The organism is Blautia hominis (assembly GCA_002270465.1).
GTDB classification, from domain to species: domain Bacteria; phylum Bacillota; class Clostridia; order Lachnospirales; family Lachnospiraceae; genus Blautia; species Blautia hominis.
In genome coordinates this window covers 230686-288356 of sequence record NQOF01000005.1, presented here as the reverse complement: position 1 = coordinate 288356, position 57671 = coordinate 230686, and the positions used below count along the sequence as shown (strand labels likewise).

General features: G+C 47.3%; 51 protein-coding genes (2 of these 51 only partly in view). 45 read left to right on the top strand and 6 right to left on the bottom strand.

The window, feature by feature from the left end; genetic code table 11:
• From rpoC to CI595_RS17640, 22 genes are all read left to right on the top strand, one after another.
• Positions 1–3556 carry the 3' portion of a DNA-directed RNA polymerase subunit beta' gene (rpoC, locus tag CI595_RS17740; protein WP_095174965.1) on the top strand. 158 nt of this gene lie to the left of the window's left edge, so 3556 of the gene's 3714 nt are visible here — the last part of the coding sequence; its start codon lies off the left edge, out of view; the stop codon is at positions 3554–3556.
• 93 nt (positions 3557–3649) lie between these two features.
• The gene (locus tag CI595_RS17735; protein WP_095174964.1) at positions 3650–4981 is read left to right on the top strand and encodes a glycoside hydrolase family 3 N-terminal domain-containing protein; all 1332 of its coding nucleotides are present in this window, start codon (positions 3650–3652) and stop codon (positions 4979–4981) included.
• Between the two features lie 259 nt (positions 4982–5240).
• Complete coding sequence (rpsL, locus tag CI595_RS17730; RefSeq protein ID WP_065543568.1) at positions 5241–5654, top strand: 30S ribosomal protein S12; 414 nt, start codon at positions 5241–5243, stop codon at positions 5652–5654.
• 206 nt (positions 5655–5860) lie between these two features.
• Positions 5861–6331: a 30S ribosomal protein S7 gene (rpsG, locus tag CI595_RS17725; protein WP_207652261.1), complete on the top strand. Its 471-nt coding sequence runs from the start codon at positions 5861–5863 to the stop codon at positions 6329–6331.
• Between the two features lie 14 nt (positions 6332–6345).
• Positions 6346–8466 carry an elongation factor G gene (gene fusA / locus CI595_RS17720; RefSeq protein ID WP_095174963.1) on the top strand — a complete coding sequence of 707 codons (2121 nt, stop codon included), beginning with the start codon at positions 6346–6348 and terminating at the stop codon, positions 8464–8466.
• 150 nt (positions 8467–8616) lie between these two features.
• Positions 8617–9810, top strand: a complete 1194-nt coding sequence (tuf, locus tag CI595_RS17715; RefSeq protein WP_095174962.1) for an elongation factor Tu — start codon at positions 8617–8619, stop codon at positions 9808–9810.
• A gap of 224 nt (positions 9811–10034) precedes the next feature.
• Entirely contained in the window at positions 10035–10424 is a 390-nt protein-coding gene (locus CI595_RS17710) for a nucleotidyltransferase domain-containing protein (RefSeq protein ID WP_243135200.1), read from the top strand.
• Positions 10417–10551 carry a hypothetical protein gene (locus tag CI595_RS26685; RefSeq protein WP_278277968.1) on the top strand — a complete coding sequence of 45 codons (135 nt, stop codon included), beginning with the start codon at positions 10417–10419 and terminating at the stop codon, positions 10549–10551. The genes CI595_RS17710 and CI595_RS26685 overlap by 8 nt, the downstream gene beginning before the upstream one ends.
• Before the next feature lie 173 nt (positions 10552–10724).
• The gene (locus CI595_RS17705) at positions 10725–11294 is read left to right on the top strand and encodes an RNA polymerase sigma factor (RefSeq protein ID WP_095174961.1); all 570 of its coding nucleotides are present in this window, start codon (positions 10725–10727) and stop codon (positions 11292–11294) included.
• A 1-nt stretch (position 11295) separates the two neighbouring features.
• On the top strand, positions 11296–12483 hold the full coding sequence (locus CI595_RS17700) for a DUF4179 domain-containing protein (RefSeq protein WP_162291914.1): 1188 nt from the start codon (positions 11296–11298) through the stop codon (positions 12481–12483).
• A 153-nt stretch (positions 12484–12636) separates the two neighbouring features.
• Complete coding sequence (locus tag CI595_RS17695) at positions 12637–13896, top strand: MFS transporter (protein WP_162291913.1); 1260 nt, start codon at positions 12637–12639, stop codon at positions 13894–13896.
• The gene (locus CI595_RS17690; protein WP_095174958.1) at positions 13886–14431 is read left to right on the top strand and encodes an FmdE family protein; all 546 of its coding nucleotides are present in this window, start codon (positions 13886–13888) and stop codon (positions 14429–14431) included. Before CI595_RS17695 ends, CI595_RS17690 begins: the two co-directional genes overlap by 11 nt.
• A 365-nt stretch (positions 14432–14796) precedes the next feature.
• On the top strand, positions 14797–16716 hold the full coding sequence (locus CI595_RS17685) for an endonuclease MutS2 (RefSeq protein WP_095174957.1): 1920 nt from the start codon (positions 14797–14799) through the stop codon (positions 16714–16716).
• A 49-nt stretch (positions 16717–16765) separates the two neighbouring features.
• Complete coding sequence (locus tag CI595_RS17680; protein ID WP_095174956.1) at positions 16766–17452, top strand: response regulator transcription factor; 687 nt, start codon at positions 16766–16768, stop codon at positions 17450–17452.
• Positions 17453–17580: 128 nt separating this feature from the next.
• Positions 17581–18507: an ABC transporter ATP-binding protein gene (locus tag CI595_RS17675; RefSeq protein WP_095174955.1), complete on the top strand. Its 927-nt coding sequence runs from the start codon at positions 17581–17583 to the stop codon at positions 18505–18507.
• Positions 18500–19273 carry an ABC transporter permease gene (locus CI595_RS17670; protein ID WP_095174954.1) on the top strand — a complete coding sequence of 258 codons (774 nt, stop codon included), beginning with the start codon at positions 18500–18502 and terminating at the stop codon, positions 19271–19273. The genes CI595_RS17675 and CI595_RS17670 overlap by 8 nt, the downstream gene beginning before the upstream one ends.
• A 24-nt stretch (positions 19274–19297) precedes the next feature.
• Complete coding sequence (locus tag CI595_RS17665; RefSeq protein ID WP_095174953.1) at positions 19298–20263, top strand: sensor histidine kinase; 966 nt, start codon at positions 19298–19300, stop codon at positions 20261–20263.
• Between the two features lie 420 nt (positions 20264–20683).
• Positions 20684–21928, top strand: coding sequence for an IS110 family RNA-guided transposase (locus tag CI595_RS17660; RefSeq protein ID WP_095175070.1), 1245 nt, complete (start codon positions 20684–20686; stop codon positions 21926–21928).
• A gap of 585 nt (positions 21929–22513) precedes the next feature.
• Positions 22514–23194, top strand: coding sequence for a response regulator transcription factor (locus CI595_RS17655; RefSeq protein WP_095174952.1), 681 nt, complete (start codon positions 22514–22516; stop codon positions 23192–23194).
• A complete protein-coding gene (locus CI595_RS17650; RefSeq protein WP_243135199.1) occupies positions 23176–24105 on the top strand; it encodes a sensor histidine kinase in 930 nt (309 codons plus the stop codon). Before CI595_RS17655 ends, CI595_RS17650 begins: the two co-directional genes overlap by 19 nt.
• Before the next feature lie 232 nt (positions 24106–24337).
• Positions 24338–25123 (top strand): ABC transporter ATP-binding protein, encoded by a 786-nt coding sequence (locus CI595_RS17645; RefSeq protein ID WP_334293494.1) that lies wholly within the window; start codon positions 24338–24340, stop codon positions 25121–25123.
• Positions 25120–27642 (top strand): ABC transporter permease, encoded by a 2523-nt coding sequence (locus CI595_RS17640; RefSeq protein WP_095174950.1) that lies wholly within the window; start codon positions 25120–25122, stop codon positions 27640–27642. The genes CI595_RS17645 and CI595_RS17640 overlap by 4 nt, the downstream gene beginning before the upstream one ends.
• A gap of 94 nt (positions 27643–27736) precedes the next feature.
• Here the strand turns inward: CI595_RS17640 and CI595_RS17635 are convergent, their stop codons facing one another.
• Both CI595_RS17635 and CI595_RS17630 read right to left on the bottom strand, forming a co-directional pair.
• Positions 27737–29029: an ATP-binding protein gene (locus tag CI595_RS17635; RefSeq protein WP_095174949.1), complete on the bottom strand. Its 1293-nt coding sequence runs from the start codon at positions 29027–29029 to the stop codon at positions 27737–27739.
• A gap of 158 nt (positions 29030–29187) precedes the next feature.
• Positions 29188–29892 (bottom strand): LytR/AlgR family response regulator transcription factor, encoded by a 705-nt coding sequence (locus tag CI595_RS17630; protein ID WP_095174948.1) that lies wholly within the window; start codon positions 29890–29892, stop codon positions 29188–29190.
• A 251-nt stretch (positions 29893–30143) separates the two neighbouring features.
• Between CI595_RS17630 and CI595_RS17625 the strand changes: the two genes are divergently transcribed.
• The 9 genes from CI595_RS17625 to CI595_RS17585 all read left to right on the top strand — a co-directional run bounded on the left by CI595_RS17625 (position 30144) and on the right by CI595_RS17585 (position 40684).
• Positions 30144–30899 (top strand): ABC transporter ATP-binding protein, encoded by a 756-nt coding sequence (locus CI595_RS17625; protein ID WP_095174947.1) that lies wholly within the window; start codon positions 30144–30146, stop codon positions 30897–30899.
• Positions 30886–32958: an FtsX-like permease family protein gene (locus tag CI595_RS17620; RefSeq protein WP_095174946.1), complete on the top strand. Its 2073-nt coding sequence runs from the start codon at positions 30886–30888 to the stop codon at positions 32956–32958. Before CI595_RS17625 ends, CI595_RS17620 begins: the two co-directional genes overlap by 14 nt.
• A gap of 163 nt (positions 32959–33121) precedes the next feature.
• Positions 33122–33850, top strand: coding sequence for a CPBP family intramembrane glutamic endopeptidase (locus CI595_RS17615; RefSeq protein WP_095174945.1), 729 nt, complete (start codon positions 33122–33124; stop codon positions 33848–33850).
• A 22-nt stretch (positions 33851–33872) separates the two neighbouring features.
• A complete protein-coding gene (locus CI595_RS17610; protein ID WP_095174944.1) occupies positions 33873–34259 on the top strand; it encodes a hypothetical protein in 387 nt (128 codons plus the stop codon).
• Positions 34260–34438: 179 nt separating this feature from the next.
• The gene (locus CI595_RS17605) at positions 34439–34915 is read left to right on the top strand and encodes an RNA polymerase sigma factor (protein ID WP_095174943.1); all 477 of its coding nucleotides are present in this window, start codon (positions 34439–34441) and stop codon (positions 34913–34915) included.
• A gap of 4 nt (positions 34916–34919) precedes the next feature.
• Complete coding sequence (locus CI595_RS17600) at positions 34920–35879, top strand: zf-HC2 domain-containing protein (protein WP_095174942.1); 960 nt, start codon at positions 34920–34922, stop codon at positions 35877–35879.
• 220 nt (positions 35880–36099) lie between these two features.
• Positions 36100–36687: a DNA-3-methyladenine glycosylase I gene (locus tag CI595_RS17595; protein ID WP_095174941.1), complete on the top strand. Its 588-nt coding sequence runs from the start codon at positions 36100–36102 to the stop codon at positions 36685–36687.
• 173 nt (positions 36688–36860) lie between these two features.
• Positions 36861–38159 carry an ABC transporter substrate-binding protein gene (locus tag CI595_RS17590; protein WP_095174940.1) on the top strand — a complete coding sequence of 433 codons (1299 nt, stop codon included), beginning with the start codon at positions 36861–36863 and terminating at the stop codon, positions 38157–38159.
• A 17-nt stretch (positions 38160–38176) separates the two neighbouring features.
• Entirely contained in the window at positions 38177–40684 is a 2508-nt protein-coding gene (locus CI595_RS17585) for a hybrid sensor histidine kinase/response regulator (protein ID WP_162291912.1), read from the top strand.
• 56 nt (positions 40685–40740) lie between these two features.
• Here the strand turns inward: CI595_RS17585 and CI595_RS17580 are convergent, their stop codons facing one another.
• A complete protein-coding gene (locus CI595_RS17580) occupies positions 40741–42057 on the bottom strand; it encodes a sensor histidine kinase (protein WP_095174938.1) in 1317 nt (438 codons plus the stop codon).
• Positions 42051–42731, bottom strand: a complete 681-nt coding sequence (locus CI595_RS17575; RefSeq protein ID WP_095174937.1) for a response regulator transcription factor — start codon at positions 42729–42731, stop codon at positions 42051–42053. The genes CI595_RS17580 and CI595_RS17575 overlap by 7 nt, the downstream gene beginning before the upstream one ends.
• A 395-nt stretch (positions 42732–43126) precedes the next feature.
• Here CI595_RS17575 and CI595_RS17570 point away from each other — a divergent pair, with 395 nt between their 5' ends.
• Genes CI595_RS17570 through CI595_RS17550 form a run of 5 tightly spaced genes read left to right on the top strand, consistent with a single transcriptional unit; the run spans position 43127 to position 49597 of the window.
• Positions 43127–45382: an ABC transporter substrate-binding protein gene (locus CI595_RS17570; protein ID WP_095174936.1), complete on the top strand. Its 2256-nt coding sequence runs from the start codon at positions 43127–43129 to the stop codon at positions 45380–45382.
• Complete coding sequence (locus CI595_RS17565; RefSeq protein ID WP_243135198.1) at positions 45309–46214, top strand: carbohydrate ABC transporter permease; 906 nt, start codon at positions 45309–45311, stop codon at positions 46212–46214. The genes CI595_RS17570 and CI595_RS17565 overlap by 74 nt, the downstream gene beginning before the upstream one ends.
• A complete protein-coding gene (locus CI595_RS17560) occupies positions 46189–47052 on the top strand; it encodes a carbohydrate ABC transporter permease (protein ID WP_095174934.1) in 864 nt (287 codons plus the stop codon). Before CI595_RS17565 ends, CI595_RS17560 begins: the two co-directional genes overlap by 26 nt.
• 2 nt (positions 47053–47054) lie before the next feature.
• Entirely contained in the window at positions 47055–48557 is a 1503-nt protein-coding gene (locus tag CI595_RS17555; protein ID WP_095174933.1) for an HlyD family secretion protein, read from the top strand.
• The gene (locus CI595_RS17550) at positions 48554–49597 is read left to right on the top strand and encodes an ABC transporter permease (RefSeq protein WP_095174932.1); all 1044 of its coding nucleotides are present in this window, start codon (positions 48554–48556) and stop codon (positions 49595–49597) included. The genes CI595_RS17555 and CI595_RS17550 overlap by 4 nt, the downstream gene beginning before the upstream one ends.
• Here the strand turns inward: CI595_RS17550 and CI595_RS27195 are convergent.
• A complete protein-coding gene (locus CI595_RS27195; RefSeq protein ID WP_095174931.1) occupies positions 49533–50141 on the bottom strand; it encodes a maltose acetyltransferase domain-containing protein in 609 nt (202 codons plus the stop codon). The two genes, CI595_RS17550 and CI595_RS27195, sit on opposite strands and share 65 nt — an antisense overlap.
• Positions 50142–50299: 158 nt before the next feature.
• Entirely contained in the window at positions 50300–51640 is a 1341-nt protein-coding gene (locus tag CI595_RS17540; protein ID WP_162291911.1) for an MATE family efflux transporter, read from the bottom strand.
• Positions 51641–51755: 115 nt separating this feature from the next.
• Here CI595_RS17540 and CI595_RS17535 point away from each other — a divergent pair, with 115 nt between their 5' ends.
• From CI595_RS17535 to CI595_RS17490, 9 genes are all read left to right on the top strand, one after another.
• Complete coding sequence (locus tag CI595_RS17535) at positions 51756–52649, top strand: helix-turn-helix domain-containing protein (protein ID WP_095174929.1); 894 nt, start codon at positions 51756–51758, stop codon at positions 52647–52649.
• A 380-nt stretch (positions 52650–53029) separates the two neighbouring features.
• Positions 53030–53221, top strand: coding sequence for a hypothetical protein (locus tag CI595_RS17525; protein ID WP_147737740.1), 192 nt, complete (start codon positions 53030–53032; stop codon positions 53219–53221).
• Between the two features lie 103 nt (positions 53222–53324).
• On the top strand, positions 53325–53675 hold the full coding sequence (locus CI595_RS17520) for a PadR family transcriptional regulator (RefSeq protein ID WP_095174926.1): 351 nt from the start codon (positions 53325–53327) through the stop codon (positions 53673–53675).
• Entirely contained in the window at positions 53662–54891 is a 1230-nt protein-coding gene (locus CI595_RS17515; protein ID WP_095174925.1) for a permease prefix domain 1-containing protein, read from the top strand. The genes CI595_RS17520 and CI595_RS17515 overlap by 14 nt, the downstream gene beginning before the upstream one ends.
• A 349-nt stretch (positions 54892–55240) precedes the next feature.
• Positions 55241–55459, top strand: a complete 219-nt coding sequence (locus CI595_RS17510) for a protein pyrBI (RefSeq protein WP_095174924.1) — start codon at positions 55241–55243, stop codon at positions 55457–55459.
• Between the two features lie 116 nt (positions 55460–55575).
• Positions 55576–56526: a sigma-70 family RNA polymerase sigma factor gene (locus CI595_RS17505; RefSeq protein ID WP_095174923.1), complete on the top strand. Its 951-nt coding sequence runs from the start codon at positions 55576–55578 to the stop codon at positions 56524–56526.
• Between the two features lie 201 nt (positions 56527–56727).
• Entirely contained in the window at positions 56728–56946 is a 219-nt protein-coding gene (locus CI595_RS17500) for a hypothetical protein (RefSeq protein ID WP_147737739.1), read from the top strand.
• Positions 56947–57095: 149 nt separating this feature from the next.
• Positions 57096–57440 (top strand): PadR family transcriptional regulator, encoded by a 345-nt coding sequence (locus CI595_RS17495; protein ID WP_242987015.1) that lies wholly within the window; start codon positions 57096–57098, stop codon positions 57438–57440.
• On the top strand, positions 57437–57671 hold the 5' portion of the coding sequence (locus CI595_RS17490) for a hypothetical protein (RefSeq protein WP_095174920.1). It continues 467 nt past the right edge of the window; only the first 235 of its 702 coding nucleotides appear in the window; the start codon lies at positions 57437–57439; the stop codon falls past the right edge of the window. Before CI595_RS17495 ends, CI595_RS17490 begins: the two co-directional genes overlap by 4 nt.

The window sequence follows — 57671 nt, the reverse complement described above, 5'->3', positions numbered from 1 at the left end:
CCTGTTCTGCGAAAGGATTTTCGGACCGAGCAAGGACTGGGAATGTCACTGCGGCAAATACAAGAAGATCCGCTATAAAGGCGTTGTCTGCGACCGATGCGGCGTTGAAGTGACAAAAGCCAGTGTCCGCAGGGAGCGCATGGGCCATATTGAACTGGCAGCACCGGTCTCCCACATCTGGTACTTTAAGGGTATTCCTTCCAGAATGGGACTGATCCTGGATCTTTCCCCAAGGTCACTGGAGAAAGTCCTGTACTTTGCCAACTATATCGTTCTGGATGCAGGAACCACGGAACTGCAGTACAAACAAGTGCTGACAGAGAAAGAGTTCCAGGATGCCAGAGAAAAATACGGCGACAGCGCATTCCGGGTAGGAATGGGTGCAGAGTCCATTATGGAACTGCTGGAGGCCATTGACCTGGAACGAGAATCCAAAGAACTGAAAGCGGGTCTCAAGGATTCCACAGGCCAGAAGCGCGCCCGTATTGTAAAAAGACTTGAAGTTGTGGAAGCCTTCCGTGAATCCGGGAACCGTCCGGAGTGGATGATCATGACAGTGGTGCCTGTCATTCCACCGGACCTCCGTCCTATGGTTCAGCTGGACGGCGGACGTTTCGCCACATCTGACTTAAATGATCTATATAGAAGGATCATCAACAGAAATAACCGTCTGAAAAGACTGCTTGAGTTGGGCGCTCCTGACATCATTGTCCGCAATGAAAAGAGAATGCTCCAGGAGGCTGTAGATGCCCTGATCGACAATGGACGCCGTGGCCGTCCGGTCACAGGACCGGGTAACCGTGCACTGAAATCCCTTTCCGATATGCTGAAAGGTAAATCAGGACGTTTCCGTCAGAACCTTCTGGGCAAGCGAGTTGACTACTCAGGACGTTCCGTTATCGTGGTTGGACCTGAACTGAAGATCTTCCAGTGCGGTCTGCCGAAAGAGATGGCGATTGAGCTGTTCAAGCCGTTCGTTATGAAAGAGCTGGTAAGCAACGGCACTGCCCACAACATTAAGAATGCCAAGAAGATGGTGGAGAAGCTGGAACCTGAAGTATGGGATGTCCTGGAAGATGTTATCAAAGAACATCCGGTCATGTTAAACCGTGCGCCTACACTGCATCGTCTGGGTATCCAGGCATTTGAGCCGATTCTGGTTGAGGGTAAAGCGATCAAACTGCATCCCCTTGTTTGTACGGCGTTCAACGCTGACTTCGATGGTGACCAGATGGCTGTCCACCTTCCGCTGTCCGTTGAGGCCCAGGCAGAGTGCCGTTTCCTGCTTCTGTCTCCAAACAACCTGCTGAAACCGTCCGACGGTGGTCCGGTGGCTGTTCCTTCACAGGATATGGTCCTCGGTATCTACTATCTGACACAGGAGAGACCGGGAGTTAAGGGTGAAGGCAAATACTTTAAGAGTGTAAATGAAGCCATTTTGGCTTATGAAAACGGATATATCACACTGCAGACCAGGATCCATGTATTCTGCAGCAAGACCATGCCGGACGGCACGGTAATGCAGGACACTGTGGACTCCACACTGGGACGTTTCCTGTTCAATGAGATCATTCCTCAGGATCTGGGATTTGTTGACCGTTCTGTACCGGGCAATGAACTGAAACTGGAAGTTGATTTCCTGGTAGGCAAGAAACAGTTAAAACAGATCCTGGAAAAAGTGATCAACACCCATGGCGCTACCAGAACCGCAGAGGTGCTGGATAAGATCAAAGCCACAGGTTACAAATACTCAACCAGAGCTGCCATGACCGTATCCATCTCCGACATGACCGTGCCGCCTCAGAAACCGGAGATGATCCAAAAGGCACAGGATACGGTTGACCTTATCACCAAGAACTTCAAACGTGGTCTGATCACGGAGGAAGAGAGATATAAAGAAGTAGTTGAGACATGGAAGAAGACCGATGATGAGCTTACCAAGGCCCTGCTGACAGGACTTGATAAGTACAACAACATCTTCATGATGGCTGACTCCGGTGCCCGTGGTTCCGATAAGCAGATCAAACAGCTTGCCGGTATGCGTGGTCTGATGGCCGATACAACAGGTCACACCATCGAGCTGCCCATCAAGTCCAATTTCCGTGAGGGTCTGGACGTACTGGAATACTTCATGTCCGCCCATGGTGCCCGTAAAGGTCTGTCCGATACAGCCCTGCGTACCGCTGACTCCGGATACCTGACAAGACGTCTGGTTGACGTTTCCCAGGACCTGATCGTCCGCGAAGTGGACTGCTGTGAAGACAGAGGCGAGATTCCGGGTATGTGGGTAAAAGCCTTCATGGACGGAAAAGAAGAGATTGAAAGCCTTCAGGAGCGTATTACAGGACGCTTCTCCTGTGAGACCATCAAGAACGCCAAAGGCGAAGTGATCGTGAAGGCAAACCATATGATCACCCCGAAACGTGCTGCCCGCGTGGTAAACGAAGGTGTGAATGAAAAGGGCAAGGCCTATGATTCCGTTAAGATCCGTACGATCCTCACATGTAAATGCCACATCGGTGTCTGTGCCAAGTGTTATGGCGCCAACATGGCAACAGGTGAGCCGGTTCAGGTAGGTGAATCCGTAGGTATCATTGCAGCCCAGTCTATCGGTGAACCGGGTACACAGCTTACCATGCGTACCTTCCATACCGGTGGTGTGGCCGGCGGCGATATCACACAGGGTCTTCCCCGTGTGGAGGAGCTTTTTGAGGCAAGAAAGCCAAAAGGTCTTGCTATCATCACAGAGATCAAGGGTATTGCCACATTAAAGGATACAAAGAAAAAGCGTGAGATCATTGTCACAGACAATGAGGACGGCAATTCCAAGACTTACCTGATCCCTTACGGTTCCCGTATCAAGGTCCAGGACGGTCAGTATCTGGAGGCCGGTGATGAGCTGACAGAAGGTAGTGTGAATCCTCATGACATTCTGAAGATCAAGGGTGTCCGTGCTGTTCAGGATTATATGATCCAGGAAGTACAGCGTGTATACCGTCTGCAGGGTGTTGAGATCAATGATAAGCATATCGAGGTTATCGTTCGCCAGATGCTGAAGAAAATCCGCATCGAGGACAACGGAGATACAGAATTCCTGCCAGGCACCCTGGTTGACGTTCTGGACTACGAGGAAGAGAATGAGAAACTGATTGAAGAGGGCAAAGAGCCGGCAGATGGAAAACAGGTTATGCTTGGTATCACCAAGGCATCCCTGGCAACCAACTCCTTCCTGTCCGCGGCTTCCTTCCAGGAGACCACAAAGGTTCTGACAGAAGCTGCCATCAAGGGCAAGATTGACCCGCTGATCGGTCTGAAAGAGAATGTTATCATCGGTAAGCTGATTCCTGCAGGAACAGGTATGAAGTGCTACTCCAACATCAAACTTGATACAGATCTGATTGAGGATGAAGAGGAGTTTGACGATGACTTTGAACTTGCTGAGGCCCTGGAAGAACTTCCGGCGGAGGATGAAGAAGAAGTTGTCCAGCTGACAGATGAGGTTGATGAGGTGGAACTTTCCGAGGAGGAAGAGGAAGCTGAACTGACAGAAGAATAGAGCAAAAAATACAAAAGACCGCTTTTCCGGAAAAATGACCGGAGGAGCGGTTTTGTATATTCAGGTTATGCAGTCTTTTAAAGGAGGACAAGTATGAACAAAAAAAGAAAGTCACCTTTATGGATGCTGGTTCCCATGGGAGTCATCATTGTAGTTTTATCTATTGTCTTGATCGTCATTACCTTAAAGTCAGGAAACCAAAAATCAGAAGCTGTGTCCGCATCCCAGGTGCAGAACAAAGAATCCGAAAACCGGGGGAAAGAATCCGTGAAAGAAAGCAAGAGCGGTTCCAAGGATATCAAAGACGCTGCCGGGGCAGAGCCTGGGGAAACGGATACAGGACCGGCTGAGATCTATGTATCCTCTGACATTCCCCAGAAGGTTAAGGATAAAGTAAAGAGTATGAGCCTTGAGCAGAAGGCAGCGCAGCTATTCTTTGTCACCCCGGAGGACATCACTCAGGTTGATGCGGCAACCGTTGCCGGAGAGGATACTAAGAAAGCATATGAGCAGTACCCTGTTGGCGGGATCGTATATTTTTCCCGGAATATCCAGGGGCCGGAGCAGCTTAGCGGGATGCTGGCGAAAACCCAGGATTACGCGGAGGAGATCGCAGGTGTTCCGGTATTTTTAGGTGTGGATGAGGAGGGCGGAGAAGTATCCCGGGTAGCGGGAAACAAGAATTTCTCTGTCACAGAATATGAGAGTATGCGGGCCATTGGAGACAGTAAAGATACTTCACAGGCCTATGATGTGGGAAAAACCTTAGCATCCTATTTGAAAGAATTAGGATTTAATATAGATTTTGCTCCGAATGCGGATGTAATTACAAATTCTGGCAATACTGTTATAGGGGACCGCTCCTTTGGGGAGGACCCCCAGTTGGTCGCTGATATGGCGTCACAGGTGGTCAAGGGACTGCAGGACAACGGTGTCTCTGCCTGTCTGAAGCATTTTCCGGGTCACGGAGGCACGATAGAGGACAGTCATGAGGGACGTGCCTACACGGACAAGACTCTAGAGGAGATGGAGGAAAAAGAGCTGCTGCCTTTTAAGGAAGGGATCAAGGCAGACCCTGACTTTATTATGGCAGGTCATATCTCCATACCGAAATCCCTGGGGGATAATACGCCGGCATCTCTCTCGGAAAAAGTTCTGACAGGTCTTCTCCGGGACCGGTACGGATATGATGGCATCATTATCACGGATGCCCTGAATATGAAGGCGGTTTCCGGGGTATACAGTCCGGCCGAGGCTTCCGTGAAAGCGATCTTGGCAGGTGCGGACATGCTTCTGATGCCGGACGATTTCAGAGCCGCCTACAACGGCGTGCTGGAAGCCGTGGAGGAAGGCGATTTGAGTGAGGAGAGGATTGACGCCTCTGTGGAGCGCATTCTGCGTTTAAAAATGGAAAAATACCTGTAAAATTGTATTTTTTTGAAAAATTTCCTTGACAGCACGATTTTCCATGGATATAATGAGAGAGCGTGCATAAAGACGCAGTTTTTTTGCGCGTAAAATCATTTATTCATGACAATGAATAACTGGCAGCCACTCATTTCTTCTATAGGCATTGAACACTTAAGGAGCACATAGTGCGAGTTTAGTGAGAAAGCCGTTCTTTGAGCACAGCGAAAAGAACCTCATTATTATAGAAGGAAAATATTACAGGAGGTGAAATGGAATGCCAACATTCAATCAGTTAGTAAGAAAAGGACGTCAGACTTCTGTGAAGAAGTCCACAGCTCCGGCGCTTCAGAAGAGTTTTAACTCTTTACAGAAGAGGACAACAGATATGTCTTCTCCGCAGAAGAGGGGTGTGTGTACAGCGGTTAAGACTGCTACACCGAAAAAACCTAACTCTGCTCTCAGAAAGATCGCCAGAGTTCGTCTTTCCAACGGAATCGAGGTAACAAGCTACATTCCAGGTGAAGGACATAACCTTCAGGAACATAGTGTTGTTCTTATCCGTGGCGGTAGGGTAAAAGACTTACCAGGTACAAGATATCACATTATCCGTGGTACACTTGATACTGCAGGCGTTGCCAACAGACGTCAGGCCCGTTCTAAATACGGTGCTAAGAGACCGAAAAAATAATTAATTAGAATCATTTGAAGTCACAGATATAACTATTAAAACTGATTTTGTACCGGGATTCCATAGACCCAGGTTGTGGCTGCGGGTTTCTATATAGGATTTACCGAGTACGGACATACAAAATAGTTGTGTGAGTACCGATGATCTAATCGTTAGGGCAATGACCGTTGTCCGTAATTTTGATAATGATTAAGGAGGGAAGTAACGTGCCACGTAAAGGACATACTCAAAAAAGAGACGTTTTAGCAGATCCGTTATACGGAAACAAAGTGGTTACCAAACTTGTCAATAACATTATGTTAGATGGTAAGAAGGGTGTAGCTCAGAAGATCGTATACGGTGCGTTCGCTAAAATGGAGGAAAAGGCCGGTAAACCGGCAATCGAAGTTTTTGAAGAAGCAATGAACAACATTATGCCGGTTCTGGAAGTAAAAGCCAGACGTATCGGTGGTGCTACCTATCAGGTACCGATCGAGGTTAGACCGGAAAGACGTCAGGCATTAGCTCTTCGCTGGTTAACTCTGTACTCTCGTAAAAGAGGAGAGAAGACCATGGAAGACAGACTGGCTAATGAATTACTGGATGCTTCCAACAACACAGGCGCATCTGTTAAGAAGAAAGAAGACATGCATAAGATGGCTGAGGCAAATAAAGCATTTGCTCACTATCGATTCTAGAGGAGGAAAATCCATTGGCTGGAAGAGAATATCCGTTAGATAGAACCAGAAACATTGGTATTATGGCACATATTGATGCCGGTAAGACCACTCTTACAGAGCGTATCTTATACTATACCGGTGTTAACTATAAAATTGGTGATACTCACGAAGGAACTGCTACCATGGACTGGATGGAGCAGGAACAGGAGCGAGGTATCACGATTACTTCCGCCGCTACCACCTGTCACTGGACTTTACAGGAAAACTGTAAAAGCAAACCAGGTGCACTGGAACATCGTATTAATATCATTGATACCCCGGGTCACGTTGACTTTACCGTAGAGGTAGAGCGTTCCTTACGTGTACTTGACGGTGCTGTTGGTGTATTCTGTGCAAAAGGCGGCGTTGAGCCTCAGTCTGAAAATGTATGGCGTCAGGCAGATACCTACAATGTACCCCGTATGGCATTCATCAACAAGATGGATATCCTGGGTGCAGATTTCTATGGTGCCGTAGAACAGATTAAGACTCGTTTAGGTAAAAATGCAATTTGTCTTCAGCTGCCAATCGGTAAAGAGGATGAATTTAAAGGAATCATCGACCTGTTTGAAATGAAAGCCTACATCTACAATGATGAAAAAGGTGAAGACATTTCCATCACAGATATCCCTGAGGATATGGCTGATGACGCAGAACTGTATCACACAGAGTTGGTTGAGAAGATCTGCGAGTTAGATGATGACTTAATGATGGAGTATCTGGAAGGTGAAGAACCTACCGTTGAAGCTCTGAAAGCAGCCCTGAGAAAAGGAACCTGCGAATGTGCAGCCATTCCTGTCTGCTGTGGTACTGCATACAGAAATAAAGGTGTTCAGAAATTACTGGATGCTATTCTTGAATTTATGCCTGCTCCTACAGATATCGCGGCTATCAAAGGCCAGGATATGGACGGAAACGAAGTTGAGAAGCATTCTTCCGACGACGAACCGTTCGCGGCTCTTGCATTCAAGATCATGACTGACCCGTTCGTTGGTAAGCTGGCATTCTTCAGAGTTTACTCTGGTACCATGAACTCCGGTTCTTATGTACTGAATGCAACAAAAGGCAAAAAAGAACGTGTTGGACGTATCCTGCAGATGCATGCCAACAAGAGACAGGAGCTGGATAAAGTATATGCCGGTGACATCGCTGCAGCGATCGGATTTAAATTCACCACAACAGGTGATACGATTTGTGACGATCAGCATCCGGTGATCCTGGAATCCATGGAATTCCCGGAACCGGTTATCGAGCTGGCTATCGAGCCTAAAACAAAAGCCGGACAGGGCAAACTTGGTGAAGCTCTGGCAAAACTTGCCGAAGAAGATCCAACCTTCCGTGCGCATACAGATAAAGAAACAGGTCAGACCATCATCGCCGGTATGGGTGAGCTGCATCTGGAGATCATCGTAGACCGTCTGCTTCGTGAATTCAAAGTGGAGGCTAACGTTGGTGCACCTCAGGTTGCTTATAAAGAAACCTTTACCAAGAATGCTGATGTTGACAGTAAATACGCAAAACAGTCCGGTGGTCGTGGACAGTACGGTCACTGTAAAGTTAGATTCGAGCCTATGGACGCCAACGGCGAAGAACTGTTCAAGTTCGAGAGCACGGTTGTGGGCGGTGCTATTCCGAAGGAATACATCCAGCCTGTAGGACAGGGTATCGAGGAAGCTATGAGAGCTGGTATTCTGGGAGGATTCCCGGTTGTTGGTATTTACGCAAACGTATACGACGGTTCTTACCATGAGGTCGATTCCTCCGAGATGGCATTCCACATTGCAGGTTCTCTTGCATTCAAGGAAGCTATGGCGAAGGCAGCTCCGGTTCTCTTGGAGCCTATCATGAGGGTAGAGGTTACTACTCCGGAAGACTACATGGGTGATGTAATCGGTGATATCAACTCCCGTCGTGGACGTATCGAGGGTATGGATGATATCGGCGGAGGTAAGATGATCCGCGGATTCGTTCCTCTGGCTGAGATGTTCGGTTACGCAACAGACCTGCGTTCCAGAACACAGGGCCGTGGTAACTACTCCATGTTCTTCGAGAAATATGAGCCGGTTCCAAAATCTGTACAGGAAAAAGTGCTTTCAGTAAAAACAGGAAAATAATAATTAAAAACTTGCAAATATCCTTGATTTGCAATATAATCAAGGATAGCAGGTTGAATATATTGATATTCCAACCGCCTCGTTATGAGGCAACAAAAAAATAATCAAATTGCCCAGACGGGGCGCATGTGAATAAGGAGGAAATTCAAAATGGCAAAAGCTAAATTTGAAAGAAGCAAACCGCATTGTAACATTGGTACCATCGGACACGTTGACCATGGTAAAACAACTCTGACAGCTGCTATCACAAAAACTCTTTCTGAGAGAGTAGAAGGTAACGCAGCAGTAGATTTCGCTAACATTGATAAAGCTCCGGAGGAGAGAGAACGTGGTATCACAATCTCTACTGCTCACGTTGAATATGAAACAGAAAACAGACATTACGCACACGTTGACTGCCCAGGCCATGCTGACTATGTAAAGAACATGATCACTGGTGCTGCTCAGATGGACGGCGCTATCCTGGTTGTTGCTGCAACTGATGGTGTTATGGCTCAGACAAAAGAGCATATCCTGCTGTCTCGTCAGGTAGGCGTTCCTTACATCGTTGTATTCATGAACAAATGTGACATGGTAGACGATGAAGAACTGCTTGAGCTGGTTGACATGGAGATCCGTGAGCTGTTAAGCGAGTATGACTTCCCGGGCGATGACACACCGATCATCCAGGGTTCTGCTCTGAAAGCTCTGGAAGATCCTACCAGCGAGTGGGGAGACAAGATCATGGAACTGATGGCTGCAGTTGACAGCTGGATTCCGGATCCTCAGCGTGACACAGACAAACCGTTCATCATGCCTGTAGAGGACGTATTCTCTATCACAGGTCGTGGTACAGTTGCTACTGGTAGAGTAGAGGCTGGTGTTCTTCATGTATCTGAAGAAGTTGAGATCGTTGGTCTGAAAGAAGAGACACGTAAAGTTGTTGTTACAGGTATCGAGATGTTCCGTAAACTGTTAGACGAGGCTCAGGCTGGTGATAACATCGGTGCACTGCTTCGTGGTGTTCAGAGAACTGAGATCGAAAGAGGACAGGTTCTTGCTAAACCGGGAACAATCAAATGCCATACAAAATTCACAGCTCAGGTTTACGTTCTGACAAAAGACGAGGGTGGCCGTCATACACCGTTCTTCAACAACTATCGTCCGCAGTTCTACTTCAGAACAACTGACGTAACAGGTGTCTGCAACTTACCGGAAGGTGTAGAAATGTGCATGCCTGGTGATAACGTAGAGATGACAATCGAGCTGATCCACCCGATCGCTATGGACCAGGGTCTTACTTTCGCTATCCGTGAAGGTGGACGTACTGTTGGTTCGGGCCGTGTTGCTACAATCATCGAGTAATCAAATCTAAATATAGATTCGTACCGTATGGTACATTGTGTCCAAGCATAAGATGCCCGTAGAACTTAGGTTCTACGGGTTTTTCTGTTATATATAAGAAGTTATTTTGGCTCACGGTCATGCGGCATATTTAAATCATCAAGAGGTTGAACCGTTACACCCTAACAGCAGAAGACAGTGGCAGTTTTATGGGACGAGAGACGCTAACAAGGGAGGGGAGATTCTTGTATACAAACATAAATGAATGGGCTATAATAAAAATAAAAGGAGGAAATGTCATGCCAGATGATATACGGAATATAGTATATAAATTTTCCCTGCAGTTGAGAGATCTGCTGGGCAGCCGTTTATCAAAAGTAATACTTTATGGCTCCTATGCACGAGGGGATAATCATGATCATTCGGATGTGGATGTAATGATATTGGTAAAGATGACGGATGCGGAGATTAAACGGATTGAAAATGATGTATACGACATGGCTTTTGAGATAGAAATCGAAACAGGCATAGATATTTCTCCGATAATAAAGAACGAAGAACAATATGAATATTGGGTGGATACCTTGCCTTTCTACAGAAATGTAAGAGATGAAGGGGTAGTGATCAATGGATAATAAAGCAGAAGATTTATGCTTATATAGGTATCAGACAGCAGTGGAGACTTTAGAAACCGCAAAATTGTGCATGGAGAACCGGCACTATAAGGATGCCATTCTAAAAAGCTGCGATGGCATAGCATAATGCGTAAAAATGGCAAAAGTGGCGGTGAATAGCATAAGATGCCCGTAGAACTTAGGTTCTACGGGTTTTTCTGTTAATTAATTTGATACCTAGCCGGACAAAAAGTCGTTCTGACCCATCTAATAAGTGTACAAAGCAAACAGGAGATCCGGACTCCGCAAAGGGGGATGAGTATGAAGATATTATTGATAAAAAAGGCCAGGAAGCATGACAAAGCCGCATTTCAAAAACTGATGGAAGAACAGGGGCCTGCGTTATATAAGACAGCCAAGGCTATTTTGAAGAATGATGAAGATGTGGCTGATGCCATGCAGGAGACAGCCCTCACATGCTGGGAAAAAATCAATACGCTGAAAAAAGATGAGTATTTCAAAACCTGGCTGACACGTATTTTGATCAATCACTGCAATACTATTTACAGGCAGAGAAAAAGGCTGGTTTCAGAGGAATCTCTGCCGGAGGCATGGGCTCACGATGAAAGTTATGCAAATGTGGAGTGGGAAGAATTTCTGAATTGTCTTGACGAAAAATACAGGATAGTAGTCATCCTATACTATGTACAAGGGTTCAAGGCAAGGGAGATCGCGGAAATACTGGGGATCAATCAGAGCACAGTGAGAGGGAGGCTGTCTAAGGCCAGGGAGAAGCTGGGGCAGCAGTACAGCATGAGTGCAAAGCAGTCCCAAAACATGCCTGATGTTAACAAAAAAACAGTACACTGCGGATTGGAAAGGGGTATCTGATATGAAAGATTTTGATAATATGATTCAAGGACTCAGGAAAGAAACGAAAGTACCAGATGAAGTATGGACGAAGTATACGGAAACACTCTCAAACCTGCCGGATCAAACCGAAAACAGGAGATCAGATAAGAAACATTGGATGAAATATACCGCCGTAGCAGCAGCGGCAGCCATAACCGTGACAACAATCTGCTTTGCGGATCCGGCGTTTGCGGCAAAAATACCCATTCTTGGGAAGATTTTCAAACAGATCCAACAGCAGTCCACATTTTCCGGGGAATATAGTGACAAGGCTGAGATCCTGTCAAAGGAGGATGCTGACGGTACGGTGCCCGCCGATTCAAAGTACACGGTTCAGGATGCGGGCGTGACAATTACTGCATCTGAAATATACTGTGACGGACTTTCCGTATTTGTCACAGCGGAGATTGATGTAGAGCAGGGAGGGCTTGACAACATTCCGGGAAATATCATGTATCTTCAGGGCGGCTGGAAGCTCTCAGGCAGCGAAGAGGAAAATATGCTGATGAATAATAACCTGGAAGGGCATATTGTGGATGACCACACTTTTGTGGGAATGATGAAGCTGGATTTGGAGGAACAAAATTTGCAGGAAGGCGTACTTGAGCTTCAGTTTTCCATGGTGGGATATGATGACAAAAATGAAGCGGACGCAGAAGACATCTCCGCCTCCCATAAGATCCAGGGAGTCTGGAGCCTGGAACTGCCATTTACAGCGGATACTGAGGCAGTACAGGAAATACCTGTAAATAAAGAAGAAAATGGCTACCGGCTTGACAAAGTCTTTCTTTCACCTTATCAGGTCATTGCCTACACCGATGTGCCGTATACGGAAAATGAGGTCAGCCGGGAAGAGTACGAATCTGTTATGAGAGAGAAGACGGGAGGTTCGGATGATTTCGGCATTACATATGAGGAATATGTGGAACAGAACAGCAAGACATACAGCCAATGTAATACCATTATATTCAATCAGGATGGGGAGATGCTGACTCCTACAGAAGAAATATACGGAAGATCCGTGAATGCCGTACAGGGCATGGACATCACAAAACTGAAGATATACATGTTTGACGACCTTGAGTTATGGGCGCAGGTATATGAAGAAGGCGCAGAGAGCGAAGCAGTAGATCAGGCAGTTTTATCAGCGGAGATTGACCTCCCATAACGTATTTGTTGTAAAGCTTATCCCGGCATAACTTTGCTTCGGTAAACTACCAAAAATTCCTCCATTTCTTTAGTTCTTTTTTCTATTGACGATTGTCTGCATTTGGTATATAAAGGGTGAAAGATGCATGATATTCGGAAGGATAAGGATGAGATGAAACGGATAAAAAGTGTGCAGGTGCGTCATCAATATACACTGCTTCAGTGTTTTTACTGGGTTTCAAGCTGCGCGATCATGGGGTTTGCTACAGTGTTTCTCCAGTACAGGGGCCTGTCCAACACCCTTGTGGGAATGTCCATAGGCGGAGCGGCATTTATCAGCATATGGATGCAGCCATTTCTGGCCGGAGTGGTGGAAAAAGTCCGTGGGCTGAGTTTAAAGAAGATGATCCTTTTGATCATTCTGGCTGTGACAGCAGGGTACTTGTTTCTGGGTTTGGTGCCGCTTCCTAAGATGGCTATTGTGGGGGTGTATCTGGTACTGAATACCCTGTACAACTCCATAACCCCGCTGATCACAGCCATGGGCATGGAATATATGAACCAGGGCTATGAGGTGAACTTTTGCATTTCCAGGGGGCTTGGTTCTGTCAGTTATGCAGTCAGTGCCGTAGTCTTAGGGCAGCTTGTAGAACACTTTTTTCCGGGGATTCTCACCTTTGCCTTTGCAGGTATGGAAATACTCCTGTTTACAGTGGTTGTGTCTATGCAGGAGCCGGAGTCATCGGTGGTGAAGGAAGAGCAGGAGCCATCCAGCAGCGTTATCGAAATACTCAAAGGAAACAGACCGCTGCTTCTGTTTGTGGCGGGATTTGGGATCTGCTATATGACCAGTTCTATTCTGGGTACATATATGATCAACATTGTGCGGGAATTGGGCGGGACAGACGGAACCTTTGGGATAGCAGCATTTTTCTGCGCGGCAAGCGAGATGCCGGCCATGTTCCTGTGTAATTATCTGATCCGTAAGGTCTCCTGCAAGAAACTGCTGAAGCTGAGCAGTGTTTTCTTTGTGCTGCGGCCTCTGGTCATTTTTCTGGCACCTAATCTGGCGGTGGCGTTTCTTGGATTTGCACTCCAGTCCCTCTCTTTTGGAATCTTCACACCTGTATCGGTATTTTTTATCAACCAGGAACTGAAGGAGAAAGACAGAGTGGTGGGCCAGACCATATTCGGTATGGTGACCGTGGGTGTGGGAAGCTGTGTGGGTAATCTGGCAGGCGGTTTTCTCATGGATAGGATCGGATTAAAAACTACGCTGGGGCTCTGTGTGATATTTGCGGCGGTGGGATTTTTGATCACACAGAGGGTAAAGGTGGAGGACACCGGACCGAGACGCAGGATCCTCCAGATAGAAAACAGCAGGGTGGAAAAAAGGGAATACAACAGGGAAAGGGGCAGCAATGAAAGATAAAATTTGGGAAAAATGTGTGGAATTCCATGGACATGCGTGCGGTGGGCTGACCATTGGCTATAAGGCAGCACTTTATGCAGTTGAGCTTTTAGATTTAAAGACAGGAGACGAATGCTGTGTCTCAGAAGATGAACAGCTTGTATGCATTTCAGAAAATGATGCCTGCGGCGTGGACGCCATCCAGGTGATATTGGGCTGTAGCGTGGGAAAAGGAAATCTGCTCTTCCACATGTGTGGAAAACAGGCTTTTTCCTTCTACAACAGAAGCACAGGCAAATCCGTGCGGCTGGTGCTGAGGCCTCGCCCTGAGGGACTCAGCAAAGGGGAATCGTTCCGGTATTACCAGGCATGCAGTCCGAAGGAGATGTTCGATGTAAAGGAGACAAGGATTCCTTTGCCTGAGAAAGCCAGGATCTTCAAATCCATTTCCTGCTCCCGCTGCGGGGAGACTGCATCGGAAAATATGATGCACCTTGAGGGAGAAGAAATTCTCTGCAGGGATTGTTTTCAGGATTACAACAGATTTCAGGTTTGACAAAGTTGTAGCAAGCGGTTATAATGCAAGAAGAATAATAGTTAAGAAATGAGGTGTCTTTGTGCTGAGGGTTTCCGTAGTGGAGATTACAGAATAATCGAATAATCTGTAGGGATAGTATATCGTTTTTTCAGATACCCTATCCTTGTATCAGTGTACCCTGATGGCTGATACATTCGCTTACGAACCCTTATCATACACTTCAAATATATTGGAATGAATGGAAGAATACGGTCACTCCGCTGCTTTGGGCAGGGGGAGTGTTTCTGTACCTCCGTTTATTTTCTTCTCATGGAAGACCACAGAAGTCGTATACCCGTTCGGGGCGTATGTATCTGTGGTTATTTTTTTAGAGAGGAAAGATCATGAGTAATAAATCATTAGAAACAATCGGATATTATAATATATTAGAAAAATTGAGACAATGTACTTCCACAGAAAAGGCGGGAGAAAGAATTTTAGAAATGCAGCCTATCCTGTCAGAGACAGATCTGAGAAAGCAGCTTCGGGATACTACACAGGCCAGAGCCATGCTGGAACTGTCGGGGACTCCGCCTATCCCGGCTATGGAACATGTGGAGGAGTACCTGCAGAAGGCAGTTCAGGGTAATATGCTTATACCGGAGCAGCTTGAGGAGATGGGCATGTTCCTGATCGCTGTGCGGCGGCTGAAATCCTACCTGCAGAGAGGGGAGGAGGGGCGGATCAGTCTTGCTTTCTATAACCGGAATCTCATTTTTCCGGGGGAACTGCAGGAGGAAATAGAGCGCTGTATCAGAAACGGAAGAGTAGATGACTATGCATCAGCTTATTTAAAAGACATCAGGAAACAGATCCATTTTCTGGAGGAAAAAGTAAGCGAGAGGGCAGAGCGGGCCTTAAGGAGCAACAAACAGTATCTAAATGATTCATTCGTAGTCACCAGAAACGGAAGATTCTGCATCCCTGTGAAAAAAGAATGCAGGTCCATGGTTCCGGGCAGTGTGGTGGAGCAGTCTTCCACGGGTGCCACGCTGTTCATCGAGCCGGAGGCTGTGGCCAATCTCAGGGAAGATCTGGAAATATACAGGATTGAGGAGGACGCCGAGGAGCGTAAAATACTCTATACCCTCACCAATATGACTGCTGAGAGGGAGGCAGAGCTGCTGGAGGATATCCGGGTAATTGAAAAGCTGGATTTTATGTTTGCCAAAGGAAAGCTGAGTCTGGAAATGGAGGGGACGGAGCCGAAGATTAACTTGGAACATTATATGGAGCTGAAAGGCGCCAGACACCCTATGCTGGAAAAGGAGAGCTGTGTGCCTCTGGATTTCCAGATTGGCAGAGGGATCCGTGGTGTGATCATCACCGGTCCGAATACAGGCGGCAAGACCGTTGCCATCAAAACGGTGGCACTTATGAGCGCTATGGCGTGTTCGGGTCTGCATGTGCCCTGCCGTGAGGCAGATATTTGTATGCAGAACCAGATCCTATGTGATATCGGTGACGGGCAGGACATTTCAGATAATCTATCAACCTTCTCCGCTCACATTAAGAATGTACTGGACATTCTGAGACGGGTAAGACCGGACAGCCTGGTCATCATGGATGAGCTGGGTTCCGGTACGGACCCCCAGGAGGGAATGGGAATTGCCATCTCCATATTGGAAGAGCTGCGCAGAAGCGGTGCCCTATTCCTGGTCACTACCCACTATCCCGAAGTGAAAGAATATGCGGACAGGTATGAGGATGTAGAAAATGCCAGGATGGAATTTGACCGGGACAGCCTGAAGCCTCTGTACCGGCTGCGGGTTGGAGAGGCAGGGGAGAGCTGTGCCCTGTACATTGCCAAAAGACTGGGATTTCCTGATAAAATGCTGGTGTCGGCAGCCAGGGAAGCATATGGAGAAAAGAGTGAATCCCTGATTCGCACCATGAAACTGCAGGGCGGCAGCAGGAAGCTGGAGAGAATGCATGCCCCTCGTATTGAGAAGGCGGCTGTTATCAAGGATACCATGGATACAGTGCGGAAATTCACAAGAGGAGACAGCGTGACCATACTGCCGGATGAAAAGATTGGTATTGTGGTCAAACCTGCAGATAAGAATGGAAATGTTCTGGTACAGCTCAGAAATGAGAAGATCCTTCTCAGTCATAAAAGGCTGAAACTAAAGGTAGCCGCTGCAGAGCTTTACCCGGAAGATTATGATTTCTCCATTATCTTTGACACGGTTGAGGTAAGAAAGGCAAGGCACCGCATGGGTAAACACCACATGGAGGGCCTGGAGATAGAAGTGGAGGAATAAAGGGAAATCTGATATAATCCAAGTAAAGTAAAAGCACCGGGAGGTCCTTATGCAGAGGATATTAGTGATAGAGGATGATACAGATATAAACAGACTGCTGTGCAGGATCCTGACAAAGGCAGGATATGAGGCCATTGCCGCATATTCCGGAACAGAGGCGCAGCTGAGGCTTGAGAGGGAAACGCCGGATATGATCATGCTGGATCTGATGCTTCCGGGAATCAGGGGAGAGGAGATCATCAAAATAGTGCGGGAGGAGATGGGACTGCGTATTCCCATCCTTGTCCTGTCCGCCAAAACCGGCTTGGAGAACAAGGTGGAGACCATCACGTTAGGGGCGGATGACTATATTACAAAACCCTTTGAACCGGAAGAAGTGCTGGTGCGTATTATGGCTGCATTCCGTCGGTGCGGCAGTGCGGACGTGAAAAGGGAGGCCGAACCATATGGGTATAAAGACCTTATCCTGGATCAGGCATCCAGAACAGTGACAGTAAAACAGCGGGAGATTTCCCTGACAAGGCATGAGTATGATATCCTGTATATCCTGGTCCGGCAGCCCGGGAAAGTATTTTCCAGAGAAAACCTGTATGAACAGGTATGGAAAAACGGGTATTATGGGGAGGACAACACAGTCAATGTCCATGTGAGCAACATCAGAAAAAAGATAGCGGCCATTGACCCGGAGGAGGAATATATCCGCACCGTTTGGGGAATTGGATTTAAAATGGCTTAACTTTGTGTTTGCAGGTGACTGACAGTTTTCTTTATGATTTCTTTAAGGTTTCTTGAGGACTTATTAAAAAGCGGACAGTTATAATTTAGGCATATTAAGAGATAAGCTCAGGAAAGGATGTAAATGATATGACAGCATATGCAGCGGAAGCAAAAAGAGTCACGAAAAGGTACGGTAATTTTACCGCACTGGATAAGGTTGACATAACTGTAGCGAAGGGTGCGATTTATGGACTTATAGGTGATAACGGGGCGGGAAAGACTACATTTTTGAAGCTGTTGTCAGGCCATATTTATGTGGATGAAGGGGAACTGAAGTTATTTGGCTGCCACAGGCTGAAGGATATGGAGGAGCAGAGGAAGAGGACCGGAGTTGTCATTGAGGCACCGGGTTTTTATCCCCAGATCTCCGTGGAGAAAAATCTGGAGTATTACCGGATATTAAAAGGTGTTCCGGGCAAAAGAGCTGTGGATGAAGTTCTGGAACTGGTAGGACTTGCAGACAAAAGAAAGAAAAGGTGCAGAGATTTGTCCCTGGGTATGAAGCAGCGCCTGGGTCTTGCCATTGCTCTTATAGGCGAACCGGAGCTTCTGATCCTGGATGAGCCGATCAACGGCCTGGACCCCAGCGGAATCATCGAGATCAGGAATCTGATGCAGAAGCTCAACAGGGAGAAAAATATTACCATCATCCTCTCCAGCCATATACTCTCAGAGCTGGAACAGCTTGCCACAGTCTATGGATTCCTTACAGACGGAAAACTGGCGGAGCAGGTAACTGCGGAGGAGATCAAGGAAAAGTGTTCAGATTACATTGAGATCAGTGTGTCGGATCCGGAGCGCTATACGGCTGTTTTGGAGAAAAAGTTTCACACAGAGAGGTACAAAGTCCTTCCGGACAAAACCATTCATATTATGGATCCCATGATGGATATTGGCGCGTACAGCCGTCTTGCCGGGGAGTATCATATGGATATTTCCAAACTTGAGAGAAGACAGGTGACGCTGGAGGAGTATTATATGGATTTAAAGAACGGAGGACAGAGACATGCTTAATTATATAAAAAGTGAAGGATATCGTATTACACACAGCAAAGGGATGTATGCAGCAGCAGGGATCGCTTCGGGAGTGCTGGTGCTGATGAATCTGGTTTTGTATGTGAGCAATAAAAATCTGACGGACTTCCCATACGGGCTGATAAGCTTTTCAATGAATAACCTGATCGCCAACCTGCAGACATTGTTTCTCTCCGGATTTGTAGTGGCATCGCTTCTGTTTGCGGATGAGAGAAAGAACGGAACCCTGAAAAATGTGGTAGCCTACGGTATTCCGAGGGTACATATTTTCATAGGGAAATGTATTGTCAGTATAGTGACGGCTCTTTGCTGTATGGTAGTGATCCTGGTTTTTTATGTGGGGAGCGCGTGCCTTTTACTGGGCGGTCCGGCAGCGGAGTCTTTGGGAAAGATGGCAGGAGGCGTTGGTGCCGCGCTGCCAAGTGCTTTCGCGGCAGTCATATTGGGTGTGGCTCTGCTCACTCTTTTTGAAAAAGATATAGTGGCTATGATCGCCTGGTTTGCCGTCATGTATGTGATCCCCACAGTCTGTTATTATGCGGGGTTCCGGATTGATGCGTTAAGTAAGATCGCGGCGTGGATGCCGTGGAATATTTTCAGTCATGAGGTAACTGTCAATATGTCGGGGTATGTATGCCTGTGGGATACTCCGTTCGGGCTTGCGAAATGTATGATCGTGGGTATTGCAGGGATATTTATTTTTGGAGCAGCAGGTATTTTTGTGAGCAGGAAAAAGGAAATCTAATGCTGTGGTCCGGGATTCTTACGGATGCTGAAAAGCTTGGAGGCCGGATGCGGACGTCTTTTTCATGAGAGGAGTGTGGGGAAATTGATATATTTTGTGCTGGCTTTGCTGTGCCTGACTTCTCTGTATTTCTTTTGGCGCTGCAGAACAATGAGGGGGGCAGTCAGAAAGACCAATGAGGCTCTGCAGGAGATCAGCAGGGAGATGGAGGAGAACCGGGTGCTGAAGCTGTCTGTGCCTGACAGGGAGATCGAGGCACTTCTGGTCACCATCAATGACGCGCTCAGGAGGATACGGGAGCAGCATCTGGAGTATTCCAAAAGAGAGCAGGAGTTTCAGCGGCAGATTGAAAATATCAGCCATGACCTGCGCACCCCTCTTACCTCTATTATCGGTTATCTGGATATTATGGATAAATCCGTTCTCAGCGAGGAGGACCAGGATGCGCTGGCGGTTGTGAAACGGAAGGCGTATTTTCTCCAGCAGCTTGTGGGGCAGTTTTATGATCTGTCCAGATTTTCCGGGGAGGATTATATGCCTGCAGTGGAAAATGTGGATATTGCCCGGCTTTTGAGGGAGACGGTTGTGGATTATTATCCGGAATTGGCCGGCAGAGGGCTTATGGTTGACATAAATATAGTGGAAGGCCCCGTGAATGTCCGGGCGGACAAAGGAGCGTTGGAGCGTGTGCTGCAGAATTTGCTGCAGAATGTGTGCAGGTATGCGGGAAGAGAGTTGCTTGTACGGATGGAGACAGAGGGGGAAAAAGTGGTTGTTTCTTTGGTGAATGATGCGGAGGGGATGACCGGGGAAGAAGCGGGGAGGTTGTTTGAACGGTTTTATATGGGGGATGGTTCCAGGAATCAGGGGAGTTCGGGACTGGGGCTTACGATCGCCAGATGTTTGGCGGAGAAGATGGGGGGGACGATAAGGGCTGAGGCGGATGAGGGGGAGCTTAAAATCATATTGACGTTGTGGAGGCACACTTGAAGGGGTGTGTCTTTTTGGGTGGGGATGGGAGGGGGACGGAAAAGCATGAAGGTGGACGGGGCACTTACAAAGGCGGACGGAAAAGTATGGGAGAGGGTCCAGGGAGCATATTGCCTGTGAGCGAAGCGTTCCGCTGCCACGGAGCTAACCTGCTCCCATTTACTAACCCCCATGCCTGCCTGGCACCACCATAAATGAAACTGTTATATTGTGTAGTCTTGCCTTATCTTGTTACTGTGCTAGAATTATTATAGCGGTAATGGTCGACCGGAATTTTGGGCCTGTAGCCCGATTACTAAACTGACTTCTGATCCCCTCATTTGCACCACCATCTGTCCAGCCTTACTTGGCAAAAGGACGTACAGTAAAATGAAAATAGACAGGGGATCATGCCGTAAATATTTTGGAGAGGTGATACATATGAAAAAAGTTTACGACAATTGTTGTGGTATTGATGTGCACAAAAAGATCATGGTTGCCTGCTTTATCCATGGCAAAGAGCAGGAAATACGTGAGTTTGGTGCAACAACCCGGGAACTCCTGCTCCTTGCTGACTGGCTTTCACAGGGCGGCTGTCAGATGGCTGCTATGGAAAGCACCGCTTCTTACTGGAAACCACTATATAATGTTCTCGAAACCAGCGGCCTGAACGCGATCGTAGTCAATGCGCAGCATATGAAAGCTGTACCCGGGCGTAAGACGGATGTTAAGGATTCCGAATGGATCGCAGACCTCCTGCAGCATGGGCTTCTACAGCCCAGCTTCATTCCAAACAAAGCACAGCGGGAGCTGCGGGAACTTGTCAGCTACCGGAAAAGCCTCATCAAGGTGAAAACAGCAGAATTAAACCGACTCCAAAAAATGCTGGAAGGAGCCAATATCAAACTGTCGGGAACGATCGCCGACATTGATGGTGTGAGTGGGCGGAATCTTCTCAATGCCCTCCTCTCCGACCAGAAAGTGGATGAGACTAAGCTGGATGAGATGCGTAGGAAAAAACAGATCGCACCTAATCTCAAAGCGAGCAACGAACAGCTACTGGAGGATCTCAATGGGATCCTGACACCACTCCAAAAAAAGATGATGAAGGAACTCCTGTCACATCTGGATGAATTGATCAGGCATATCAAGAATCTGGATGATGACATTAGCGAAAATATGAATGGCGAAGAAAAAAAGGCGACTGCTGTTATCCAGGACATACCAGGGATCGCAGCTATTGGAGCACAGCAGATCATCTCCGTTATAGGGACAGACATGTCCCGGTTTCCGACAGATGCTCACATCTCTTCCTGGGCGGGCCTGTGCCCCGGGAACAATGAGAGTGCTAAAAAACGCCGCTCCGGGAGATCAAGAAAAGGAAATGCCATGCTGCGTACAACCTTGATCACCTGTGCACACGCAGCAGTCAGGAACAAAAATTCCTTTTTTTACGCGGAATTCCAAAGAGTCAGCGGTCACCGTGGCAGCAAGCGTGCATATGTTGCAGTGGCTCATTCTATGCTAAAGGCTATCTATCATATTTTAAAAGACGGTGTGGTATTCAAAGACCTTGGGGCAGATTATTATAATCAATTTAATAAAGAACGTAAAATAAATTCTTATCTGAAAAAATTAAGATCTCTAGGCTGGCAGCCGGATGCCATGAACTATATACCAGCCTAGTTTATAAAAAAACCTAAAAATGTTATAGGGGAAGTCTGCGCTTTTTTGGCTAATCGGAAGTATAGTTTCACAGTAATTCATCGGCAGGGGCCTCTTCATTAAGTAACTGGGGCAGGTGGATCTCCGCGGCGCTCCTCTGAAACATCGCTCACAGGCAATATGCTCCCTGGACCCTCTCCCATACTTTTCCTGTTTTTCTTTGGCCCGCGGGTGTTTTGGGTGGGGTATGTGGCAGGATTTGAATGTGTGTTGTGCGCTGGGATAGAATGATGTTAAAAGCTTTTGGCGGATGGGCAGGAAGTGGGGAAGATGTTATACTGTTTAAATAGTAGGTGAAGGTGTATTGTAGGTGTAGGGGGGTAGTATTAGGATTTGTTTATTGGTGAAGGGTTTTCTGCTTATAGGATTCTTTCTCTTCTTGATTTAAGAATACCTTATGGACTGTGGATATGTCTAAAGAAGACGGGCACCCACTCTTCAGTGTGTCCACACTTATGGGTACATTATAGGTAGAAAGGTGGGATTCTATAGTGGGCAGACGGTATGGGGATGGAGTGAGTTTGGGTTGAGAGAGGAGTGGAGGATTTGAAGTATATTTTGATATTGGAAGATGATGCGGATCTGGCGGCGGGAATGGAGATGGCGCTGGCTGATGAGGAGTTTTCTTTTACGGTCTGTGGGACTGTGAGGGAGGCTGAGGAGAGGATTGGGGAGAGGAAGTTTGACTTACTTATATTGGATGTGAATCTGCCGGATGGAAGTGGGTTTGAGTTGTGCAGGAGGATACGGGGCAGCAGTAAGGTGTCTATTATACTGCTTACGGCAAGGGATATGGAACTGGATATTGTGCGGGGGCTGGAGTGTGGGGCGGATGATTATATTACGAAGCCGTTCTCTGCTATGGTTTTGCGGGCTAGGATCCGGGCGCTTCTTAGGAGGACGGCACCGGAACAGGAGACGGATTATAAGAATGGTCCTTTTCGGTTCCAGTTTGCTACGATGGAATTTATGAAGGATGGGGTAACTATAGAGCTGAGCAGGACGGAGCAGAGGATTTTGTATCTGCTGGTCTTTCATCCGGGACAGATTCTGACGAGGGAGCGTTTGATGGAATGGGTCTGGCCGGATGGGACGGAGTATGTGGAGGATAACGCACTCTCTGTGGGTATCCGCCGCCTTAGGGATAAACTGGAGGATGATCCTTCCAAACCGGTGTATATAAAAACGGTCTATGGGAAGGGGTATCAATGGGAGAATGGGGTATGAGCGGGGCGTTTTGGACTGGGGTTGTGTTTTGTTTGGGAATGTTTGCCGGGGCGGGTGTTTTTGGGGGATGGTATTACAGGCGTATGAGGAGGCAGCTTGATGGGGTTCTGGAACGGCTTGACCGGGCAATTGGGGGACATTTGCAGGAGAGTAGTTTTGATGAGTCTATGGACGCTGCCATTACGCAGAGGCTGAACCAATTGGTGGAAATGTCGCAGATGAATTGTGAACAGGCGGACAGGGAGAGAAATCTGGTGAAGGGGCTGATCTCGGATATTTCACATCAGGTGCGCACACCTCTGACTAATATTATGCTCTATGCAGGTCTGCTGGAGGAGCAGGAACTGGGGGAACATGCAGGAGAAATGGCATCCAGGATTCACAGGCAGGCGGATAAGCTGGATTTTTTTATGAAAGAACTGGTGCGGTCCTCTTATCTGGAGACTGAGATGATCGCTGTACATGTGGAGAAATCTTCCGTTGATGAACTCATAGCAAGGGCATGTCAGGCTGTGGAGATGCAGGCACTGAAGAAGGAGATTGTCATAGAAGCTGTTCCCTCCCCGGAGAGGGCGTTTTTTGATATGAAATGGACGGTGGAGGCTTTGGTAAATCTTTTGGATAACGCGGTGAAATACTCCCCGGTGGGGGCTGTAGTGGGGATTCGCGCGGTTCCCTATGAGTCTTTTTTGTGTATTCAGGTGAAGGATGAGGGGATTGGGATCAGGGAGGAGGAACAGGGGCTGATCTTTCAGAGGTTTTACCGTTCGCCGGAGGTGGCGGGGGTAAAAGGCCTGGGGATCGGTCTGTATCTGGTGCGGGAGATCATAAAGAAACAGGGCGGTTATGTTAAGGTGCGGTCAGAAGCAGGGAGCGGGGCTGTGTTTTCCGTTTATTTGAGGAGGCAGTAGGAATCTGTCAAAATTGTCATATTTGAGAAAGGATGTGGAAAGCTTTCTCTGTTATATTAAAGAGGAATCATAACGATTCAACAAGTCTGCCAAATCGCTGGGCAGTGGGCAAAATAGGATTCGGCAGCTAAATGAAAATTCCGGCGGCAGGTGAATTTTGTATGCATTTTTGGCTGTGGCAGTGAGAGTGCTGAACTGTTATGAAGAATTGAGAAAGAGGAGGACTTTTCATATGGCAATACTGATTACAGAAGATTTGAGAAAATATTACCGGCTGGGGGATTCCACGGTCAGGGCACTGGATGGGATCAGCCTTAAAGTGGAGAAGGGTGAATTTGCTGCTATTGTGGGCAGGTCGGGAAGCGGAAAATCTACGCTGCTACATATGCTTGGAGGCCTGGATGTGCCCACATCAGGGAAGGTGATCGTGGACGGCAGGGATATATCTAATATGACAAAGGATGAACTGACTATTTTCAGACGCAGGAAGATTGGGTTTGTGTTTCAGAATTATAATCTGCTTCCACTTATGAATGTATATGAAAATATTATTCTTCCCATTCAGCTTGACGGCGTAAAACCGGATAAAAAATTTGTGGAGGGTATTCTGGAGATGCTGGGTCTTACGGAAAAGAAGTTCGCTATGCCCAGTCAGCTCTCCGGCGGGCAGCAGCAGAGGGTGGCCCTTGCCAGGGCGCTGGCGGCAAAGCCTGCTATTATCCTGGCCGATGAACCCACGGGCAATCTGGACAGCAGCACCAGCCAGGATGTGCTGGGGCTGATCAAAGTGTCCAGTGAACAGTTGGGACAGACCGTGGTGATGATCACTCACAATGAGGAGATCGCCCAGATGGCGGGCCGGATCATCCGCCTGGAGGATGGAAGGATCAGCGGAGGCGGAGAAGTCTGTGCAGGTGATAAAGTCAGCGGAGGCGGAGAAGTCTGTGCAGGTGATAAAGTCAGCGGAGGCGGAGAAGTCTGTGCAGATGATAAAGTCAGCGGAGGTGATGCCGTATGATAAAGGTGAACAGCCGAAGTGTCATCACATCAGTGGCTAAAACCACATATAAGGCCAACAAAAAGCGGAATGCTCTCACTGTCTTTGCGGTGGTCCTCACAACGTTTTTGATAACTGCAGTATTTGGTATCGGTATCAGTTACTGGAACGGGATCTCAGAACGTTCAGTTCGGATGAATGGGATGGATTACGATATAGAGCTGACAGAACCCAGGGAAGACCAGGTGGAAAAGGTCAGGGACATGGATGCCGTAAAGTATGCAGGACTTGTTGTCAAGTGCGGTATTGCGGAGGAATACAAGGGTAAGGCTTTAGAAAAAATGAGATTTTATTGGGTGGACCAAATCTGCTGGGAGAAACAATGTATTCCTGCCTATGAGTTTTTTAAGGGGAACTACCCTGAGAAGGAAAATGAACTGGTGCTGTCAACAGAGGCTCTTAAAAATATGGGGATCAGGGAGCCGGAGATTGGAATGGAACTGCCGCTGACATATTATGCGCTGAATTCCAATGAAGAAGATGGACAACAGGAGAATATCAATAAGACATTTAGGCTTAGCGGCTATTACAGAGACTACTCAGGCAACCAATATGGCTATGTGTCCGAGGCATTCTTTGATACAACGGGGGCAGAGCCTACAGGCTTTACCCAGGGCGCTTTGAAGATCACCCTGAAGAACCCTCTGTATTCTAAAAAGGATATAATGGACATACAGAAGCCTCTAAATCTGCAGAAGCCTCAGGTGCTTATGGCAGATGATCAGATTCTTGCAAATTTCATAAAGGTGACGGCAGGGCTTGGCGGGCTGTTAATTATGATTTTGATCAGCGGCGGCCTTTTTGTCTATAACACGCTGTATATTTCTGTCTCTAAGGATATCCGATATTATGGACAGCTTAAAACGTTGGGAATGACCTCTGTACAGTTGAAAAGGCTGGTCTATCTGCAGGCATTTTGGAATTCCTGTATTGGCATACCTTTAGGTCTGCTGCTGGGGGCAGTGGTCTCCGCCGGGGTAGTGCCTATGGCGCTTAGGCTGATGGACCCCTCACTGGTGAATGAAAAGATTGTGACCGTGTATCCGATCATTTATATCGGAGCCGCAGTGTTTGCTTCTGCCACGGTGCTGGCCGGGTGCCGGAAGCCCGCTGTTATTACCGGGGAATGTTCACCGGTAGAGGCTGTCCGTTACATAGGGCTGACAGAGGGAAAGCGTAGGGAAAAAGAGCGGGTCAGTGGTTTGAAAGATATGGCACGCAGAAATATGTTTCGGGATAAGAAACAGGCGGTTGTGATATTAGGCTCTTTCTTTGTGGCTCTGACCGTATTTGTGTGTGTAAATGCAGTTGTTAGAGGAAATGATGCCAAAAATATTCTGGATCAGACCAGTGAATGTGATATCCAGGTCAAGAATCAGACCACACTGAACGAAAATCTTCCTCTTATCACGGATGAGAAAGTGGAGGAACTCCGTTCTGTAAAGGGCGTGAAGGAAGTCAGGCCGGTGACATCCGCAGAGACTTCCGTTCCTTATCAGGAGGAGGCATTCGGTGAATATTATAAACGGCTCTACGAGTCCCGGTACTCTCCGGGAAATTATGAGGATGATATGGAGGGCTATAAAAAGGACGCAGAGGCATTTAACAACATATTCGGTATGCGTATGATCGGAATCAGCCCGGAAGAGTTTCGGAAAGTAAACCATGAGCTGGGCGGGATTCTGGACCGGGACGCATTTGAGAAAGGTGAGACTGCAGTGGCACTTGTATTTTGGGCGTCTGCGGAGGAAGCGGTGGGAAAGAAGATACGGTTTGCCCTTCCTGACAGTTCCAATCCTCAAAAAGAGTATCAGGTGACAATTGCGGCAGTGGGGGATAGCAGCCTGAATCCCGCCGAGTTTTCAGGGGGTTACACGCCGGACATTCTGGTGAGTAATGCCTTTGCAGAAAAGCTAATGGGGGATAAGCTTTATACCGAACTGGTGCAAGTGGATTATGAGGAGCCGTATTCCAAAGATACGGAGAAAGCAGTAAAAAAAGTCTTCCGGGGAGAGACGCAGATATCATTTCGATCCAAATTAGTCAGGTACCAGGAGATGAAATTATCTGAGCAGCAGGTGAAATTCCTGGGCGGTGGACTGGGTATCATTCTGGCGGTGCTTTCTATTTTGAATTATATCAACATGATGGCAGCAGGTGTTCAGAACCGGGCAAAGGAGTTTGCCACCCTGGAAAGCCTTGGGATGACGTCAGGACAGATAAAAAAAGTACTGGTCCGGGAGGGGCTTGGTTACGGGGGGCTGTCTATCCTGCTGTCCCTGGTGGCAGGACTGCCTCTGAGCTATCTGGTCTTTCAGAGCGTGACAGTATATGATATAGAATATTCCCTGCCGGTTCTCTACAATCTCATTTTATTTGCAGCTATCATTGCGGTGTGTGTGGTTGTGCCTCCTGTTATTTATCAGATGACGCAGAAGGACAGCGTGATCGAGAGACTGCGGGCAGATGGAGAGCAGTGAGGCGGACGGGCCTGTCAGAGCAGAATGTGCTGCCGGAAGGTCCGGTATTTAAAAATTTGAAGGCTGCAGGGCAATGCTCTGCAGCCTTCTGCCGTTACAGGGAATTTCCAATCAGTATGACTACCGTAAATGACGTTTCGTCGTAAGAGATACGAAGGGTTCCGTTATATTTTTCGACAGTCCTTTGCAGGCTGGTGAGGCCTACGCCGTGTTCTGATCGGTTCTTTTTATCTGAAACATATTTTCCTTTTTCTACTGTGACTGCGTTTATTTTTGCATTTTTAATCTCATAACTGAAAAATCCATTTTCTGCAATTCTGGCTTTTAGAGAGATTTTTCGTTTTTCCGGTTCCGGTATTTTCAGGCAGGCTTCAATGGCGTTGTCCAGGGTGTTGGCAAATATGGAACACAGGCTTACCTGGTCAATGGCTGTGACCTCAGGCAGGTCTATGCGGAAAAAGCAGTCAATGCTGCCGTCCGCTGCCTTGTTGTATTTGGAATTTAACACGGCGTTCAGCACACTGTTTTTACAGAAGCACCGGTTTTGAGGAGCGATCTGGGATTCTAATTCCTGAAAGTATGCATGGGCGGCTTCCTTATCACCCTGGTCAAATAAATCCCTTATTATCAGAAGATGATGGTTCATATCGTGGCGGAACCTGCGTATCTCTGCCTGGTTTCTTTCCAGTTCTTCATAATAAACACGCTGGAGCTTTAAGCTGTTCTGCTCCATCTCATGCCGGATCGTGTTTACAAAGTATTCAGCCAGATAGAGGCTGCCGATATTGGTCACCATGCAGGCTACGGCACAGGGCCATATTTTGTATGTCTCCTCAGGGGTGTAATAGGTGCACACCGTAATACTGACAAGGGAGGCAAGGCAGATGATCCCCAGCAGGATCCAGGTGTTCTGACTGTACAGTCTGCTGGCCTGGCGGACTTTGCTGACAAAGGTCTTGTAAATAAAGTACCAGAAAAGAATATGGATAAGGCCATCGGCTATGCTGACAGCCATATCCAGAAGAAAGCTTTTTCCGCCTGCAAGCCAGAGTCTCAATGAGAATTCCGATATGAGAAGATTCAGGGCAATGATCAGAGGATAAATGACTGCTGTCACAGAAAGTTTGGAGATCACGGAGCCTTTAAAACAAAACAGCATCAACAGCAGCATCCAGATGAAAGCCAGGGTCACATTGAACATATCATTAGGGTCAATGACCATACTGGGAATGAAAACACCGGATATAAAGATAAGTATATCCATAAAATATCCTTCTTTTTTCGGCAGGAAACAGCAGAGCATTCTGCAGAAGAATACAGACATAATAATATATTGTACCATATTGATGATACGCACTGCGTTTTCTATCATAAGTTGACTGTCCATTTATTTCCTCCGTTTTAACTGTTCAGTACCCTTACAGTTACAGGCAAAAACTCATGCAGAATCGCCCTTGGCGATGGGATTTTTGCTTGGCCGTGGTACACTTTCTTGCGGTCGGTGCAGTGAATGCGCAGACCTACTGAATAGTTACCCTCCGTTATCTAATGCTTCAGCATGGCACGGGCAAAGGCTATTTCCAATTCCTGGCGGAACGTCCTGCTGATCGGAAAGGCGTATTTTCCCATTATGCATCTGTCCTTTTCCAGTGTTGTCACATAGTTGAGATTTACAATGCACCGGTTATGGATCCTTATAAAATAGGAGGGCAGTTCCCGGATGACATCATCGATCTTACCATAAAAATCAATGGTCTCACCTTCCACAAGAGCCAGGACCTTCCTCCGGTCACTTTGGAAGGCAAGAGTCTGCCTGAGGGGGACGCGGATGGTTTTTGCCTTCTGCTCTATAACAAAAAACTGCTCTTTTGACAACTCCAGTTCCGCCAAAGCCTGGCTCATGACCTCGGCTATTTTTTCCTCTCTGTATGGCTTCAGAATATAATGAAAAGCGTGGACTTCATAGCCCTGGAAAACAAAGTCGGGGTGTGCGGTCACAAATATGATAATGCCTTTCATGCCCTTTTTACGCAGCAGTTTTGCTGTCTCTATGCCGTCCAGATTTCTCATTTCTATATCCAAAAATAGGATGTCCGTGTCCAGACAGGAGATCCCTGCGGTGAGTTCCTCTCCGGATGCATATTCCGCTATCTGATATTCTATGCCCTGTAGCTGTAAAACCTGTTCCAATGTTTGAGAAAGGGGTTTTCTCATCTGCGGTTGATCATCACAGATCCCTATTTTAACCATGCTGCTCCACTCCTTTTCAATCCTTTCCTGCGGTGTAGTACTAGTTCTGTCTATCTGCATTTTACAGGAAGTTGGGATGGTTGTCGATTCTTTCTGCGAACTTTACAAAATCAATGTCAAACTTTACAAGAACCCCAATGCGGTCCTTTCTCTTTTGTATTACCATTTATAGTATAAATATACGGCGGGTTTTTCCCGTAACGGTGGAGACACTGAAAAGTTACAGTTTTTATCAGCGAAAGGAGAATATTATGCTGCAGGTAGGACATTTATCAAAGAGTTACAGAACCGGGGACCAGGTTTATCCGGTGCTCAGGGATATATCATTAGATGTGGAAAAGGGGGAATTCGTGGCTGTCATGGGGCCTTCCGGGAGCGGAAAGACCACCCTGCTGAATTGCATTTCCAGGTTTATTCCCTTTGACGAGGGGGCAGTTCTGCTGGGCGGGGAGGATATCTCCGCACTGAATGAGAATGACCTGGCAAAGGTTAGAAACAGGAAGATGGGTTTTGTGTTCCAGGATTTTATGCTGCTGGACGGATTGACGGTGTTTGAGAATATCTGTCTTCCCCAGATCATTGATGAGCGGCCTATTGCCCAGATGGAATCCAAGGCGGAAAATATCTGCCGCATATTCGGGATTGATAAGATCATGCAGAAGTATCCTGCTGAGATATCCGGGGGCGAAAAACAGCGGACTGCAGTGGCAAGGGCACTTATGAACCATCCTCTGGTGATCCTGGCGGATGAGCCTACGGGAAACCTGGACAGCAAATCCTGCAGGGCGGTGATCGAGGCATTTCTGAAGGCCAGGGATACCATGCAGGCCACCATATTTATGGTGACACATGACAGCTACGCGGCCTCCTTCTGCGACCGGGTGGTAGTCCTGAAGGATGGCCGGATCAATGGGATCTTAGAGAACAAGGGAGACAGAAGACTATTTATGGATGAGCTTTTGAACACGATCCGGATACTGGGAGGGGATTCCAATGACAATGAATAAGATTATGGGAAAGCTGCGGCGTAAAAATAAGGACCAGTACACTCTTTTAGGCATATGTATGTTTCTCTCCGTGTTGCTGGTGACTTCCTTCACACTTATGTATTTTTCTCCCACGGTACAGGAATTGCTGCCACAGGGAGGAGATACAAGAAAGCTGTCATGGCTTATGATGGGGGTCACGTTTTTAGGATGTACGGTTTTTACTTTCTATGGAACAAATTTATTTTTCCGGCACAAAAGCAGGGAAATAGGTGTGTTATTGGCTCTGGGGGAGCAAAAAAGAAAACTCGGAAAGTGTCTTGCCTGGGAGGTGGGAATTGTTGTCATAAGATACGCAGCCGGGGGGATCGTGCTGGCTGTGCCGGTCTCTTACCTGATATGGAAAGGGTTTGAGGCACTTATCATCACTTCAGCCGGGATGAAATACCGGATAGGTATGGCAGGACTGGCGGTTGGTATAGTATTTGCGCTTTTCCTGATCCTCTGTATCTTTTTACTGGGGATGCGCTTTATCCGCCGGGTCAATATCATAGATATATTAAATGAACAGAGGAAGACAGAGATGGTAAGGGAGGTAAAGCCATGGACAGGAAAAGTCGGAATCGCTCTCATACTTATAGGGCTTGTACTGGCTATGGCAGTACCCGCAGTCTGCATGAGAGTATTTCTCTTTGTCATGCCGTCTTTTTGGAATATTACCTATGGTATCAGCGCTGTTGGACTTTATCTTTTTATGCTGAGTGCAGTGGGACGCACAAGCAGGGGGAAAAATCCCAAAAAGTATTATAAAAATATTGTGTCAGCGAACCTGATGCGTTTTACAGCCAGGCAGACCACGAAAAATATGTGTGTGATCACACTGCTGGTTTTTGTGTTCCTTTTGTCGGCTTTCTGGGGAGCCATGTATTACCGCTCCGCTTATGCCGGGGGAGAAGGGGCGCCATATGATTATTCCATGCATTACCCATCCCGGGAGGAGCAGATCACAAGAGATGACATATTTGAGCTGGCCCAAAAGTATCAGGTGGATATAGAGGACTATGAGGAGGCAGAGGCAGTTGTGCTGCTGGTGGATTATAAGAAGCGGGATTTGACGGACGGCGGAAAATATGTGGATCTGAATTCCAGGAAGCTGGTTTCTTTTGTATCTGCCTCTGATTTTTCCAGGATCGCGGGGCGTAAGACGGAAGTGAAGACAGGGGAGTATAAAACCATTGTCCCCAGCGGGTATCATCCTTCCATATGGGTGAAGCCTGACTGCCTGCTGACGGTGGAGAACAGGGAGCTGTCATATAAGGGAACGGAAGAATTCGACAACCTGACGGAAACCAGTGATCCTTTTACCTTTATCCTTTCCGATGAGGATTATCAGAGTTTTGCAGGTGCGGCAGCAGGACCGAACAGGGAAAATCTGGTTTTCTTCCGGGTGAAGAATGTATACGACACATATGATTTTGCCAGGGAACTGAAAAGAGAGTATATTGCCCATGCAGGGGAATTGTCTGACCATTTTGCATTGTATGACGCGTATGAGGAGGAGCGTGCCTTGGAGCAGGGCACCGAATATTTTTACAGCGGGGAGGCCGGGCTTTCTGAAGATAATCCTGACCTTATGGAAGACTGGAAATACGCACCTTTTTTCAAAGTGCTGGTTAAGGCGGATGCCATGCAGATGGTGGCAGTCTTTGTGCTTCTGAGTGTGTACATTGCTGTTATTTCACTGGCCGCTGTTGGGGTCATGACCTATGTGAGGAGTGTGACCATCGCAATGGACAACCGGCAGCTCTTTAGTGACCTTGGCAGACTGGGAGCCGACAGAACCTATATAGAAACAGTCATACGCAGACAACTGCGGAGGATTTTTACCTACCCGACAGCTGCGGGGAGTGTTATTGTGCTGGTGTTTTCTATGCTGCTGATCTATTTCAATGACATGCATCTGGATGCCGCTGAGCTGCGGTTATTTGTAATGGAACTGGGGCTGATCCTGGGCGTAGGGGTGTTTATGTATGTGATGTACAGGGTGTCACTGCGGAGGATGGAGAGGATTGTATTATGATAGTGGGAATTCTATTAGAATACATTCCGCTGATTGGGCGGAGGAAAATGCAGCAGAAGATAAGGCTTTATTCATCCTTTATATAAGGTGAGGAGCACTTTGTGCTTTATATTCCATTTTAATTCTGATATAATTAAGAAAATCGGAACTTCAGGAGAAAAATGTGAATATCAAGTTAGAGAAACATACAATGACAAATTCAGTATTCTTGCATCTTTTTCCGGGTGTTGTAATAATACTAATTTATATCATGATCGTACACCTAGTAACTAAAAATGGATTTCCTAATGATACAGCAATGTATATTACGGATATTATAGGGCTGGTGCCGGTAGAACTGGGAATTTTACTGTATGTTACTAAGAAAAAAACGGGGACTTACAATATAAAAACGCTGTTCCCTTATCTTGAGAAGGCAGCTGTAAAAGAATACGTTGTATTTGCTTTGATCATGGCAGCTTGGGCACTTTTGGTGAGTGCATTAATGGAACCATTAGAATTAATGATACAGGATAATATTTTTTCTTTTGTGCCAACAGAATATATAATGGGTAGCTATGATATTACTACGTTTTCAGAAGATAAGCTGATCCTGACAGGCTTATTGGGTATAATCGCAAATGGATTTATTGCTCCTATATTTGAAGAGTTATATTTTCGCGGATATCTCTTACCACGTATAAATTTATCACCTATAAAGGCAGCAGTAGTAAGTGCGGTATTATTTTCTGTTTATCATTTTTATTCACCGTGGTATTTTATTAGTCGAGTTCTGATGATGATACCTTTATACTATTGGGTGGAAAAAAAGAAAAATATTAGATTTTCAATACTGGCGCATATTATATCAAATGTAGTTACATCTGTCTCGTTTTTACTAAGTATAATGTGAAACTAAGAAGGAGAATCCTTTAATGAAACTCACTACGAAACATATTATTACATTCCTACTTTTCATTGTTATGGCACTTAGTTTTACGGCCTGTCAAGGAAATGACACTATGAGTGATACATTTCCCAATATTAAAAAAGATGAAATCCCCGATATTTTGGAGAAATCAGTTGGTACTATAGGTAATGCCTTCTATACAAAGGGGACTTCATCGGAAGAGAACGATTATGATGCTTATTTTAGTGTTATTTTTAATGATACAAATGAAGGTGATTATAATGAGTTGATAGCACATTATAAGTCCACTTCTACGGGGACAGATGAAGAGAACATGTTGCTTTATGACTGGGGACGTCTTAAAGTTCTCTCTGAAAATGAGTCAATTTCTGTAGAAGCATATATCAAGTAAATTCGTATTAGTAGATTAAAAAAAGTAGTTTGTCTACAGTCTGAGCACTTTGTATCAAAAGATACAAGGTGCTTTTTACGTCCTCAAAATATGATATAATCAAAAAAGAAAAAATTTCACATTTTCTGTAACGAAATCTCCATTTCCCGGATATATGAGTAAAGAGAGGTGAGGAAAAGATGTTAGACATGGATGTCATTTACAGGGAATACGCAGATTCCATATTCCGTTTTCTGATGACCCTGTGCGGTGAGGCGTGTACAGCGGAGGAGCTGACCCAGGAGACTTTTTACCAGGCAGTGAAGTCAGCTCATAAATACGACGGGACCTGTAAGGTGTCTACCTGGCTCTGTCAGATCGCAAAACACCTGTGGTACCGGGAGCTGGACAAGAGAAAGAGAAAGGGAACATCCATGCTGGAGGAAAGTATGGTTTCCGACAAGGCCGGGCCGGAGGATGAACTCTGTATCAGGGAAGAGAAAATGGACGTGTTTAAAAAGGTGCATATACTGGATGAGACTGCAAAGGAAGTGGTCCTTCTGCGGATAACGGGTGCTTTTTCTTTTCAGGAAATAGGAGAGATATTCGGTAAAAATGAAAACTGGGCGCGTGTGACTTTTTACAGGGCAAAGCAGAAAATTGTGAAAGGAAGGTAAGACTATGAAGTGTGAGATTATCAGGGATTTACTTCCCAGTTATGTGGACGGGCTGACCAGCAGGGAGAGTGACAGAGCGATTGAGGAGCATTTGAAGGGCTGCAGGGAGTGCAGGGAATACATGGATGAGATGAAGCAGGAAGTGCAGAAACCGGATGTTATCCAGGCAAATAAGAGAGCCATAAAGCCGTTTAAAAAGGTGAAAAAGTTCCTCTGGAAAGCAGTGGGGCTGACAATCCTTATCTGTGCCCTTGTCTTTGGAGGTATCACCTATTACTATGGTAAGAGCTGGAATGTGAAGGCCGGGGATGTAAAGCTTTCAAAGGAATACATTGGAAAAATAGTGACGATCAGCTTTGCTCCAAAAGATAAAAATATTCGTCTGTACGCCGAGACGGAACCGGGGGACCATAACGTGATAACAGTCAGGGCCGCCAGAGTGAACCCTTTAAATAAACCAATCCACAGAAACGCTTACTGCGGCTATACCTTTGTGGATGAGGAGACAGTGCTTACACCGGAGGGAAAGAAAGAGCAGATTTCAAATGAGGATGTTCTGAAGATACAGTATGGAGATAAGACGGAAGAGCTCAGCCTGAAAGAGCTGGCAGAGGAGGCCTGCGGGGAGAAACTGGCATCATCCAAGGATGTAGAGATGACTTACAAAAAAGCGGACAATGGCATTGTTGCCATGGAGTTTCAGCCAAAACTTCAGGGACTTACCCTGACAGCAGAGAAGAATGGGGATTATGATTTTGAGATCATAGAACACTATGACGAGACAGGAAATCTGCCGGAAAACAGGGGGGTATCCTGCGGTTATACATTCCTGGACCGCAATACCATACTGGGTGCAGACGGGGAGGAAGTGGAACTGACCGGGCAGGAAGTGATCACGGTGAAATACAGGGATACCACAGAGGAAATTTCCATAAAAGAACTGGCAGAAGCAAGTGATCAGTAGCGGGCAGGGAGAATATCACCGGAGGAGAAATTACCGGTGATATTTTTCTGTACATGTAAAGTTACGCTTCTGACCGAATGGAGAACCAGTCAATTTCTGCAAAATATCACGTCAAAACCATGCAAATGTGATACAATACTACTGTATACTGTCGATGCGGAAAGGACATTATTCCAAAGGAATCTGGTATAAACCAATAGGAGGTAGAGAAGGAGAACGTATGGGTGAGAGATGTACTTGGTGTGAGGATAACGGGATTTTACAAAAATATCACGACGAAGAGTGGGGAATCCCCCTTCATGATGACAGAAAACAGTTTGAGTTCCTTATGATGGAGGTCATGCAGTGCGGACTGAACTGGAATATGATGCTGAAAAAGCGGCACATATTCCGCCAGTGTTTTGACAACTTTGACTATAGGAAAATAGCCGTGTATGATGACAACAAGATCCAGGAGATCATGGACACACAGGGGATGATCCGTTCCATCCGGAAGATCCAGGCCGTCATCAACAATGCCAACCGGTTTCTGCAGATCATTGAAGAATTCGGCAGCTTCGATACATATCTATGGTCCTGGACAGAGGGGAAGACCTTTGTATACAGAAGCCACCAGAACGAATGGGTGGCTAAAAATGAATTGTCCGATGCGGTGAGTGCAGATTTAAAGAAAAGGGGATTTAAATACCTGGGCTCCATCACCGTATATTCTCATCTGCAGGCCTGCGGGATGATAAATGACCATAGGGAAGGATGCTTTTTATACCGTGAAATATGTGACAAGTACCCGGTAGCATATAAAGACTAAGTGTGCCGGACCTTGTTTACAGACGGCCCATGATAAGTATTACCGGACGGATGGAGCATCTTCCCGTGGGTCTGTTTTTTAGTCCTTCCGGAGACTTGTATCGACATTTGCCCCTATAAATGTTAAAATGAATTCAGGTTTTAATGCAGCGCAGGAGCGGGGTGAACAGGTAAATGAAAATAAAAAAAACGGTTCTGGCAGCCCTATGTTCTGCCATAGTTTTGTCCGGATGCGGTGGGGATCAGCAGACTGACACGAAGGCGGAGGCAGCCTTTGACAAGCCGCAGTATGAGTGGGGAGACATAAGCGGTGAAAAGCTGGTCATCTGGGGGATCTACCCGGAGATGGAGCGCACTTACCTCACTAAGGCCTTTGACCGCTACAGGGAGTTCACCGGCAATGAACTGGAGATTGTACAGATCCCCAAGGAGGAGTTTGAACAACAGGTACTGTCAAGCGTGGCCGGGGAAATTGAAAAGCCCGATATCCTGCTGAGTTACGGAGGGACCAATGTTGAGGCCTTTCATCCCGATGAAAATTTTTACGATTTTACGGATGCTGTCTGGGTGGATGACCTGACGGACACTTCCATAAACCAGACGGTTTATAACGGCAGGGTGATCGGACTCCCTCACTGGGAGGCGTCCGTATCGGGCACCTTATACAATAAAGAAATCTTTGAGAAATACCATTTGGATATCCCGGAGACCCAGGAAGAGTTTATGCAGGTCTGCGAAACTCTCCTTCAACATGGGATCACTCCGCTGTATCTGCCGGGAAAAGAGATTTCCATGCTTCTGTACCAGTTTCCTATGGATTACCTGGTGGAGGACGCGGACATTCTGAACGGACTCAATGAGGGCAGCCTGGGATATGACAGTCTGCCGCAGATGAAGGAGGTTGCAGAGTGGTATAAAACCATGGCTGAAAAGGGATATTTTGGAGTGACTTACCGGAGTGATGACTGGGGCGGTATGGATGAGGCTATGAACAGCGGGAAATATGCCATGATGTTGTGCTGGGATACCTGGCTGTATACAGATTTCACAGGGGATGCCTCCGGATTCGGAATCATGCCTGCTTTTGTGGGGGTGCCTGAGGAGGGTACCTTTGAAGGTCCAAACCTTGGCCTCTTTATAGTAAATAAGAACAGTGAACGGCTGGATGCTGCGCTGGATTTTATCACATTTCTGGCAGACCCTTATAATTATAATGCTGTATTTGAAGGCATATATACAGCTCCTGTGTTTAAAAACCAGGTGGCAAGTATCTCTACACCCCAGTATCTTGAGGCAGAACGCCTAATCGAACGGCATTACCGGGATTCCACCGCATGGCTGCGGATTCGCGGGTTCTCCCAGATGGATGCCTCCTGTATCCTGGAATATATGGATGCCGGGGAGCAGGAGACAGCAGAGGAATGCCTGGAGAAGATGGAGGCGCTGAGACAGGAGCGCCTAAAATGCAAATAAGGCGAGGGGGAAATCTCGTGGGGAATAAGAAGACGGATATCCGGAAAAGGATAACATTTGTGACCATAGGGGCAGCCTTGCTGGCCGTGATCTTGCTGTTTTCAGCTTTTGCCTTCAGCTATATCAAAAAATTTGACCAAACCATCAAGGAGGAAAACCAGGCACACCTGGCAGAGGTTGCTGACCATATTGTATCTTATATACAAAATGTGGTACAGGACACCCAGGTGTCCCTGGAGACAGCCGGAAATGCGCTGCTCGCCATACCGGAGGACAGAAGGCTGCCCTATCTGCAGGATATGGCAAAGAGACATAAGTTTGCCTATGTGGGATACGCGGAGGCGGACGGCATGCTGTGGGCCACAGAAGCTTCCAGGGACGGAGATATCTCCCATGAGGCTTATTTTCAGTCGGCAATGAAGGGAGAGAGCAAGATCAGCGGTCTTGTTAGACACATCCTCACAAACCGGGCAGTATCCGGTATTATGATGAGCGTCCCCTTTAAGGATGGGTCCGGGAAACCGGCAGGTGTTCTGGTTGCCATGCTGGAAGCATCCAGGCTTCAGGAAGTGCTGGGGATAGAAAGCTACGGGGGAGAAGGGTACTCCTATATCATAGACACAGAGGGCAATCTGGTCCTTCACAATAAGAGTATGGATTACAACAATTTTTTCCGTGTCCTGCAGAATGCCAAGATCAAGGAGGGAGCAAGTCTTTCCCGCACAGAGGCGGATATGAGGGCAGGGAAGTCCGGCATGATCCTGTATGAGCAGCTGGGGACCAGCCGGTATGCTTATTATTGTCCTCTGGGGATGAATGGCTGGACAGTTGTCAATATTGTCTCCAAAGAGGCCATTACTGCCAAGACAGACCTTCTGACCAGGGAACTGGCAGCGATCAGTGTTGCAGCCGGGATCGTGTTCCTGGCACTTCTCGCAGCAGCGGCTGTACTGTGGGCGGTATCCCAGAGCCAGAGACATGCGGCAGAGACAAAGTCAGAGTTTCTTGCTAATATCAGCCATGAGATACGGACCCCCATGAATGCCATTGTGGGCATGGGAGAGCTTTTGATGCGCAGCGCGCTGAACGAGAAACAGAAGGAGTATGTGCGCAGTATCCTGAATTCGGGAAAAGGACTGCTGGCCATCATCAATGATGTTCTGGATTTTTCTAAAATAGAGTCCGGGAAATTTACGATTCAAAGTGAGGCATATAAACCAGAGGAAATCCTCTATGACCTGATGTATATGGCTGCCATAAAACTGGAGGATAAGCCGGTCCGCTTTTTGATCGATGTGGACCGATCCGTGCCGGCCTGCCTTACAGGGGACGCTACGCGTGTCAGACAGATCTTAGTGAATCTGGTGGGAAATGCCGTCAAATTTACAGAAAAGGGGTACATACGGCTTACGATCCGCTGCCGCCGGGAGGGCGACAGGACCCGGGTTACCATGAAAGTAGAGGACACGGGGATTGGTATCAGAAAACAGGATATGGACAAGCTATTCATCAGCTTCAGCCAGATCGACACCAAATACAGCCGCAGCGGGGAAGGTACAGGATTGGGTCTTGTGATCACCGGTGCTCTGTGCAGGATGATGGACGGAGAGATCCGGGTGGAGAGCGAATATGGAAAAGGCTCTGTGTTTACAGCCAGTATCATGCAGAGGGATGGGGGCGGAAGGCCTCTTATGGAGCAGGAGTATCCAAGGGACAAGGGCGTACTCATATTAGACGAGGAGCCTTTTATGGAGGAATATTATGCCGGCTGTCTGAACTGTATGCAGGTGCCCTACAAGATCTGCGCGGTATATGAAGAGTTTGAACAGGAGTTGGAGAGCGGAAGGTATCCATATGCCATGGCAGACAGGAACACGGTCCTCGGACTGGCACACAGGAAGGTACCGGAGGGTGTATTTGTGATAACCCTGCTGAAAATACAGGAACATACACTGATGTCAGAGCAGGCACAGGATCTGACTGTGTTTGTGCCCCTCTTTGGGATACAGTGCCCGGCATTACTGAAAAAGCTGGCAGAAACCGGACCTGCATCCGGGGCAGCGCCGTCACCGGACAGCCTTTCCGGTTATCCGTATACCAGGGTTCTGCTGGTGGATGACAATGCTTTGAACCTGGAGATCGCGGAGGAGCTGATGAAGCCTTACGGAATGCAGGTGGACTGTGCGCACTCCGGCCAGGAGGCAGTGGATGCTGTTTTGGCCCGGACATATGATCTAGTCTTCATGGACCACATGATGCCCGGTATGGACGGCACGGAGGCGCTGAAAAAGATACGCACCCTGCCAGACCAGCGCGGCCGCAGTGTTCCTGTGGTGGCGCTTACGGCCAACGCTTCCAGCAGTGCCCAGGCTATGTTCCAGGCCCAAGGCTTCAGCGGCTTTCTGGCAAAGCCCATTATGATACAAAAACTCAATGAGATTTTGGAAAAATGGCTGGCTCCTGTGAATGACCGTAGAAGAGCAGAACAACATGGCCTGCATGAGGAATCTCATGGATCTTGCTAAGCAGCCAAACGGGCGCGGAAAAACGGGAACCGGCATTTCGGTGTGTGATGCACCTTTTAGGGATTGCCGGTTCCCGTTTTTGTGAGTTTTATCTGAAAACATGCGCCGCCGCCGGGAGTATCCAGCAGTATCAGACGGCATTTTAACTGATGGGCCAGTTCACTGGCAATGGACAGCCCCAGTCCGAAGTGTTCTTTCTTGCTGCGGGAGGGGTCTGTTTTGTAAAAACGACGGAATACAGCCTCTTTTTGGTCATCCGGGATGCCCGGTCCATGGTCTGTGACGGATAAGGTGATGTGGCGTCCGGACTGACAGGCTGCCAGCTCGATCACAGGTTTCTCCCCTGACAGGGGTTTTCCGTAAGTCATGGCATTTTCCAGCAGGATGGATAATAGCTGGTATAAGTACGCCGGATCAGAGAGAACAGGGGGCAGGATGTCATCCGGCATATGAAGCTGCAGGGAAATGCCCTTTTGCCGGCATACAGTCTCGAAGGATTCAAAGAGCCTGAGCAGCAGGGCATCTGCCTCCACTTCCTCCAGTTTTTTTGTGAGGGTTCCCGATTCTGAGGAGGCCAGAAGCAGCAGGTCACGGATGAGTTTTCCCGCCCGGCTGCATTCCCGCCGTATAATGCCTGACATGGAGGCTGCCTGCTCAGGATTCTCCTCTATGACAGAGGCGCTGGTCTGGATGACAGACAGGGGAGAACGGAGTTCATGGGAGGCGGCGGATATAAAGTCTGTCTGTCTCTGCTGGTATTCCGCAATAGGCTTCATAGCACGCCCGAGAATCAGCCGGGCAGTCAGATAAAGGGCCGCGAATCCGGCCAGGTCCAGCAGTAAAAAGAAGACTCCAAGGGAAAGGCCCTTTTCCCCCAGTTCTGTGATATCCTGCAGCAGCACCAGGGATTTGTAAACGCTGCTGCCGGGCATCTGTATGACGATTGCCTGATAGGTGTCCCCAACTTCTCCTTGGATATGCATTACGGAAGTCTTCTGCATGGAGTTGGAGAGCGGACGGCGGCTGATATCCACGTTTTCATTCAATGCCTGCTTCTTAGCCTTTTCAATCAGTGTTTGCCGGCTGGTGGCGGGTTCCCAGGAACCGGGAAAAAACAGGGGGATAGTATTTTCTTCTATATGAATGATCAGCTTATTGTCTGCCTCCATCACAGCGAGCCAGTTGTCTGAGAAATTGATATCTGCCTCCAGTTTATTGGAGAGTTCCAGCAGATAGTTCTGGAACAGGTTTTCCTGCTGGGCCTGGTACAGATGGTTCTGGTATACCCAGACGATCAGGAAAATGACAGTCAGGATCAGGCTGGTGGTTCCTGCAAAGAGCAGGGTCAGACGTCTGCGGAAGGTAGTCAGCATGGCGGACACTCCAATCGGTAACCGATGCCGTGTGCGGTTGCGACCTGGACACGGCTTTTCAGTTTTTTCAGTATTTTGCGGAGATAATAAATATAAGTATCCAGATTTCCGTCCTCCACCTCCCCGTCAGGTCCCCATACCCTGGAATACAGCATTTGCCTGGAAATAGTCTGCTCCGGGTTCTGCATAAAATACTCCATCAGCATGGATTCCCTGCGGGAAAGCTGCTGGGTATAGGCCCCGCAGGTCAGCTTCAGTGTTGTGGTATTGTACACCAGATCTCCGTATTCCATATTCCGGTGGTCTTCAATCGGCTGGGGGCGTCTGACCAGTGCACGGATACGGGCCATCAGCTCTTCAATGTCATATGGCTTTACAATATAATCATCGGCTCCGCAGTCCAACCCTGCAATCCTTTCCGGCACTGCATCTATGGCTGTTGCCAGGATGACGGGGGTAGTGATCTCATTACTTCTTATGAGTTTTAGAAGAGACAGCCCATCCATTCCCGGCAGCATCCGGTCTAAAATGATCAAGTTGTAGACAGGCTGCAGTGCATAATAAAGCGCGTCTGCTCCGGTCAGGCAGATATCTGTCTGGTATCCCGCTTTTTCTAAAGAAATTTTCAGCACATGGCAAAGTTCCTGGTCATCCTCTATCAATAAAATCCGCATTAAAAATAATTCCTTTCTTTATTGCAGCAATCATTTTCCATTATTACATACATTTTTATCTTGCTGCAATTGGTATATTACTATTCAAAGACCCGCAAAAAGCGCAGTTCTGCCAACAATAACATTATTAGTAACTGTTCAGTACCTTCACAGTTACAGGCAAAGATCCATGCAGAATCGCCTTTGGCGATGGGATTTTTGCTTGGCTGCGGAATGCTTTTTTACGGTCAGCGCAGTGAATGGGCAGACCTACTGAATAGTTACCATTATTATACCATTCATTTCTCAAAAAAATCTTTAAAAATTCCTGGGGTTCTTAAAAGTCTTTTTGAGATTTTCCTGGTATTCTGGTAGATGAAGGGGCCGGAAGCACCGGCAGAGAGGAGTTATCATAAATGAAATGGAGAAAAATACTGGCCGCAGGGATGGGTCTTGTACTGGCTGCAGGACTGATGTCCGGATGCGGAGACCAAAAAAAGGAAACAGGCAGCGGAAAGAAAGATGACCAGGAAAAAGCTATGGGGCGCTATGTGGAAGAGGATTTAAAGCCGCCTGTACAGGACGGGGAAACCCCTCTGGGTGCATATAAAAAGGATGGGATACTCCATTTGTATACTTCGGGCGCCAGCCAGGATTCGGGTACAAAATATTATTCCTATCAATATCAGGATGGACAATGGTCAGAGGCCCAGGAGGACGCGGGATTGACTGCCATGGGCTCTGATTTTTTTCTGAATTATCTGGGGTATGGGCAGGATGGGAGTGTGTACGCAATGGGGACACCGACAAACCCAACGGAAGCGATGCCCTATGGAGGGCATATATTTAAGAATACCCAGGATAGCGATACATGGGAAGATGTTACCCCTGAAAACCTTACAAAGGCTGATGAAAATGGTTATGCTGCTAATGTTACTGATGTGGACGCACTGGCAGACGGAAGTCTGTGTGTGGCAAACGGCAGTACAGGACAAGCCGAAATCTATAAGGATGGAGAAAAAGTCTTCTCTGCTGATATGGAACCAATGATGTCAAACTTCCAGAACACCATCGGCACCTCACAAAACAGGCTGGCTGTGACAGCAAAAGATGGAAAAAGTATTACTTTTTATAACACAGATGATTATTCGGAGACAGGCAGTGCAGCGCTTACAAAAAAAGGAGAATCCTTTAACCTTGCCCCAGGTGCCGACGGAACATGGTACTGTCTGACGGAAGGCGGGATTGTACGTTTCCAGGAGACAGGGGATCTTATGGAGACCCTGCTTGACGGTTCCTATGGAAAGATGGGAGCTACGGGAATTAGCGTTGTATCATTCTTTAGCGGGGATGATGATGAGTTTTATGCTCTATATAATGAGTACGATAAAGGAGGCCTGTTCATGGCCCGCTATACTTACAATAAGGATATGCCGGTCTCAGCGGATAACACGCTTACGGTCTATGGGCTAAAAGAAAATAAGACCGTACAGCAGGCCATCAGTCTGTTCCAGACCCAGAATCCTGACGTAAGGGTAGATTACAGCTATGCAGTGGGAGAATACGAAAAACCAAGCTCCGATGATATCCGCAATCTGAATACAGAACTTTTGGGCGGAAACGGAGCCGATGTGTTGATCTTAGATAGTCTGCCGGTGGATTCCTACATAGAAAAAGGAGTTCTTGCGGACATCAGCAGCCTGAAAGAGGAGCTGGTAGAAGACGGCGGTATGCTGGAGAATGTGGCAGCAGCTATGGAAAGAGACGGAAAGGTTTACGGACTTCCGGCCCGTATGGGACTGCCGGTCATGGCTTCCAAGGATGACAGCGGCAAGGTGCTTGAGAGTATTGAGGCACTGACTTCTTACCTGGGTGAAAATCCGGAGGCGCAGGTACTGGGAGATACCGTACACACCAATGCTGCAGAGACTTTACTTGCTGTCATGTATGAGGAACTTGTAAAAGAGGATGGAAGCATTGATGAAGAGAAGATGGCAGAGTTTATAGATGACTATCTGCAGATCTGCAAAAACATGGATACACAGAGTCTGGAAGAAGCTTATGGATATGATCCTGGAGACACGGAGGATCGGAATATATATTTCTCTGCAGGATATTTTACCGGCTATGAAGACGGGAACGTGACGTTATGTGAGCTGCAGGGATACAGCAGTATGATGTATCCGGTCTATAGTATCAAGAAAGCGGGAATCGAACCAAAGGCAGTCAAAAATTACTATGTTCCATATACAATAGCAGGGATCAATGCGTCAACCAAACAGCAGGAAACGGCTGAACTGTTTATCAAAGCACTGATGTCTGATGATGTGCAGGGCAGTGAGACCTGGGACGGTTTTCCTGTTACGGAGAGTGCGTTCAATAATATGATAGCATATGCAGACACGGACGCAGCACAGAAAGATAAGGTTAGCAGTTCCTATAAAGATCCAAAAACAGGGGAGGATGTCATGGATGAGTATGGAAATGTTGACGGACAGTCGGTGCAGACCTATCTGGATCTGATCCGCACGCTGGATCAGCCGTTTATTCCAAACCAGACTTTGTTTGACACGGTCCTGGAGGAAATGGAGAAATGTTATGAGGGTACAGAGACATCTGCGGAAGCGGCAAAAGCCATTGTCCAGAAAATGGACACCTATTTGTCAGAATAAAACAGCATATGCATTTCTGGCTCCCAGTCTGCTGGGTCTGCTGGTCTTCGTCCTTCTGCCTTTCGGGGATGTGATACGCCGTTCCTTTTACCAGGCAGTGGGAGGACTGTTTGTAGGGGTGGATAATTACAGGCAGGTACTGGAAAACAGTGCCTTTAGGCAGGCCCTTGGCAATACGGTGCGTTTTCTCTGCATCTGCCTGCCTCTGCTTCTGGGATTGTCATTTCTGGCTGCTATTTTCCTAAACAGTATCACCGGGTTTGCCAGGATACTGCGGGCAGGATTTCTCCTGCCCATGGCAATCCCTGTGGCGTCGGTTGTTGTCTTCTGGAAACTTTTGTTTGACCAGAAGGGCGTGGTCAATCAGATCTTGGAAACACTGCATCTGACAGGGCAGGACTGGATGAATACGGGGTACGCTTTTTGGATCTTGGTGGGTTCTTACTTATGGAAAAATATGGGGTACGATATTGTACTGTGGATCGCAGCTCTGTCCGCTATTGGGGAGGAACAGTACGAGGCGGCCAGAGTCAGCGGCGCCGGTGCATTTCAGTGCTTTCGCTATATTACGCTGCCGCAGATGAAAAGCAGTGTCTTTCTCATTGGGGTCCTGTCCTTTGTGAATGCGTTCCGGGTGTTCCGGGAGGCGTATCTGATCGCAGGGGATTATCCCCATGAAAGTATATATATGCTGCAGCATTTGTTCAACAACTGGTTTACAAAGCTGGATATACAAAAAATGAGTGCTGCAGCGGTTTTGATGGCAATTGCAGTGAGTGTGATCCTGGTATTGGTGGAATGGTGGAATGAAAGGCAGGAGGACCGTGGATAAGAAAAAGACAGTGCGAACAGCAGTGCTGACCATATTCTGCCTTCTGTTCTGGGTACCTGTGCTTGTCATGCTCCCCAATTCTTTTATGGGGGCTGAGGAGCTGAAAGCATCTTACGGCGGAGTGTTGGGAGGAGGTACGGAAGCGGTCCGTTTGGAACTGCTTCCCGTTTATCCAACCCTGAAGCCATATGTGGAACTTCTGCTGGATTCGCCGGATTTCTTTGTTATGTTCTGGAATTCCGTTAAGCAGGTGGTGCCTATTCTGATCGGACAGGTGCTGATCGGTATGCCGGCAGCGTGGGCGTTTGGCAGGTACCGCTTTCGGGGACGCAGGATATTATTTTTATTATATATGATTTTGATGATCATGCCTTTCCAGGTTACCATGGTATCCAGTTATCTGGTACTTTCGGAACTGTCTCTTATGGATACCCACCCGGCAATCATCCTGCCAGGGATCTTCTCGGCGTTTCCCGTATTTATCATGCAGAAGTTCTTTCGTTCCATCCCGGATGCCCTTGTGGAGGCAGCCATGGTGGACGGGGCCGGACAGTTTAGGATTTTTCTGCATGTGGGGGTGCCGCTGGGGCTGCCCGGCATTATGGCGTCAGTGCTTCTTAATTTTCTGGAATACTGGAATGCCATTGAGGCACCCATGACATTTCTGAAGACAAAATCAAAGCTGCCTCTTTCCCTCTATCTTCCGCAGATCACTACGGACCAGATGGGGAGTTCCTTTGCAGCGTCCATTGTGATGATGCTGCCGGCGGTACTTATTTTTTTATGGGGACAGGAATATTTGGAGCAGGGGATCGTGGCATCGGGATTAAAGGAGTAGTTATGAGAAAAAAAGCGGGAAAAGCAGTAATATATTTTTTAGTGCTGATGCTGTGCTGTACTGTGGCTGCAAGGGCAGCCTCCTCCATAACGGTTGCCAAGGTAAAGACTACCAAGGTGGGGAAAGGGGTGCTGACCCAGCTTGTGACAGGCAGCGGAACGGTAACGCCGAAAGAGCAGTACAGCCAGTCTCTGCCGGAGGGACAGAAGGTGAAGAAAATTCTTGTGAAACCTCAGACCGCAGTGGAGGCAGGCCAGGCGCTGGTACAGTTGGATATGGATTATCTGGCAGAAAAAATAGAGGAAAAGAACAGGGAGATAGAAAAGCTGAAACTGCAGCTTGAACAGCAGAAGCTGGCCGGACAGGAGGATGCCCGCACGCCGGAGACGGCTCAGGCACAGATCGCCTTGAACAATGCGGAAATACTGCTGCAACAGGCCCAGGCAGATTATGATCAGGCAGCAGCAGAGTATGAGAGTCTGGCAAATGATCCTCCGGCAGCGGACAGCGGCCAGGCACAGGACAGTGGTCAGGCACAGGACAGCGGCCAGGCACAGGACAGCGGCCTGTCCGGTGACCAGGGAGAAGGTTCCGATACAGCGGGGGAAACACCCCAAAGTGGCAATGCTTCCGGGGCCGGGGAATATGAACAGTGGGAGCAGGAGGTACAGGCTGCAAAAGATAAAATGCAGAGTGCTGCAGACACATTAAACAGCCAGGCCATTTCTTATAACCAGGCAGTGGAGCAGTACAATTTGGCCAGCCAAAATGAGGCAAACGCCCAGCAGAATGAGGAAAAAAAGAAAAGATCAAACTCCCTCACGGTGGAGGGGATACAGGTAGATATGGAAGGCGCTGAGGCAGCACTTAAGAAACTGACAGATATTCAGAATGCGGAGGGGATCGTAAGTGCGGCAGCCGCCGGTATTTTCCAATCTGCAGGTGTGACAGAGGGTGCTGTGACTGCGGGGACAGAACAGATCGTCATCGCATCACAGGCCGCAGAGGTAAAAGGATTTATTGATCAGGCGGATGTGGGGAAAATACAGGAAGGCGATAAAATAAACGTAAAGCTTTCGGGAAATACAGAGGCATTGGAAGTTAAGGCAGAGAGATTTGAACAGGTCTCTGCCCAGGAGACGCCATCCCAGGAAGGAGCAGACCAGGCAGATACAGGCGGAATGGTCTGGTATGGACAGGTGGGTGAAAAGCAGTTAAAAACCGGCACATCCTTTACTTATGAAGCAAGCAGGGAGTCAGGTTCTTATGAGCAGGTGATACCACTTGGCAGTCTGCATCAGGTACAGGGACAGACTTATGTACTGACTGCAGAGGTAAGAGATGGGATTCTGGGACAGGTTTACACTGCCGTGTCTGTACCGGTAACAGTTTTGGATAAAGATGATAAATACGCTGCCGTAAAGTCAGCTTTAAGCGGTAAAAGCCTTATCATAACAGAATCCAGTAAATATGTGGAGGAGGGAAATCAGGTACGGTTAGAGTGAGAAAAAAAGAGATGAACGTTCTTCTGGTGATCTTCGTTTTGATATTCTTTGCGGGAGTGGGGACCTCCTGTTACAGCAGTCTGAGGAAACACGCAGCAGGGGAACTGGGACTTGTGTACCGCAGCACATATGTGACCAGGGAACAGATGGAGACCTGGTGGCAGAATGCCGGAGAAGATGAAAGAAAATATATAAAGGATATGACACTGTGGAAAGCGCCTGAGGAGGTAAACGCAGTCAATACGTCTCTGGGACAGAGCGCAAAGGTACAGCTGATCAAGGCAGCGGGGAATATGAATTTGATCATGCCCGGAAAACTGTGCGAGGGAAGTCTGGTGAGTGACGGTGACAATACCGGATGTGTGGTCAGTAAAACACTTGCACAGAAGCTCAATCTGGATGAAACGGGGGGAATGATACAAGTATCAGGAAAACAATATCAGGTCAGAGGGATTTTGGACAGCAGTGAGGCTGTCTGCATCATACAGGGAGGGAGCGGCACTTTATACAGCAGGGTACAGGTGCAGTATAGAAATATGCCGGCATCCAGCGCGGAGCAGATGCTCTTGGGACTGCTTCCGGGAACTGCGGATGTAAGAGCAGAAGGGGATTTGTTCAGCGGGCTGGGGGGATTGTTCCTCATGGCCCCCCTGTGGGTTTTATTTGTCAGGTCCGCTGCCGGGCTTCGCCGTGTTTACCGTAATGCAGCATGGAAGGACTGGATAAAGGAACTTTGCAGTATCTGCTTTCCTGTGCTGGTGATTGGAGGAATTGGCGTTTTAGTGCTGCTGAGTTTTCATTTTTCTGATGATTATATACCCGGAGCCTGGTCAGACTTTTCTTTCTTTTCCAGACTGGCAGCAGAAAAGGCCGGGGATATGAAAGGACTCATAACCCAGGCCCTTGACTACCGTGACAGGGATATGCTGCTTGGGACAGCAGGCTGTATGCTGGCAGGCAGTGTGTGTTCGGTGATCATTCTGAAGTTTCCTCGTCCACCCTTCGGTTTTTATAATAGTAGATCAAATCGTCATCCGTGATCTCCCGCAGCACTTTGCATGGGTTTCCCACAGCAATGCAGTCTGCGGGAATATCTTTTGTCACAATACTTCCGGCACCAATGACAGAGTGGTCCCCAATGGTAACCCCAGGCATGATGATCACGCCGCTTCCAATCCATACGTCATCACCGATGGTGACAGGGAAGGAATACATTTCCCCGTGGGGGCGGAGTTTATAATGCACAGGATGTCCTGTTGTGCTTATGGTGACATTGGGGGCAAAGAGTACGCCTTTGCCTATTGTTATCTTATAGTCATCCACTAAAGTCAGATTGGAGTTGATGTATGTGTTGTCTCCGATGGAAACCGTTTTTCCGAATGCCAGGGTGAGGGGCGGTTCAATCCATACATCCTTCCCTACAGAACCAAAGATTTCCGGCAGCAAAGCCATCCTCTTCTCTTTTTCGTCGGGTCTGGTGTGGTTAAAATCATAGGCCAGCCCCCGCGCTCTTGCCTGGGCAGCCATGGCCTCCGGGGTATCTGTCCACAGCAGTCCTTTTGCTTTTCTTTCTTCCATTGTCATGGGATATATCCTCCTTGTTGTTAAATAGTTGTAACAGTTCAGACAGGTCTGCGCATTTACTGCGCTGACCGTATGAAAAAGTAGTGCCAGCTTTATCCAGCCCATCGCGAAGCGATTTTTAATGGCTGGATGTGTAACGGTTCAGCTTGTCTGAACTGTTAAATAGTTATATTCTTCAGCCATTTTTTGCCCTTATAATGTTTCAGGACAAATGGCGTCTTGACCAGCTCATGCAGGTTCATTATTATGTAAACCGTTACCGGAGGGAGCTTCCAGACGAATCCCAGAAACAGTCCAATCAGTACGGAATAACACCACATTACAAAAAAATCACAGTACAGACCAAACTTCGTATCTCCTCCGGCACAGAAAATGCCGCAGATGGCCGTGTTGGTGAAAGAGGAAAGTACGGCGTTTAAAGCCAGCAGCAGATACATGCTGTTCAGGTCTGTCAGGGCCTGGGGGGAGAGGCGGACGATTCCTGTCACCAGAGGCTTCAAAAGAAGCATGAGCACAGCACCGGCCAGGCCGCTTATCAGGGCAGCCTTCATAAGCTTTGAGGCATCCGTCTCAGCCTTTTTATAATTACTCCGTCCCAGCTCCTTGCCCAGCAGCACAGCACCGCCCTCCGCAAAACCGAAACATACCACTGTGGCAAGTCCCTGTACTACGGAAGCCACAGAGTTGGCAGCCACGATATCAGAGCCAAGATGTCCCATAATAGCAGAGAGGACAGCAGTGGCACCGCCCCATACAAAGCCTTCCGCAGTGACAGGAAGGGAATAGCGGAGAAAATTCTTTGTGAGAACACTGCCCGCATCGTGAAAATCATCCCGCGTAAGATGTATTTTCTTGATCATACCTGCATCCAGCGCGCACAGGCCCAGCTCCGCTGCCCTGGAAATGACGGTAGCTATGGCAACTCCGGTCACACCAAGTTTTGGAAAACCGAATAGACCGAAGATAAATACAGCATTTAAGAAAACATTGGCAGTCAGTGTGACAGAACCAATGGCAGCGCTTCTTCCCACCTGCTGGATGGATTTCAGAATACACAGGTAAATCTGCGACATGCCCATAAAGAGATAGGCGAAAGCTATGATCCGCAGATACTGGGCCCCTGTTTGTATCAGATCCGGCTCTGAGGTAAAGATATGCATAAGCTGTTTAGGCATAAAAAAGGCCAGAACGAAAAAGAGCAGAGAAACACCCATGGAAAAGCGGAGTACAACCAGGGTGAGCCGGCGGATGGAGGCAGTGTCATGTTTTCCCCAATACTGGGCAGTCATGGCAGTGGTCCCTGTCCGCAGCCCTACATACACCAGATTCAGGACAAATTGTACCTGATTGGCAAGGGAAACGGCAGAGAGGGACGTCTGGTTGACATAACTAAGCATTAAAACATCAGCCGAACCCACAGCTGTGGTAAGCAGGCTCTGCAATACAATTGGAAAAGTAATAAAGATCAAGGATTTGAGAAAATCATCTTTTATTTTCAATGTTGTCTCCTTGTGCAGATATACGTTTATAGATATAATTATATTAACTTTTATTGCAAAAAGCTTTAAAAATATCTATTAAAAATTACAATATATTGATGAAAAGAGGATATGTATGGCAGAGAAATGTATTCCGGTCGACAAAGAGCTTTGTTCTACGCTTTCATTTGGCACCTATTCTTTTCCCGCGGAAATCTTCTATGATGATCTGGATGAGTATGCCAACAATTTTGTGAACTGGCACAAGCAGAGGGAAGTGGAGATTTCCCAGATCCTGGAGGGGGAGGCTGAGGTACAGGTTTTGGAGAAGAAGATCAGCCTGCGGGCAGGAGACGTATTTTTGATCCTGCCTCATGCACTCCACATGGTAAAGAAGGGGACAGGGAAGATAGCCAGATACCGTACCGTTATTTTTGACCCGGTTCTGCTGTATGGGTATAAAGGCAGTTATTTTTATGAGAAATATTACAGGACATTTGCAGCAGCGCAGCCTTTTTATCATTTTGCGGATACGGGGAAATCCTGGGAGCGGGAGGCAGCGGCGCATTTGGAAAGCCTGTTTGCCGGGTTCAAGGAGATTTCGGAACATAGGGAGCTGTGTATATGTACGCATTTGCAGCGGTTATGGCTGTCTTTATGTGAAAATTTGTCCGACAGCAGCGGGAAAGTTGACTGCAGCCAACAGGAGCAGCAGCGGACAGCAGTGCTCCTTAATTTTCTGCATGAACATTACAGGGAGAAATTCACACTGGATCAGCTTGCGGCTTCTGCGCATATCAGCAAAGGGGAGTGCTGCCGGTTTTTTAAAAAGATGGTACATATGACACCATGGGAGTATCTGCTGGAATACCGGCTGTCACGGAGCATGGAGCTCTTGGATAAGAAAGATTTAAACATTTCGGAGGTGGCGGAGATGACGGGATTCAGTACGGTCAGCTATTACATTACGGAATTTAAAAAGAAAATGGGGGATACACCGCTGGGATACAGGAAAAACAGACTGAAATAAAAAATGTCTGGCAATGTATTGGTCTGTGAACCACAGCAAAAAAGTTATATATTTGTTACTATTCACGGCTGCTGTCCCGCGAGGTGTTTTTATGCGCTTGCGCATGAAAATCCCGAGGCAGCCAGCGCGATATGGGGCAGAATGTTCCATATCTGTGCATCGCGAAGTGTGTTACTGTTTACAGAACTCAGAACTGCGTTTTTTGCAGGGCTGTGGATAGTAACATATATTTTGAAAAAGCTGACAGAAAGTCTTTACAGAGGAAAGGAATGGTAGTATTATATAGATGAACGATATATAGATAATCTATACAGTGGGTTTTGGAGGCATGATCGGGACTTTGTTTTAGTTCCGGATTTTTAGAAGGGGGTTTGATGTTTATGAAAACCAGGAGAGGAAAGATCATACTGAGTATTGCAGCCTTATGCTTCAGCTTTTTGTCGGCCGGCATAGGGATGGGGCTATTGGCAGATTCCGGTTTGACTTTCGGAATGCGGGTATTATGCGGTATCTGTTTTGTGTGGGTCCCTATATTTGTGATCGCTCTGATCAGCACCTTGTTCAGAAAATGAATATTTGGAATGGGAGACCGTGGGGCAACCGTTCACAGGCCACTGCCCCGGGAGGCGTTTTCGCCGCTGAAAAGAGCAGGGCTGCCAGAAAGGAGGAACCGTGATGGAATCAAACAAATTGGATAAAAGTCTGCTGTCAGGCAGCACAACACTTCTGCTCCTTCAGCTTCTCTCAGAGCGGGAAATGTATGGATATGAAATGATAGAGACATTGAGGGACAGATCTCAGAATGTATTTGAATTGAAGGCAGGAACGCTTTATCCTCTTCTACACGGGCTGGAGGATAAGGGATTTCTGGAATCCTATGAGAAGGAAGCCGGTGGTAAGATCAGGAAATACTACAGGATCACAAAAAAAGGCCACAAACATCTGGACGGGAAAAAGGAAGAGTGGGAGACATACGAGACGGCAGTCAGACGCGTACTGGGAGGGCCGGCCTATGAAGGTTCATGAATATCTGAAACTTGTGGAAGAGCAGATCCACTGTAAAAGTATCTGGGAGGATATCAGACTGGAACTGTTGGGGCATATGGAGGAGGATACGGAATATTTTCAAAAAAAGGGGATGAGCCGGGAAGAAGCAGTGGAAAGAGCAGTAAAAGAGATGGGTGACCCGGTGGAGACGGGGATAGCGCTTGATAAGGTGCACAGGACACGGCTGGATGTGAAGCTTCTGCTGTTTTTTATAGGGCTCGATCTGCTGATCATAGTTCTGATGATCGCGTATTTTGGCAGCAGTATGAGTGATGTGATGGTAAGGAATCTGATCATGTGGCGGGGAATGGGGATTTTCTTCCTGCTGTTGTTTGCTTTTGGAAAGTACAGGGAAGAATATTTTTCCAGGCCATATCAGCTTTGGCTGCTCTTTTTTATACTCAGCGGTGTGTTTTTAGTGCTGAGTATTTTCAACGGCCCCATCAAGGACACCGGGTTTTATTTTACAGACACCGCATATCAGAGTATGCTGTTCAGTACAGCCGCAGGTTTTGGGGTGCTGACCTTCTATTATCGGAGAGGGGGATATGGTGAAGTACACCGGCTTTTGGGTATTGCCGGGCTCGTGTGTCTCTTCAGCGTAATTTCAGGGGAATTTTTTTATACATTTTTAATCATATTGACCCATGTATTGATTCTCACAATTGCAGTGCGAAGAGGCTGGTTTCACATCAAGAGACGGGAGTTCCTCATAAAGATCTGGAGTGTTCCTGCGGTGCTGTCCCTCATTGGAGTCGGAATCATATATAAAGGATTCAAAGACCACTTGGTCATGCGCAGTATACGGGCATATATGGAGCTGGATGACACACCGGGAATCCTGATGCGAATGTTCGGCAGTGCCGGTATTTGGGGAATCCTTTTGGTGATACTGCTTTTAGCGGGTGTATTTCTGTGGATGCTGCATGATATCAGAAAACTGACCAACCAATACTGCAATATTACATGTACCTGTGTGTTGGTCGCATTTGTTATGATGGTTTTGAACTCTGTGCTGGCTATGATGGGATTTGGTGATACAAACCAGGTGTATTTTCCGTTTTTCTCTATAAACAGATACAGCAACGGGTGTGCGGTCTACATCTATTATATTCTTTTGGGGACATTTCTCCATATGCACAGACACGATAAAGTCCTGCCAAAGTCGGAGATGCCAACTAAGAGAGCGGCGTGACAGAGGATGGGCTTCAGATACCATATATGGTTTAGTCAGAGGAATGACTCAGTGGGGCAAAATGGGATATGTACAAAATACACAAATAATGACGAAAATATACTTGTCATATGTGCTGAAATTGTTATAACTGACGAAAAAATGCTTACATGAAAATCTTTAGAGTGGTAAAATGAAATTAAATCGTAACTATTCAGTAGGTCTGCGCATTCACTGCGCTGACCGTAAGAAAGTGCATCACGGCCAAGCAAAAATCCCATCGCCAAAGGCGATTTTGCATGGATTTTTGTCTGTAACTGTGAGGGTACTGAACAGTTACATTAAATCAAAGAAAAGGAAGTCGTTTACCATGAAGAGGATCACAAGCGCATGTTTATCTCAGACCATCAAATTTGAGGCATTTACATCCCAGGAAGTGAAAGCAGAGTACGATTTGTACCTGAAAAAGCTGGATGCCAAGAATACGAAGTATGTCATTGATGATTTCCAGGATAACGGTCATGGTGTTATTACTGTAAAGATCAGAAAACAGTATAATACCTACCACACAGGTGAGTATTTAGAGTAAGGAAAAACGGCTGACACGGCAGACTGCGTGTCAGCCGTATTGTATTATACTCAATTGCAGATTACGGAACAGCAGCCGGGGATGTATGATCGCATTACAGAGGAGAAGGTAGAAATATGGAGGTCGTGTGGATGGAAGAGGAGGAAGCAGCCAAATCAGCTGTGCTGCAGGATACGGAGACAGAGGCCCTCCCTGGGGATGAAACAGATTTGTTTGAAGATGAAACGCCGGATGACATGTTTTCCGGTGATTCGGTAAAAGCATATTTAAAAGAAATTGGAAAGTTTTCTTTGTTGGATGCCGTCCAGGAAACAGAGACTGCAAAGAGGATTGAGGAGGGAGACAGTAAAGCAAAAGAAGAATTGGTGAATGCAAATCTCCGTCTTGTAGTTAGTGTGGCCCGGCGTTATTCGGGATGTGGTATGCCTCTTTTGGATTTGATCCAGGAGGGAAATCTGGGGCTGATGCGTGCAGCGGAGGGCTTTGATTATAAAAGGGGATACAAGTTCAGTACTTATGCTATGTGGTGGATCCGGCAGGCTATTACCAGAGCCATTGCGGATAAGTCCAAGAACATCAGAATCCCGGTACATATGGCAGAAACCATGAATCAAATCCGCCGGGAATCCAGAAAGTATGTCAGTGAGAACGGGGAAGAACCGGGAGCCGAAATACTGGCCCGGAGATTATCCATGCCAAGGGAGAAGGTGGAGGAAGTATTGACGTATTTTGGAGATACCATCTCTTTGGAAACGCCCGTGGGAGATGAGGAGGAAACATCTCTTATGAACTTTATCTCAGATAAGGCTGCACCGGAACAATTTGAGGTAACAACAGCCAAAATCCTCCGCAGTGAGATGGATGATGTGCTGTCATGCCTCTCAGAGCGGGAGCAGAATGTGCTGCGCCTGCGTTTCGGATTCGTGGACGGAAGGGTCTGGACCCTGGAAGAGGTGGGACAGATCTACCATGTGACAAGGGAGCGGATCCGCCAGATAGAGGTAAAGGCTCTGAGAAAGCTGAGAGCCAGGAAGGATGTCCAGAGGATGAGTGATTATCTGGAGTAGGAAAAGGATTAAGCTGTCCGGCTGATCTCATCCTGTAATCCTGTCCAGTAACACGCTTCGCGATGCACAGATATGGAGCATTCTGCCCCATATGGCGCTGGCTGCCTCGGGATAATAGTCTTAACAATACTGGCTATATCTTTTTATCAAAGGGTTTGTTATACTTCATATATGGAAGAAGATTGAATGGAGGAACGGGGTTTGGACAGGAAAAATATCTATAAACTGTTCTATGGTGCTGTCTTTTTGCTGGTCATAGGATTCTGTGTTAGAGTAGGGGCGGATTTTTATGAATACAATGAGATGACTTATTCCGCGCCATTCTATGTTTTCGTGATCGTCAGGGGACTTGAATTCCTTTTGCCCGGCTTGCTATTATTTCTGGCAGCCAGAATGGTGAAGAAAAAATATAACGGATAAAAGAATGGGGGAACACCGGAGCGTGTCTGAAAATTTATTCCGACAATCTGCACGCTCTGGTGAAGACTCCGCTAGTTGACATATCCCTATATAGTAGTATATACTAGTGCTTAGTAATACTAAGTATTATGGAAAAGGAGGAGGTGGACATGGATAATAAGTTTGCACAGCAGTTAAAAAAAGGTGTTTTGGATATGGTGGTGCTCAGGTTAGTGGAAGAGAAAAGCACGTACGGTTATGAGATCATCCAGCAGTTGGAACAGCGGGGGGAAGGCTTTTTTAATTTGAAGGAGGGCACTTTGTATCCTGTTCTCTACCGCCTGGAGGACAGCGGACTGATTGAGTCATTCTGGCAGAATGGGGAAGGCCGGACAGCTCCCAAGAAATATTATACCATCACGGAAAAAGGCAGTGAGACATACAGGGAATACAGGAATCTTTGGATGGAGTTTCAAAACTGTATCTCACATATATGCGGGGAGGGAGATCAATGACAGAGGATCAGAAAAAGATTAAAAGATATGTAAATGCAGTGGAGCGGAAGCTGAAGGTACCTCTCAAAATGAAAGTCAGGATCAATGCGGATTTGGGAACCGACATCCATGCGAGGATGGAAGCCGGGCAGTCGGTAGATGATATTCTGGAGGAGATCGGAAGTCCAAAGGAAGTGGCGGATAGATTCAATGGAGAACTGGGGGTTGGGACGCAGACGGAGGCCAGCCTGA

Bases quoted from the DNA above. Each gene is read 5' to 3' on its own strand.
- CI595_RS17735 (WP_095174964.1), top strand. From the start codon at position 3,650: ATGAACAAAAAAAGAAAGTCACCTTTATGGATGCTGGTTCCCATGGGA.
- rpsL (WP_065543568.1), top strand. From the start codon at position 5,241: ATGCCAACATTCAATCAGTTAGTAAGAAAAGGACGTCAGACTTCTGTG.
- tuf (WP_095174962.1), top strand. From the start codon at position 8,617: ATGGCAAAAGCTAAATTTGAAAGAAGCAAACCGCATTGTAACATTGGT.
- CI595_RS26685 (WP_278277968.1), top strand. From the start codon at position 10,417: ATGGATAATAAAGCAGAAGATTTATGCTTATATAGGTATCAGACAGCA.
- CI595_RS17705 (WP_095174961.1), top strand. From the start codon at position 10,725: ATGAAGATATTATTGATAAAAAAGGCCAGGAAGCATGACAAAGCCGCA.
- CI595_RS17700 (WP_162291914.1), top strand. From the start codon at position 11,296: ATGAAAGATTTTGATAATATGATTCAAGGACTCAGGAAAGAAACGAAA.
- CI595_RS17695 (WP_162291913.1), top strand. From the start codon at position 12,637: ATGAAACGGATAAAAAGTGTGCAGGTGCGTCATCAATATACACTGCTT.
- CI595_RS17690 (WP_095174958.1), top strand. From the start codon at position 13,886: ATGAAAGATAAAATTTGGGAAAAATGTGTGGAATTCCATGGACATGCG.
- CI595_RS17685 (WP_095174957.1), top strand. From the start codon at position 14,797: ATGAGTAATAAATCATTAGAAACAATCGGATATTATAATATATTAGAA.
- CI595_RS17680 (WP_095174956.1), top strand. From the start codon at position 16,766: ATGCAGAGGATATTAGTGATAGAGGATGATACAGATATAAACAGACTG.
- CI595_RS17675 (WP_095174955.1), top strand. From the start codon at position 17,581: ATGACAGCATATGCAGCGGAAGCAAAAAGAGTCACGAAAAGGTACGGT.
- CI595_RS17670 (WP_095174954.1), top strand. From the start codon at position 18,500: ATGCTTAATTATATAAAAAGTGAAGGATATCGTATTACACACAGCAAA.
- CI595_RS17665 (WP_095174953.1), top strand. From the start codon at position 19,298: ATGCTGAAAAGCTTGGAGGCCGGATGCGGACGTCTTTTTCATGAGAGG.
- CI595_RS17660 (WP_095175070.1), top strand. From the start codon at position 20,684: ATGAAAAAAGTTTACGACAATTGTTGTGGTATTGATGTGCACAAAAAG.
- CI595_RS17650 (WP_243135199.1), top strand. From the start codon at position 23,176: ATGGGAGAATGGGGTATGAGCGGGGCGTTTTGGACTGGGGTTGTGTTT.
- CI595_RS17645 (WP_334293494.1), top strand. From the start codon at position 24,338: ATGGCAATACTGATTACAGAAGATTTGAGAAAATATTACCGGCTGGGG.
- CI595_RS17640 (WP_095174950.1), top strand. From the start codon at position 25,120: ATGATAAAGGTGAACAGCCGAAGTGTCATCACATCAGTGGCTAAAACC.
- CI595_RS17635 (WP_095174949.1), bottom strand. From the start codon at position 29,029: ATGGACAGTCAACTTATGATAGAAAACGCAGTGCGTATCATCAATATG.
- CI595_RS17630 (WP_095174948.1), bottom strand. From the start codon at position 29,892: ATGGTTAAAATAGGGATCTGTGATGATCAACCGCAGATGAGAAAACCC.
- CI595_RS17625 (WP_095174947.1), top strand. From the start codon at position 30,144: ATGCTGCAGGTAGGACATTTATCAAAGAGTTACAGAACCGGGGACCAG.
- CI595_RS17620 (WP_095174946.1), top strand. From the start codon at position 30,886: ATGACAATGAATAAGATTATGGGAAAGCTGCGGCGTAAAAATAAGGAC.
- CI595_RS17610 (WP_095174944.1), top strand. From the start codon at position 33,873: ATGAAACTCACTACGAAACATATTATTACATTCCTACTTTTCATTGTT.
- CI595_RS17605 (WP_095174943.1), top strand. From the start codon at position 34,439: ATGTTAGACATGGATGTCATTTACAGGGAATACGCAGATTCCATATTC.
- CI595_RS17600 (WP_095174942.1), top strand. From the start codon at position 34,920: ATGAAGTGTGAGATTATCAGGGATTTACTTCCCAGTTATGTGGACGGG.
- CI595_RS17595 (WP_095174941.1), top strand. From the start codon at position 36,100: ATGGGTGAGAGATGTACTTGGTGTGAGGATAACGGGATTTTACAAAAA.
- CI595_RS17590 (WP_095174940.1), top strand. From the start codon at position 36,861: ATGAAAATAAAAAAAACGGTTCTGGCAGCCCTATGTTCTGCCATAGTT.
- CI595_RS17580 (WP_095174938.1), bottom strand. From the start codon at position 42,057: ATGCTGACTACCTTCCGCAGACGTCTGACCCTGCTCTTTGCAGGAACC.
- CI595_RS17575 (WP_095174937.1), bottom strand. From the start codon at position 42,731: ATGCGGATTTTATTGATAGAGGATGACCAGGAACTTTGCCATGTGCTG.
- CI595_RS17570 (WP_095174936.1), top strand. From the start codon at position 43,127: ATGAAATGGAGAAAAATACTGGCCGCAGGGATGGGTCTTGTACTGGCT.
- CI595_RS17565 (WP_243135198.1), top strand. From the start codon at position 45,309: ATGAGGGTACAGAGACATCTGCGGAAGCGGCAAAAGCCATTGTCCAGA.
- CI595_RS17560 (WP_095174934.1), top strand. From the start codon at position 46,189: ATGAAAGGCAGGAGGACCGTGGATAAGAAAAAGACAGTGCGAACAGCA.
- CI595_RS17555 (WP_095174933.1), top strand. From the start codon at position 47,055: ATGAGAAAAAAAGCGGGAAAAGCAGTAATATATTTTTTAGTGCTGATG.
- CI595_RS27195 (WP_095174931.1), bottom strand. From the start codon at position 50,141: ATGACAATGGAAGAAAGAAAAGCAAAAGGACTGCTGTGGACAGATACC.
- CI595_RS17535 (WP_095174929.1), top strand. From the start codon at position 51,756: ATGGCAGAGAAATGTATTCCGGTCGACAAAGAGCTTTGTTCTACGCTT.
- CI595_RS17525 (WP_147737740.1), top strand. From the start codon at position 53,030: ATGAAAACCAGGAGAGGAAAGATCATACTGAGTATTGCAGCCTTATGC.
- CI595_RS17520 (WP_095174926.1), top strand. From the start codon at position 53,325: ATGGAATCAAACAAATTGGATAAAAGTCTGCTGTCAGGCAGCACAACA.
- CI595_RS17515 (WP_095174925.1), top strand. From the start codon at position 53,662: ATGAAGGTTCATGAATATCTGAAACTTGTGGAAGAGCAGATCCACTGT.
- CI595_RS17510 (WP_095174924.1), top strand. From the start codon at position 55,241: ATGAAGAGGATCACAAGCGCATGTTTATCTCAGACCATCAAATTTGAG.
- CI595_RS17505 (WP_095174923.1), top strand. From the start codon at position 55,576: ATGGAGGTCGTGTGGATGGAAGAGGAGGAAGCAGCCAAATCAGCTGTG.
- CI595_RS17495 (WP_242987015.1), top strand. From the start codon at position 57,096: ATGGATAATAAGTTTGCACAGCAGTTAAAAAAAGGTGTTTTGGATATG.